This is a genomic window from Micromonospora sp. C81 (assembly GCF_018070425.1).
Lineage (GTDB): Bacteria > Actinomycetota > Actinomycetes > Mycobacteriales > Micromonosporaceae > Micromonospora > Micromonospora zamorensis.
This window is the reverse complement of record NZ_JAGPXS010000007.1, coordinates 57672-115342: the sequence shown is the minus strand read 5'-3', so window position 1 is coordinate 115342 and position 57671 is coordinate 57672. Positions and strand designations below refer to the sequence as shown.

At 70.8% G+C, this 57671-nt stretch carries 49 protein-coding genes and 2 riboswitches (2 of these 51 cut by a window edge); of the genes, 32 read left to right on the top strand and 17 right to left on the bottom strand.

Annotation, left to right across the window (positions count from 1 at the left end):
* Positions 1-47 carry the end of a helix-turn-helix transcriptional regulator gene (locus KBX46_RS14205; RefSeq protein WP_210792857.1) on the top strand. 916 nt of this gene lie to the left of the window's left edge, so only the last 47 of its 963 coding nucleotides appear in the window; its start codon lies beyond the left edge, outside the window; it ends in the stop codon at positions 45-47.
* 34 nt (positions 48-81) lie between these two features.
* On the opposite strand, the gene KBX46_RS14200 is transcribed toward KBX46_RS14205, so the two are convergent.
* Positions 82-477 (bottom strand): helix-turn-helix domain-containing protein, encoded by a 396-nt coding sequence (locus tag KBX46_RS14200; protein WP_088951681.1) that lies wholly within the window; start codon positions 475-477, stop codon positions 82-84.
* A gap of 97 nt (positions 478-574) precedes the next feature.
* Here KBX46_RS14200 and KBX46_RS14195 point away from each other — a divergent pair, with 97 nt between their 5' ends.
* Positions 575-1432, top strand: coding sequence for an NAD(P)H-binding protein (locus KBX46_RS14195; protein ID WP_210792856.1), 858 nt, complete (start codon positions 575-577; stop codon positions 1430-1432).
* Between the two features lie 97 nt (positions 1433-1529).
* On the opposite strand, the gene KBX46_RS14190 is transcribed toward KBX46_RS14195, so the two are convergent.
* On the bottom strand, positions 1530-2216 hold the full coding sequence (locus KBX46_RS14190) for a helix-turn-helix domain-containing protein (RefSeq protein WP_308159509.1): 687 nt from the start codon (positions 2214-2216) through the stop codon (positions 1530-1532).
* A gap of 189 nt (positions 2217-2405) precedes the next feature.
* On the opposite strand from KBX46_RS14190, the gene KBX46_RS14185 reads away from it, so the two are divergent.
* The 5 genes from KBX46_RS14185 (at position 2406) to KBX46_RS14165 (ending at position 7050) form a co-directional block, all read left to right on the top strand.
* Positions 2406-3353, top strand: a complete 948-nt coding sequence (locus KBX46_RS14185) for an ion transporter (RefSeq protein ID WP_210792855.1) — start codon at positions 2406-2408, stop codon at positions 3351-3353.
* A 77-nt stretch (positions 3354-3430) separates the two neighbouring features.
* The gene (locus tag KBX46_RS14180; protein WP_210792854.1) at positions 3431-4600 is read left to right on the top strand and encodes an acyl-CoA dehydrogenase family protein; all 1170 of its coding nucleotides are present in this window, start codon (positions 3431-3433) and stop codon (positions 4598-4600) included.
* The gene (locus KBX46_RS14175; RefSeq protein ID WP_210792853.1) at positions 4600-5445 is read left to right on the top strand and encodes a phosphate/phosphite/phosphonate ABC transporter substrate-binding protein; all 846 of its coding nucleotides are present in this window, start codon (positions 4600-4602) and stop codon (positions 5443-5445) included. Before KBX46_RS14180 ends, KBX46_RS14175 begins: the two co-directional genes overlap by 1 nt.
* Complete coding sequence (locus KBX46_RS14170) at positions 5442-6659, top strand: sulfurtransferase TusA family protein (protein WP_210792852.1); 1218 nt, start codon at positions 5442-5444, stop codon at positions 6657-6659. Before KBX46_RS14175 ends, KBX46_RS14170 begins: the two co-directional genes overlap by 4 nt.
* Before the next feature lie 37 nt (positions 6660-6696).
* Positions 6697-7050, top strand: a complete 354-nt coding sequence (locus tag KBX46_RS14165; protein WP_088947824.1) for a TraR/DksA C4-type zinc finger protein — start codon at positions 6697-6699, stop codon at positions 7048-7050.
* A gap of 50 nt (positions 7051-7100) precedes the next feature.
* Here KBX46_RS14165 and KBX46_RS14160 read toward each other — a convergent pair whose 3' ends face one another.
* Together KBX46_RS14160 and KBX46_RS14155 are read right to left on the bottom strand one after the other, a co-directional pair.
* Complete coding sequence (locus KBX46_RS14160; protein ID WP_210792851.1) at positions 7101-8495, bottom strand: FAD-dependent oxidoreductase; 1395 nt, start codon at positions 8493-8495, stop codon at positions 7101-7103.
* A gap of 46 nt (positions 8496-8541) precedes the next feature.
* Positions 8542-9039 carry a GNAT family N-acetyltransferase gene (locus KBX46_RS14155; protein ID WP_210792850.1) on the bottom strand — a complete coding sequence of 166 codons (498 nt, stop codon included), beginning with the start codon at positions 9037-9039 and terminating at the stop codon, positions 8542-8544.
* 104 nt (positions 9040-9143) lie between these two features.
* On the opposite strand from KBX46_RS14155, the gene KBX46_RS14150 reads away from it, so the two are divergent.
* Genes KBX46_RS14150 through KBX46_RS14140 form a run of 3 tightly spaced genes read left to right on the top strand, consistent with a single transcriptional unit; the run spans position 9144 to position 11029 of the window.
* The gene (locus KBX46_RS14150; protein ID WP_210792849.1) at positions 9144-9515 is read left to right on the top strand and encodes a metalloregulator ArsR/SmtB family transcription factor; all 372 of its coding nucleotides are present in this window, start codon (positions 9144-9146) and stop codon (positions 9513-9515) included.
* Positions 9512-10603, top strand: coding sequence for an ACR3 family arsenite efflux transporter (arsB, locus tag KBX46_RS14145; RefSeq protein ID WP_210792848.1), 1092 nt, complete (start codon positions 9512-9514; stop codon positions 10601-10603). The genes KBX46_RS14150 and arsB overlap by 4 nt, the downstream gene beginning before the upstream one ends.
* An 18-nt stretch (positions 10604-10621) precedes the next feature.
* The gene (locus KBX46_RS14140) at positions 10622-11029 is read left to right on the top strand and encodes an arsenate reductase ArsC (RefSeq protein ID WP_210792847.1); all 408 of its coding nucleotides are present in this window, start codon (positions 10622-10624) and stop codon (positions 11027-11029) included.
* 48 nt (positions 11030-11077) lie between these two features.
* Here KBX46_RS14140 and eno read toward each other — a convergent pair whose 3' ends face one another.
* Entirely contained in the window at positions 11078-12343 is a 1266-nt protein-coding gene (eno, locus tag KBX46_RS14135) for a phosphopyruvate hydratase (protein ID WP_210792846.1), read from the bottom strand.
* Positions 12344-12461: 118 nt separating this feature from the next.
* Between eno and KBX46_RS14130 the strand changes: the two genes are divergently transcribed.
* Entirely contained in the window at positions 12462-13373 is a 912-nt protein-coding gene (locus KBX46_RS14130; protein ID WP_210792845.1) for a MerR family transcriptional regulator, read from the top strand.
* Here KBX46_RS14130 and KBX46_RS14125 read toward each other — a convergent pair.
* A complete protein-coding gene (locus KBX46_RS14125; protein ID WP_210792974.1) occupies positions 13370-14365 on the bottom strand; it encodes a ribonucleotide-diphosphate reductase subunit beta in 996 nt (331 codons plus the stop codon). The two genes, KBX46_RS14130 and KBX46_RS14125, sit on opposite strands and share 4 nt — an antisense overlap.
* A 41-nt stretch (positions 14366-14406) precedes the next feature.
* Positions 14407-16734, bottom strand: coding sequence for a ribonucleoside-diphosphate reductase subunit alpha (locus KBX46_RS14120; RefSeq protein ID WP_247667533.1), 2328 nt, complete (start codon positions 16732-16734; stop codon positions 14407-14409).
* Positions 16735-16924: 190 nt separating this feature from the next.
* Positions 16925-17142: riboswitch (cobalamin riboswitch) on the bottom strand.
* Between the two features lie 370 nt (positions 17143-17512).
* Here KBX46_RS14120 and KBX46_RS14115 point away from each other — a divergent pair.
* Both KBX46_RS14115 and KBX46_RS14110 read left to right on the top strand, forming a co-directional pair.
* Positions 17513-18907: an enolase C-terminal domain-like protein gene (locus KBX46_RS14115; protein ID WP_210792844.1), complete on the top strand. Its 1395-nt coding sequence runs from the start codon at positions 17513-17515 to the stop codon at positions 18905-18907.
* 8 nt (positions 18908-18915) lie between these two features.
* Positions 18916-19638, top strand: coding sequence for a FadR/GntR family transcriptional regulator (locus KBX46_RS14110; RefSeq protein WP_210792843.1), 723 nt, complete (start codon positions 18916-18918; stop codon positions 19636-19638).
* Positions 19639-19663: 25 nt separating this feature from the next.
* Here KBX46_RS14110 and KBX46_RS14105 read toward each other — a convergent pair whose 3' ends face one another.
* Genes KBX46_RS14105 through KBX46_RS14095 form a run of 3 tightly spaced genes read right to left on the bottom strand, consistent with a single transcriptional unit; the run spans position 19664 to position 22582 of the window.
* Complete coding sequence (locus KBX46_RS14105) at positions 19664-20482, bottom strand: ATP-binding cassette domain-containing protein (RefSeq protein ID WP_247667507.1); 819 nt, start codon at positions 20480-20482, stop codon at positions 19664-19666.
* Positions 20482-21534 (bottom strand): ABC transporter substrate-binding protein, encoded by a 1053-nt coding sequence (locus KBX46_RS14100; RefSeq protein WP_088947811.1) that lies wholly within the window; start codon positions 21532-21534, stop codon positions 20482-20484. The genes KBX46_RS14105 and KBX46_RS14100 overlap by 1 nt, the downstream gene beginning before the upstream one ends.
* A gap of 40 nt (positions 21535-21574) precedes the next feature.
* Positions 21575-22582 (bottom strand): ABC transporter permease, encoded by a 1008-nt coding sequence (locus KBX46_RS14095; RefSeq protein ID WP_210792842.1) that lies wholly within the window; start codon positions 22580-22582, stop codon positions 21575-21577.
* Between the two features lie 695 nt (positions 22583-23277).
* Positions 23278-23358, top strand: a riboswitch (cobalamin riboswitch).
* 58 nt (positions 23359-23416) lie between these two features.
* On the opposite strand from KBX46_RS14095, the gene KBX46_RS14090 reads away from it, so the two are divergent.
* The 3 genes from KBX46_RS14090 to KBX46_RS14080 are packed head-to-tail and all read left to right on the top strand — an operon-like array spanning position 23417 to position 24998.
* Positions 23417-23620, top strand: a complete 204-nt coding sequence (locus KBX46_RS14090) for a CbtB domain-containing protein (RefSeq protein ID WP_088947809.1) — start codon at positions 23417-23419, stop codon at positions 23618-23620.
* Positions 23611-24381 (top strand): CbtA family protein, encoded by a 771-nt coding sequence (locus KBX46_RS14085; RefSeq protein WP_210792841.1) that lies wholly within the window; start codon positions 23611-23613, stop codon positions 24379-24381. Before KBX46_RS14090 ends, KBX46_RS14085 begins: the two co-directional genes overlap by 10 nt.
* Positions 24378-24998 (top strand): histidine phosphatase family protein, encoded by a 621-nt coding sequence (locus KBX46_RS14080; RefSeq protein WP_210792840.1) that lies wholly within the window; start codon positions 24378-24380, stop codon positions 24996-24998. The genes KBX46_RS14085 and KBX46_RS14080 overlap by 4 nt, the downstream gene beginning before the upstream one ends.
* A gap of 43 nt (positions 24999-25041) precedes the next feature.
* On the opposite strand, the gene KBX46_RS14075 is transcribed toward KBX46_RS14080, so the two are convergent.
* From KBX46_RS14075 to KBX46_RS14065, 3 genes are all read right to left on the bottom strand, one after another.
* Positions 25042-25701 (bottom strand): phosphotransferase, encoded by a 660-nt coding sequence (locus KBX46_RS14075; protein WP_210792839.1) that lies wholly within the window; start codon positions 25699-25701, stop codon positions 25042-25044.
* A gap of 94 nt (positions 25702-25795) precedes the next feature.
* Complete coding sequence (locus tag KBX46_RS14070) at positions 25796-31411, bottom strand: GH92 family glycosyl hydrolase (RefSeq protein ID WP_210792838.1); 5616 nt, start codon at positions 31409-31411, stop codon at positions 25796-25798.
* A 261-nt stretch (positions 31412-31672) separates the two neighbouring features.
* The gene (locus tag KBX46_RS14065) at positions 31673-32755 is read right to left on the bottom strand and encodes a glycoside hydrolase family 19 protein (protein WP_210792837.1); all 1083 of its coding nucleotides are present in this window, start codon (positions 32753-32755) and stop codon (positions 31673-31675) included.
* Positions 32756-33118: 363 nt separating this feature from the next.
* On the opposite strand from KBX46_RS14065, the gene KBX46_RS14060 reads away from it, so the two are divergent.
* The 6 genes from KBX46_RS14060 to KBX46_RS14040 all read left to right on the top strand — a co-directional run bounded on the left by KBX46_RS14060 (position 33119) and on the right by KBX46_RS14040 (position 41790).
* Positions 33119-34144: a polysaccharide deacetylase family protein gene (locus tag KBX46_RS14060; protein ID WP_210792836.1), complete on the top strand. Its 1026-nt coding sequence runs from the start codon at positions 33119-33121 to the stop codon at positions 34142-34144.
* 80 nt (positions 34145-34224) lie between these two features.
* Positions 34225-35184, top strand: coding sequence for an acetamidase/formamidase family protein (locus tag KBX46_RS14055; protein ID WP_210792835.1), 960 nt, complete (start codon positions 34225-34227; stop codon positions 35182-35184).
* 62 nt (positions 35185-35246) lie between these two features.
* Positions 35247-36665 (top strand): PQQ-binding-like beta-propeller repeat protein, encoded by a 1419-nt coding sequence (locus KBX46_RS14050; RefSeq protein ID WP_210792834.1) that lies wholly within the window; start codon positions 35247-35249, stop codon positions 36663-36665.
* Positions 36666-36746: 81 nt separating this feature from the next.
* Entirely contained in the window at positions 36747-37850 is a 1104-nt protein-coding gene (locus KBX46_RS14045) for an endonuclease domain-containing protein (protein WP_210792833.1), read from the top strand.
* Positions 37847-38536 carry a hypothetical protein gene (locus KBX46_RS32525; protein ID WP_141909074.1) on the top strand — a complete coding sequence of 230 codons (690 nt, stop codon included), beginning with the start codon at positions 37847-37849 and terminating at the stop codon, positions 38534-38536. The genes KBX46_RS14045 and KBX46_RS32525 overlap by 4 nt, the downstream gene beginning before the upstream one ends.
* The gene (locus KBX46_RS14040) at positions 38533-41790 is read left to right on the top strand and encodes a helicase HerA domain-containing protein (protein ID WP_308159504.1); all 3258 of its coding nucleotides are present in this window, start codon (positions 38533-38535) and stop codon (positions 41788-41790) included. Before KBX46_RS32525 ends, KBX46_RS14040 begins: the two co-directional genes overlap by 4 nt.
* Positions 41791-41816: 26 nt before the next feature.
* Here the strand turns inward: KBX46_RS14040 and KBX46_RS14035 are convergent, their stop codons facing one another.
* Positions 41817-42221, bottom strand: a complete 405-nt coding sequence (locus tag KBX46_RS14035) for a DUF3224 domain-containing protein (RefSeq protein ID WP_210792831.1) — start codon at positions 42219-42221, stop codon at positions 41817-41819.
* Between the two features lie 155 nt (positions 42222-42376).
* Between KBX46_RS14035 and KBX46_RS14030 the strand changes: the two genes are divergently transcribed.
* Positions 42377-42709, top strand: a complete 333-nt coding sequence (locus KBX46_RS14030) for a putative quinol monooxygenase (RefSeq protein ID WP_088947801.1) — start codon at positions 42377-42379, stop codon at positions 42707-42709.
* A gap of 81 nt (positions 42710-42790) precedes the next feature.
* Here KBX46_RS14030 and pdxY read toward each other — a convergent pair whose 3' ends face one another.
* The 3 genes from pdxY to KBX46_RS14015 form a co-directional block, all read right to left on the bottom strand.
* On the bottom strand, positions 42791-43642 hold the full coding sequence (pdxY, locus tag KBX46_RS14025; protein ID WP_088947800.1) for a pyridoxal kinase PdxY: 852 nt from the start codon (positions 43640-43642) through the stop codon (positions 42791-42793).
* Between the two features lie 138 nt (positions 43643-43780).
* Positions 43781-44575, bottom strand: a complete 795-nt coding sequence (locus tag KBX46_RS14020) for a trypsin-like serine protease (protein ID WP_088947799.1) — start codon at positions 44573-44575, stop codon at positions 43781-43783.
* A gap of 146 nt (positions 44576-44721) precedes the next feature.
* Positions 44722-45738, bottom strand: a complete 1017-nt coding sequence (locus tag KBX46_RS14015; protein WP_099852615.1) for a LacI family DNA-binding transcriptional regulator — start codon at positions 45736-45738, stop codon at positions 44722-44724.
* A 255-nt stretch (positions 45739-45993) separates the two neighbouring features.
* Here KBX46_RS14015 and KBX46_RS14010 point away from each other — a divergent pair, with 255 nt between their 5' ends.
* From KBX46_RS14010 to KBX46_RS13970, 9 genes are all read left to right on the top strand, one after another.
* Positions 45994-48348 (top strand): AbfB domain-containing protein, encoded by a 2355-nt coding sequence (locus KBX46_RS14010; RefSeq protein ID WP_210792830.1) that lies wholly within the window; start codon positions 45994-45996, stop codon positions 48346-48348.
* Positions 48349-48843: 495 nt separating this feature from the next.
* Positions 48844-50136 carry a cytochrome P450 gene (locus tag KBX46_RS14005; protein ID WP_210792829.1) on the top strand — a complete coding sequence of 431 codons (1293 nt, stop codon included), beginning with the start codon at positions 48844-48846 and terminating at the stop codon, positions 50134-50136.
* 250 nt (positions 50137-50386) lie between these two features.
* Positions 50387-50869, top strand: coding sequence for a helix-turn-helix transcriptional regulator (locus KBX46_RS14000; protein ID WP_210792828.1), 483 nt, complete (start codon positions 50387-50389; stop codon positions 50867-50869).
* A gap of 178 nt (positions 50870-51047) precedes the next feature.
* Positions 51048-53513 (top strand): nitrate- and nitrite sensing domain-containing protein, encoded by a 2466-nt coding sequence (locus KBX46_RS13995; protein ID WP_210792827.1) that lies wholly within the window; start codon positions 51048-51050, stop codon positions 53511-53513.
* Positions 53514-53529: 16 nt separating this feature from the next.
* Positions 53530-53934, top strand: coding sequence for a roadblock/LC7 domain-containing protein (locus tag KBX46_RS13990; RefSeq protein ID WP_088947795.1), 405 nt, complete (start codon positions 53530-53532; stop codon positions 53932-53934).
* Between the two features lie 53 nt (positions 53935-53987).
* Complete coding sequence (locus tag KBX46_RS13985; RefSeq protein ID WP_210792826.1) at positions 53988-55181, top strand: ABC transporter substrate-binding protein; 1194 nt, start codon at positions 53988-53990, stop codon at positions 55179-55181.
* Positions 55178-56074: a branched-chain amino acid ABC transporter permease gene (locus tag KBX46_RS13980; RefSeq protein ID WP_210792825.1), complete on the top strand. Its 897-nt coding sequence runs from the start codon at positions 55178-55180 to the stop codon at positions 56072-56074. Before KBX46_RS13985 ends, KBX46_RS13980 begins: the two co-directional genes overlap by 4 nt.
* Complete coding sequence (locus KBX46_RS13975) at positions 56071-57090, top strand: branched-chain amino acid ABC transporter permease (protein WP_210792824.1); 1020 nt, start codon at positions 56071-56073, stop codon at positions 57088-57090. The genes KBX46_RS13980 and KBX46_RS13975 overlap by 4 nt, the downstream gene beginning before the upstream one ends.
* Positions 57087-57671, top strand: partial view of an ABC transporter ATP-binding protein gene (locus tag KBX46_RS13970; protein WP_210792823.1) — the 5' portion only. The gene runs 159 nt beyond the window's last position; the window shows 585 of its 744 coding nt (coding positions 1-585); it begins with the start codon at positions 57087-57089; its stop codon lies beyond the right edge, outside the window. Before KBX46_RS13975 ends, KBX46_RS13970 begins: the two co-directional genes overlap by 4 nt.

The following is a 57671-nucleotide window of genomic DNA, read 5'->3' as shown; positions in this document are numbered from 1 at the left end:
ACCACGCCAGCTACGGCGTACCGCCGCGCGAGACGCTGCACGCCTGAGCCACGGCCCCGTTCGCCCGAGGCGTGGGCCCGTCTAGCCCCGGTCGCGCTCGTGGGTGTCGCGGGCGGTCTGCAACTCGGGCACCGATGCCTCCAGCAGGTCGGCGAGGCCACGCAGTTGCTCGGCGACGCGGGCGCCGAGCGGCGTCAGCGAGTATTCGACGCGGGGTGGGATCGCGGTGAGCACCTCGCGTGTGAGCATTCCGTCCCGTTCGAGGGTCTGCAGGGTCTGGGAGAGCATCCGCTCGCTGACCCCGTCGATGCGGCGGCGCAGGGCGTTGAACCGGTAGCGCCCCTCGCCGAGCGCCAGCAGAGCCAGCGAGGCCCACTTCGAGGTGACGTCCTCGAAGGCCGCACGGGAGGTGCACCCCCGGGCGAAGACATCGCTGACGAATTCCTGGGTAGGCCCCGCCGGGTCCTGGGCGGGCATGTCGCTCACCTCACCAGCTTACCTGACGGTTACGCTTCGACTAGTGCTGTAGATTAGTAAGTGCTTACAGATCTGCCGCTACCCACCGGAGGTTCCCATGCCCACCTACGCCGTCACCGGTGCCACCGGCCGACTGGGTCGCCTGGTGATCGGGCAGTTGCTCGACACCGGCGTTCCCGCCGCCGACATCGCCGCCATCGTCCGCAGCCCGGAGAAGGCCGCCGACCTGGCCGCGCGCGGGGTCGAGATCCGCAAGGCCACCTACGACGACCCGTCGACGCTGCCCGGAGCCGTGGCCGGCGTACGCCGTCTGCTGCTCATCTCCGGCGACACTCCCGGTCAGCGCGTCGCCCAGCACACCGCGGTCATCGAGGCCGCCACGCTCGCCGGGGTCGAGCGGCTGGTCTACACCAGCATCCTGAAGGCCGACACCACCACGAACCCGCTCGCCCCGGAGCACAAGGCCACCGAGGAGGTCCTCGCCGCCTCCGGTCTCGCCTACACCGTGCTGCGCAACGGCTGGTACACGGAGAACTACACCGACCAGCTGCCGCAGTACCTGGGGTCCGGCACGATCCTCGGCGCCACCGGTGGCAGCAAGGTCTCCGCCGCGACCCGGGCCGACTACGCGGCAGCCGCCGTGGCGGCGCTGACCCGCGAGGAGGACGGCAACGCCGTCTACGAACTGGGCGGCACCGCGTTCACCTTCGACGAGTTGGCCGAAACCGTCACGGAGGTCACCGGCACCACCGTCGTCCACCGGGATCTGTCCGCCGCCGAGCTGGCCTCGGCCCTGGAGAACGTCGGCCTCGACGCGGGCACGGCCAGGTTCGTCGCCGCACTGGACCACTCGATCGCCATCGGCGAGCTGGCGACCGACAGCGACGACCTCAGCCGGTTGATCGGGCGGCCGAGCACCCCGCTGCGCGACGCCGTCCGGGCCGCACGGGCCTGACCCGGCCACCGGCCCGGCCGGGCCTGCTCACCACCGAAAACTAGACCAGCTGGCACCGGCCGGGCGACGGATCGGCCGACACCACCTGCCGATCCGCTCAGCCCGCCTCGCCGAGCAGCAGACCGGTCAACAGGCTGCGCAGGGTCCGCTCGACGAGGTCCGCCCGGGGCGCCGGCGCCGGGGGCTGACCGAAGGCCGCGACCAGGTGCGGGTACGCCGCGAGGTCGACACCGGCGAAGCTGAGGGCCCCGGCCTCGCGGCGGGCGAAGAGGCTCACGACGCCGGTCATCATCGCGATGGCCTCGAACTTGGCGGTGACCGCGCAGGGCAGGGGTTCCAGGACCCGGATGCAGTTGTCGAACCAGGCCAGACTCTCGGGGCCGACGGCGGAGGCCCGGTGGAACACGTCGAGCAGCCAGGGGTGGGCGCCGAACAGCGCCAACTGCCGGCGGCCCAACAGCACCATGGTGTCCAACCAGTCGCCCTCCGCCTGCGGGTACGGCCGCAGCTCCCCGATGACCCGGTCGGTCATCAGGTCCAGCAGGTCGTCACGCGACGACAGGTACCGGTAGAGGGAGCCCGCGCCGGTGCCGAGCGCGCCGGCGACGGCACGCATCGACACGGCGGCGAGCCCTTCGGCGTCCGCCAGGGCGACGGCGGCAACCACTATGGCGTCCCGGCTGTGGGCGGGTGCGGGGCCACGGCTGCCGCGTTCGGGCCTGCTCCAGATGGGCGGGCGATCGGGGCCACCGTCACCGGCGCTCACGGGGGGTGCGTCACTCACCGGCCCACTCTAGATAGCGGGCGAGGTTCGCAGTCCTCGTCGTGTGCGGCGGCCACGACGGTCGTACCCCCGATCATTGATCTTGGATAGGCTGACTGGCATGCCCGCACGCCACCCGCACCGCCACCACGACGGCCGGAGGTGGGCCCTCACAGCGGCCCCGGCGCACGTGTTCGAGCCGGCCGACTGTTGAGTGGCGCACCCGCGCCCGCCCAGCGAGGTGAGCCGACCCCGTCGCCGCAGCACCGATCCGGTTGGGCGGCCCGCTGCGCGCGGCTCGCCCGGTCGCGCCCGTTCGAGATCGCCATCGTCGTGGTCATCCTCGCCAACGGGATCGTCCTCGGCCTGGAGACCTACGACGACCCGAACCGGGCCAACACGGCGCTGCACTGGCTGGAGTTGCTCTTCCGCGCCGTCTTCGTCGTCGAGATCGGTGTGCGGCTGGCGGCCTACGGCAAGCGTCCGCAGGACTTCTTCCGGCACGGCTGGAACGTCTTCGACTTCGTGGTGATCGCGGCCATCTTCATACCAGGCCTGCACGGCGACCCGGCGCTGCTGCGCGTCGTGCGGGTCGCCCGCATGGTCCGGTTGGTGCGGTTCTCGCCGGGTCTGCGGACCATCGTCTCCGCGCTGTGGCGCAGCCTGCCGGGCGTCACCGGGTTCCTCGCCCTGGCCGTGGTGACCCTCTACGTGTACGGCATGGCCGGCTGGCTGATCTTCGGTAGCAGATACCCGGAGCAGTACGGCGACATCGGCAAGTCGCTGCTGACGCTGTTCGTGCTGCTGTCGCTGGAGACCCTGCCGGACCTCATCGAGCAGGGCATGGCCATCTCGCCGTGGACACTGCTCTACTACGTCAGCTACGTGGTCATCACCGTCAACCTGCTGCTCAACATCCTCATCGCGGTCATCGTCAACTCGATGGAGGAGGCCCGCCGGTTGGAGATGACCGAGCGACTGGCCCCCGACTACGACGAGGACGGCGACGGCGTCCCGGACGAGGTGGACCGCATTGCGCTGACCCAACGGCTGGACGACCTGCGGGCGGTCATCGCCGAGCTGGAGCGGGAGTTGCGGATCGACCGGGAGGACGGGCACGGCCGGCCGCACCGGGACGGCACGCGTACCAGAGGGTGATCCGGTGCTCGCGCTGAGTCCTCCAGACCGGATAGTGTCGACGGCGGCCTGACCGCTTCGGTCGAAGGGGCACCAGCATGACGACCACTGTCGACAATGCCCATCCCACCACCGATGTCGCGAGCACCCTCGGCACCGTCATCGACGACGTGATCCGCCCGCAGGCGACGACTGTCGACCGGGAGGGGGTCTTCCCCCGCCAGGGTGTCGACGCCCTCGCCGCGGCCGGCCTGCTCGGCCTGGCCTGCTCGACCGAGGTCGGTGGCGGCGGCCACGGCATGCGGCTGGTCGCCGAGGTCGTCGAGCGGCTGGCCGCCGAGTGCGGCTCCACCGCGATGGTGGTCCTCATGCACTACGCGGCGACCGCCGTCATCGAGGCGCATGGCCCGCGCGAGGTCCGCGCCGACATCGCGGCCGGCGGGCACCTCACCACGTTGGCGTTCTCCGAGTACGGCTCCCGCAGCCACTTCTGGTCGCCCACCGGCACCGCGACAGCCACCGACGACGGCAGTGTCCGCCTCGACGCCCGCAAGAGCTGGGTCACCTCCGCCGGCGAGGTGGACAGCTACGTCTGGTCGAGCCTCCCGGTGACCCCCGACGCCGGTCCGATGACGCTGTGGCTCGTGCCAGCCGGCAGCGCCGGTCTGAGCGTGACGGGCGACTTCGACGGGCTCGGCCTGCGCGGCAACGGCTCCCGGCCGATGACCGCCGACGGGCTCCGGGTTCCCTCGACGGCGATGATGGCGGCCGACGGCGCCGGGCTCGACACCGCGCTCGGTGCGGTCCTCCCCTGGTTCCTGGTGCTCAACGCCGCGTTCTGTCTCGGTCTCGCCCAGAGCGCGGTCGCGGAGGCGGGCAGGCATGTCACCAAAACCACGCTCGCGCACACCGGTGCCGCCCTGCGCGACGCGCCCGTCACCCGCCGCGACCTCGCCCGACTGATGATCCGCACCGGCGCGCTACGCGCCTTCCTGGGCGACACCCTCACCGCTCTGGAGACCGGCCGCGACGACGCGATGCTGCGGGTCCTCCAGGTCAAGGCGCTCGCTGGCGAGACCGTCGCCGACGTGACCGACGGCGCGATGCAGCTCTGCGGCGGCAGCGCGTTCCGCAAGGAGCTGGGCCTCGAGCGCCGTTTCCGGGACTCGCGGGCGGCCCGGGTGATGGCACCGACCACCGACGCTCTGCACGACTTCGTCGGCCGGGTCGCCACCGGCCTGCCACTGCTCGACGAGGCCAACCGCTGATGCCGGCGCCATCGGTCCTGATGGGTGCCGTCGCGTACGACCCCAAGGTGGTGACCATCTGGGAGGGCTTCCGCGCGTGGCTAGGTGGGCGGGGTCTGGACTTCGACTTCGTCCTCTACTCGCACTACGAGCGACAGGTCGAGGATCTCGTCGCCGGACGGATCGACGCGGCATGGAACTCACCCCTGGCCTGGCTGCGCGCCGAGCGACTGGCGGTCGCCGACGGCACGACCGTCCGCGCGCTCACCATGCGCGACACCGACCAGGACCTCACCTCGGTGGTGGTGGTTCGAACCGACTCGCCGGCGCGGCAGGTCACGGACCTGGCCGGGAAGGTGGTCGCGGTCGGGGCGGTGGACAGCCCCCAGGCGACGCTCATTCCGCTGGGTCACCTCGCGGCCGCCGGGGTCGAGGTCGACGTGCGCCGCTTCGATGTCGGCGTCGGCCTGCACGGCGACCACATCGGCGGTGAACGCGACGCGGCCCGCGCCCTGCTGGCCGGGGAGGTCGACGCCGCCTGCATGATCGACGCCAACCACCTGGCGTTCGTCCAGGAGGGCACGCTGCCGCCCGACGGCACCCGGATCGTCGCGCAGACCGCACCGTACGACCACTGCAACATGACTGTCCGCGAGCCGGAGTCCGCCGGGGTCCAGCTCTTCGGCACGCTGCTGCTCGGCATGTCGTACGCCGACGCGCAGGTGCGTCCGCTGCTCGACCTGGAAGGGCTGACGGCCTGGAAAGACGGCCGCACCACTGGGTACGACGCCCTGGCCGGGGCGGTCGACGCCACCGGCTTCTACTCCCCTGACGGGCGGGTGACGGCCACGGACTACCGGCCGTGAGCGCGGCGCCGGCCGCCGACGCCGAGGTCCACCTCGGTGACCTGAGCTTCGGCCGGGGCGCACATCTGCTGGTGCACAGAGCCCTGGCCGGTCTGCCGCCCGGAGGCCGGTTGGCGGTCCGCGGACGCGACCCGGCGTTGCCGGTGCACCTGCCCGCCTGGTGTCGTGGCCGGGGTCATCGGGTCGAAGCGCCGGAGCCGGGCGACCGGGCCGACGTGGTGGCGGTGGTGGTGCGGGGCACGGCGGACGACGACCGCTGGTTCGGCGCGGAGCGCGCCGGGCCCGCCCTCCCGACGGCACTTCGCAGCCGTCCGCCGGCGCGGTGGGGGCTCGGCGCCCGGGGTGCGCTGCTCGAAGCCGGTGGCCCCGAGGCCCGGTTCGACCTGGACGACCGCGACCTGGTGTGGGCCGATGTCGCTCCTCACCTCTACGCGCAGGCGGCGGCGCGGCAGTGGGACCCGCAGACCGCGGTGCCGTGGGACGACCCGTTCGCGCTGCCAGCCGACGTCGAGGCCGCGGTGGTGCAGGTCATGACGTACCTGGTCGAGAACGAGCAGGCCGCCCTCGTCGTGCCGGCCCGGTTCGTCGGGCGGATCCATCCGCACTTCCGTGAGGTGGTGCAGCTCCTCGCCGTGCAGATGGCCGACGAGGCCCGGCACATGGAGGTGTTCAGCCGACGGGCACTGCTGCGGGGCGCCGAGATGGGCACGTCATCGGCCGGCGGTCGACAGTCGCTCTTCACGCTCGTCGCGGAGTCCGACTTCGCGTTGGCCTCGTTCCTGCTGTCCGTGCTCGGCGAGGGCAGCTTCGTCGATCTGCTCTCGTTCCTGCACCAGTTCGCCCCCGACCCGGTGACGCGGCGGATCTGCTGGCTCGCCATGCAGGACGAGCGCCGGCACGTGGTGTTCGGCATGGCGCACCTGGAGCATCAGGCGCGGCTCGACCCGCTGCTGCGGGGCCGGCTGCGGGCGGCCATCCACCGCCGCCACGACGCGCTCGTCGACACCGCCGGCCTCAACGCGGACGTCTTCGACGCGCTGGTGGTGCTCGCGGCGGGCGGCTGGCATCCCGACGACGTGTCCGCCGGCTTCGACCGGGTGCAGGCCCTGCAACACGCGATGGATCAGGGCCGCCAGCGCCGACTTGTACGGCTGGGTTTCCGGCCCGACGAGGCGGCCGCGCTGTCCGCCCTGCACACCCGCAACTTCATGTGAGCGACCACGCTCACTGCGGGGGTACGGTGGAGTGGCCATGGACAGGAACTCCAGCGCGGTCCGCGAGGAACTACTGCGGCTGCGTGAGCAGACCGAAGCGCAGGCCGCAGCCCTGGACGGTGACCTTCGGAGCCTCTTCGAGGCCTCCCGGTCGTCCAACGCCGACGACGAGCACGACCCCGAGGGCAGCACCATCGCCTTCGAGCGCGCGCAGCTCACCGCCGTCCTGGACGCGGCCCGCCGACGCCTGGCCGAGCTGGACAACGCGCTGCGGCGGGTCGACGACGGCAGCTACGGCGTGTGCGAACGGTGCTCCCGTCCCATTCCCGCCGAGCGGCTGGTCGCCCGGCCGTCGGCGCGTACGTGTGTGGCCTGCGCCAGCCGACGGTGACGGTGCCCGTCGGCCGCGAGGGTCACGGGCACCGTCGTCGTACCCGGTGATCAGCTGGTGCAGCAGGCGCCTGCGGGCGCGGCGTCGAGGGCAACGAGGCTGAGCGGCGCGGACAGCAACCCGCCGGAGATGCCGGTGCTCAGTCCACGCCCCGTCGGCTCCGGTCCGCAGCAGTTGTCGCCGCTCGCCGATTCGGCGGGGTTGCTGTTGCAGACGCCGGTTTCGGGCAGGTCGAGCTGGACCTCGCGGGCGGCGGTCCAGTCCCCGGCGAGGGCGGCCACGACCGAGCGGACCTGCTCGTAGCCGGTGGCCATGAGGAACGTCGGCGCCCGGCCGTAGGACTTCATGCCGACGGCGTAGTAGCCGCTCTCCGGGTGGGCGAGTTCGTCCACGCCATGCGGGGGAACGGTGCCGCAGGAGTGCTCGTTGGGGTCGATCAGTGGGGCGATCGCACGGGTCGCGCCCAGGACCGGATCCAGGTCCAACCGCAGCTCGGCGGCGATGGAGTGGTCGGGTCGGAAGCCCGTGGCGGCCACGATGCGGTCGACGGTGATCGACTCGTCGGTGCCGTCGGCGTGCCGCACGACCACGCTCACCCGCCCGTCGGTCGGGGCGAGCGCGTGCACGGAGAATCCGGTGAGCAGCCGGATGCGCCCCGCGTCGACGTGCGCCCGCAGGCGCGAGCCGAGCGCGCCTCGCGCCGGGAGGGCGTCGGCCGCCCCGCCACCGTAGGTACGCGTCGGCGAGGCGGTCCGGATCGCCCAGGTCACCTCGGTGCCGGGTTCGGCGGCGGACAGCTCGGCCAGGGACAGCAGGGTGTTCGCGGCCGAGTGGCCGGCCCCGACCACGAGGGTGTGCCGGCCGACGAACCGGCCCCGGTCGGCACCGAGCACGTCGGGCAACGCGTGCTCCAGATGGGCGACCGAGGCGGCCTCTCCCCTGGCAGGCAGGCCGGACGCGCCGAGGACGTTCGGCGTACCCCAGGTGCCGGAGGCGTCGATGACGGCGCGGGCGAACAGCTCGTCGCCGTCGGCGAGGCGGAGCAGGAAGGGCGCGGTGTCGCGTCCGGCGGTGCGCAGCCGGTCGAGGCCGAGGCGGCTGATCGCCTCCACGCGTGCCCCGTACCGCACGTGTGGCTTGAGCTGCGGCAACTCCGCGAGAGGCTGGAGGTAGTCGCCGACGAGTTCCGCGCCGGTGGGCAGGGCCTCCGGGTCGGGGGCGACCCAGCCGGCCTCGTCGAGGAGCCGACGGGCGGCCGGATCGACGTTGTACCGCCACGGTGAGAAGACGCGCACGTGCCCCCACTGCCGTACGGCGGCACCGGGGGTGTCGCCGGCTTCGAGGATGGTGAAGGGCAGGCCGCGCTCGTGCAGGTGCGCGGCGGCGGCGAGACCGGTCGGGCCGGCGCCGATGACGACGACGGGAAGGCCGTCCAGAGCGTTCATCCGTTGACTCCTCGATGTGGTGGCCCGCCTGAGGGGCGCGGGCTCGTCAGGTGATGGTGGGGCTGCGACGTTCGAGCAGGACGACGTCGCGCCAGCGGTCGTGGTGGCGCCCGACCCGCTCGCGTACGCCGATCACGCGGAACCCGGCCCGCTGGTGCAGCGCCATGCTGGCGGCGTTCTCCGGGAAGACTCCGGACTGGATCGTCCAGATGCCGGCGGCCTCGGTGGAGGTGATCAGCGCGTCCAGCAGCAGTCGGGCGACGCCACGGCCCTGAGCGGCCGGGTCGACGTAGACGGAGTGTTCGACCACTCCGGCGTAGACCGCGCGGGTCGAGGTCGGCGAGACCGCGATCCAGCCCAGGACGGTGCCGTCGCGGTCGACGGCCACGAAGCGGTGCCCGGTCAACCGGGCGGCGTCGAAGGCCGCCCAGGTCGGGGCGGTGATCTCGAAGCTGGCGTTGCCGGCGTCGAGGCCAGCCTGGTAGATCGCGAGGACCCGCTCGGAGTCGGCCTCGGTCATGGGCCGCACGGTGAGGTCAGTCATCCAGGTGTTCCTTCCCGGTGGGTTCGGTTGCTCGACGACGCTTGTCTCGACGCTTGTCGAATCAGACAGTTGCACACTGATTAGATCAGTGTCAACCTAGAGCAATGTCTAATCAAGCGGTATCGGCGGCCTGCTGCCCCTCGCTGACCGAGCGACGCGTGCCAGCAGAGGCCGCCGCGGTGCTCGCGCCCGCGTTCAAGGCGCTCGGCGACCCGGTGCGGCTGCAACTGCTGTCGATGATCGCCTCCGCCGAGAGTGGGGAGATCTGCGTCTGCGATCTGACCCCCGCGTTCGACCTGACCGGCCCCACCATCTCGCACCACCTCAGGACGCTGCGGGAGGCCGGGCTCGTCGACGCCGAACGCCGGGGCACCTGGGTCTACTACCGCGCCCGGCCGGCCCTGCTGCGCCAGCTCTCCGCACTGCTCACCGTCACACCCGCAGCGGCGCCCACCGACCGACCGGACTGCTCGTGACCAGCACCGTCCAGAGCGACCCGGCCGAGAGCGCCGTGGTCGGTCGCCTCTCCCGACTCGACCAGTTCCTGCCGGCCTGGATCGGGCTGGCCATGGTCGCCGGCCTGCTGCTCGGTCGCCTGATCCCCGGCCTGGACAGCGCGCTGGAAGCGGTGACGATCGGCGGGATCTCGCTGCCGATCGCGATCGGCTTGCTGATCATGATGTACCCGGTGCTCGCGAAGGTCCGCTACGACCGGCTCGACACCGTCACCGGCGACCGCCGCCTGCTGATCTCCTCGCTGGTGCTCAACTGGCTCGTCGGCCCCGCCGTGATGTTCGCCCTGGCCTGGATCTTCCTGGCCGACCAGCCCGCGTACCGCACCGGCCTGATCATCGTCGGTCTGGCCCGCTGCATCGCCATGGTCATCATCTGGAACGACCTCGCCTGCGGTGACCGGGAGGCCGCCGCCGTCCTGGTCGCGCTCAACTCCGTCTTCCAGGTCGTCGCCTTCGGTCTGCTCGGCTGGTTCTACCTCTCGGTGCTGCCCCGGTGGCTGGGGTTGTCCGGTGCCGAGTTGACGATCTCGGCCTGGGACATCGCCCGCAACGTGCTCATCTTCCTCGGCATCCCGCTGATCGCCGGCTACCTCACCCGCCGTCTCGGCGAGCGCGCCAAGGGCCGAACCTGGTACGAGGCACGCTTCCTGCCCAGGATCGGCCCGGCCGCCCTCTACGGGTTGCTGTTCACGATCGTGATCCTGTTCGCGCTACAGGGCGACGCGATCACCAGCCGCCCCCTGGACGTCGTCCGCATCGCGCTGCCCCTGCTGGTGTACTTCGCCCTCATGTGGGCCGGCTCCTACGCTCTCGGCCGGGCCATCGGTCTCGGCTACGAGCGCACCACAACCCTGGCCTTCACCGCGGCCGGCAACAACTTCGAGCTCGCCATCGCGGTCGCGATCGGCACCTTCGGCGTCGCCTCCGGTCAGGCCCTCGCCGGGGTCGTCGGCCCGCTGATCGAGGTGCCCGTCCTGGTCGGGCTGGTCTACGTGTCCCTGTGGGCGCGCCGCCGCTTCTTCACTCCCGCACCCTCGGCAACCGCGTAACCCGGAAGGCAACCCCTCATGAGCACCAGGCCCAGCGTCCTGTTCGTCTGCGTCCACAACGCCGGCCGGTCCCAGATGGCCGCCGGCTGGCTGCGCCACCTCGCCGGCGACACCGTCGAGGTCCGCTCGGCCGGCTCCGCGCCGGCCGACACGGTCAACCCCGCCGCCGTGCAGGCCATGCGCGAGGTCGGCATCGACATCACCGACCAGACCCCCAGACGTCTGGAGTACGCGACAGCGGAGTCCTCCGACGTCATCGTGACGATGGGCTGCGGCGACACCTGCCCGGTCTTCCCCGGCAAACGCTACGAGGACTGGCAGCTGGAGGACCCCGCCGGCAAGGGAGTCGACGCCGTCCGCCCGATCCGCGACGAGATCCGCGCCCGGGTGGAGAAGCTCCTCGCCGAGCTGAGCCAGACGACCTGACCAGCGGGCGGCACGGCACCGGCACGGCAGCCGGCGCGGTCCCGTGCCTCAGCGGCTGCCGGCGTAGACAGCGCGGTCGCCGAGCTCCTCCTCGATGCGGATGAGCTGGTTGTACTTGGCCGTGCGGTCCGAGCGCGACAACGAGCCGGTCTTGATCTGGCCGCAGCCGACGCCCACGGCCAGGTCGGCGATGGTGGTGTCCTCGGTCTCCCCGGAGCGGTGTGACATCACCACCCGGTACCCCGCCTTGTGGGCGGCGTCCACCGTCGCCAGGGTCTCGGTGAGCGTGCCGATCTGGTTGACCTTGACCAGGATCGCGTTGGCGTAACCGCCCTCGATCCCGTCGCGCAGCCGGTCGACGTCGGTGCAGAAGACGTCGTCGCCGACCAACTGCACCCGCTCCCCCGCCAGCGCCGTCAGCCGCTTCCAACCGGCGATGTCGTCCTCCGCCATCGGGTCCTCGACGGAGCTGACCGGGTAGCGGGAGACCAGGTCGAGCAGGTGGTCGACGTGCTCCTCGACGGTGCGCTCGCGCCCCTCGCCGACGTAGTCGTAGACGCCGTCGCGGAAGAACTCCGAGCTGGCCGGATCGAGACACATCGTGATGTCGGTGCCGGGCTCGTAGCCGGTGTCCTCGATGGCGCGCAGCACGAAACGCAGCGCCTCGTCGGCATCCGTGAAGTTCGGCGCGAAGCCGCCCTCGTCCCCGACGTTGGTGCTGTGCCCGGCCGCCGCCAGGGACGCCCGGAGGGTGTGGAAGACCTCCGAGCCCATCCGGACCGCCTCGGCGAACGTCCGCGCTCCGACCGGAGCGATCATGAACTCCTGGAAGTCGAGCGGGTTGTCGGCGTGTGCGCCGCCGTTGATGATGTTCATCATCGGCACCGGCAGCAGGCGAGCCCCGACGCCACCGACGTAGCGGTAGAGCGGCTGCCGGTGCGCCAGCGCCGCCGCCTTCGCCGCCGCCAGGGACACGGCGAGGATCGCGTTGGCACCCAGTCGACCCTTGTCCTTCGACCCGTCGAGCGCGATCATCGTCTCGTCGATCAGGGCCTGGTCCTCCGCGTCGAGCCCGGTCACCGCGTCGGCGATCTCACCGTTCACCGCGCCGACCGCCGTCGTGACGCCCTTGCCGTGGAAGCGCGTGCGATCCCCGTCGCGCAACTCGACCGCCTCGTTCGTCCCCGTCGACGCCCCGGAGGGCACGGCCGCCCGCCCGGTCGATCCGTCCGTGAGGACCACGTCGGCCTCCACGGTCGGGTTGCCCCTGCTGTCGAGAATCTGCCGACCACGTACCCGACTGATTGCCGTCATCACACACTCCCTGTTCACGATGCCTTTTCGCCGCCAGACTGGCAGGAAACGGCGGTCCTGGCACCGCGACGATGGACACGTTGACCCGTACCCCAGGGTGCGGGTTTAGGGTCGCGGGATGCGGGTGGGTGAGCTGGCGCGACGGACCGGGACCACGGTCCGGGCCTTGCGGTACTACGAGTCGGCCGGGCTGGTCGTGCCCCGGAGGTTGGGCAACGGCTACCGGGAGTACGACGCGATCGCGGTGCGGCTGGTGGCACAGATCCGCGAGTTGATGGCGCTCGGCCTCACCGTCGAGGAGACCCGCCCGTTCGTCGAGTCGATCGCCGGTGGCGCCGACGACGCCGACGTGTGCGCGGCTGCGGTGGCCACGTACCGCAGCACCATCACCGGCCTGCAGGAGCGGATCGGCAAGCTGACCGCCCAGCGGGATGCGCTGGACGCCCGCCTCGACGCGGCCGCGACCCAGGTCGTGCCCGGCAGCGCGGCGGTCGGCACAGACCCCACCGCGCTGGTCGGCACCCGCCTGCCACCCCTGTCCTTCTACGGCACCGACGGCCGCCCGGTCGATCTCGGTGCGCTCGGCGACGGACGCACCGTCATCTTCGTGTACCCACTGACCGGACGGCCGGGCGTCGACCTGCCCAACGGGCTGCTGGAGGTCCATGGCGCCCGGGGCAGCACCGAGCAGGCCGCCTGGTTCCGCGACCACCACGCGGAACTCCGCGCGGCCGGCGCCGCCCGGGTGTACGGCCTGTCCGCGCAGTCGACCGGATACCAGCGGGAACTCGCGCACCGGCTGCGGTTGCCCTACCCGCTGATCCCCGACCCGAGGCTGACGCTGGCCGACGCGCTGCGTCTGCCGACCCGCACCGCCGGTGACATGACGCTCTACGAGCGGTTGACGCTGATCATCGCCGACGGCGCTGTCGAACAGGTCTTCCACCCGATTCCGGACCCGGCGTCGCACCCCCTGCACGTGATGCGGTGGCTCACCAAGCGACGCCAGGCCCCGGGATCGGTCGTCTAGAAGTCGTCGTCGAAGGCGACGGTGCCGCTCACCCCGACCTGGTACGCCGAGACGCGCCGCTCGAAGAAGTTGGACAGCTCCTGCACGTCCTGCAACTCCATGAAGGCGAACGGGTTGGTCGACCCGTAGTGCGGGGCGATGCCGAGCTGGGCGAGGCGACGGTCGGCGACGTGCTGGAGATACTCCCGCATGTCGGTCAGCGTCAGACCGGGCACACCGTGGCCCAACAGGTCCTCGGCGAACTGCACCTCGCACTCGACGGCCTCGGTGAGCATCTGCCGAACCTGGTCGGCGAGGTCGTCGTCGAACAGGTCCGGTTCCTCGGCGCGGACGGTGTCGACAACGTCGAACGCGAACGCCATGTGCATCGACTCGTCCCGGAACACCCAGTTGGTGCCGGAGGCCAGGCCGTGCAGCAGGCCACGGGAGCGCAGGAAGTAGACGTACGCGAAGGCGCCGTAGAAGAACAGCCCCTCGATGCAGGCGGCGAAGCAGATCAGGTTGAGCAGGAACGTCCGTCGGTCCTCCCGGGACCGCAGCTCCCGCAGGTCGTTGAGCGAGTCGATCCAACGGAAGCAGAACTCGGCCTTGCGACGGATCGAGGGAATGTTCTCGATGGCGGCGAAGGCGGCGAACCGCTCGGTCTCGTCGGGCACGTACGTGTCGAGCAGGTTGAGGTAGAACTGGACGTGCACGGCCTCCTCGAACAGCTGCCGGGACAGGTAGAGGCGGCCCTCGGGGCTGTTGACGTGCTGGTACAGGTTGAGCACCAGGTTGTTCGCGACGATCGTGTCGCCGGTGGCGAAGAACGCCACGAGGCGGCTGACCAGGTGCCGCTCGGCCGGCGACAGCTTGTCCAGGTCGGCGAGGTCGGCGTGCAGGTCGACCTCCTCGACGGTCCAGGTGTTGCGGATGGCGTCGCGGAACCGGTCGAAGAAGTGCGGGTAGCGCATCGGGCGGAGGGTGAGGTCCATCCCGGGGTCGAGCAGCATGTGCGTGGTCCTCGTGTCGGTGGTGCGGGTGTCGGCGGCGGTCACTGGCAGGCCTCGCACGACTCGGGGTTCTCCAGCGAGCAGGCCAGCGCCTCCGCGTCGACGGAGACGGGTGCGACGGGTGCGACAGCGCTTACGGTGGCCTGCTGGATCCGCGTGGCGGGGCGGGAGCGCAGGTAGTAGGTGGTCTTCAGCCCGGCCTTCCAGGCGTACAGGTACATCGAGGACAGCTTGCCGATGGTCGGTGCGGCCAGGAACAGGTTCAGCGACTGAGACTGGTCGATGAACGGGGCACGGGCCGCGGCCAGGTCGATCAAAGCGCGCTGCGGCAGCTCCCACGCGGTGCGGAACAACTCCCGTACGCCGGCCGGCAGCTCGGCGATGTCCTGCACCGACCCCTCGGCCCGCTTGATCGCCGACCGGATCCGCTCGGTCCACAGACCGCGGGCCTTCAGCTCGCGTACCAGAGCGGTGTTGACCTGCAGGAACTCCCCCGACAGGGTCTCGCGCTTGAACAGGTTCGACACCTGCGGCTCGATGCACTCGTAGCACCCGGCGATCGAGGCGATGGTCGCGGTCGGGGCGACCGCCACCAACAGTGAGTTGCGCAGCCCGTACGCCTCGACCCGCTCGCGCAGCGCGTCCCAGCGCGCGGTCTGGGTGCCCTCGACGCCCCACAGGTCGGGCTGCAACTGACCCCGCGCGGCCCGGGTCTGCGCGAAGGTCGGATGCGCGCCGAAGCGACGCGCCAGGTCGGCGGAGGTCTCCAGCGCGGTCAGGTACAGCTCCTCGCTGATCCGGGTGGACAGCTCCCGCGCGGCCGGCGAGTCGAACGGCAGCCGCAGCGCGAAGAACACGTCCTGAAGGCCCATCAGCCCGAGCCCGACCGGTCGCCAGCGGGGGTTGCTCGCCGCCGCCTGCGAGGTCGGGTAGTAGTTGATGTCGATGACCCGGTCCAGGAACGTCACAGCGGTACGGACCGTGGCGCGCAGCCGCTCCCAGTCGATGCCACCGTCGGTGAGGTGGGCGGCGAGGTTCACCGAACCGAGGTTGCACACGGCGGTCTCGGCGTCGCTGGACACCTCGACGATCTCGGTGCAGAGGTTGGACAGGTGCACCACGTTGCCCGGCTCGGCGGTCTGGTTGCACAACCGGTTGGCGGCGTCCTTGAAGGTCATCCACCCGTTGCCGGTCTGGGCCAGGGTCCGCATCATCTTCCCGTACAGCTCCCTGGCAGGGACCTGCCGCACATAGCGGCCCTGCGCCTCGGCCTCGCGGTACGCGGCGTCGAACCGCTCACCCCACAGGTCGGGCAGCTCGGGCACCTCGTGCGGGTCGAACAGCGACCACATCTCGTCGGCCTCGACCCGGCGCATGAACTCGTCCGGGACCCAGTTGGCGAGGTTCAGGTTGTGGGTGCGTCGGGCGTCCTCGCCGGTGTTGTCCCGCAGTTGCAGGAACTCCTCGACGTCCGGGTGCCACGGCTCCAGGTAGACGCAGGCCGCGCCCTTGCGCCGGCCGCCCTGGTTGACCGCGGCGACGCTCGCGTCCAGCGTGCGCAGCCACGGCACGATCCCGTTGGACTGCCCGTTGGTGCCGCGGATCAGCGCGCCCCGGGACCGCACCCGGGAGTACGCGATGCCGATGCCGCCGGCGAACTTGGACAGGTTGGCGACCTGGGCGTACCGCTGGTAGATCGAGTCCAACTCGTCGAGCGGGGAGTCGACCAGATAGCAGGAGGACATCTGGGTGTGCCGGGTGCCGGAGTTGAACAGCGTCGGCGAGCTGGGCAGGTAGGCCAGGCTGGACATCAGCCGGTAGAAACCGGTCGCCTCGTCGGGCGTGGTGGACAGACCACAGGCCACCCGCAGCAGCCAGTACTGCGGGGTCTCCAGCACCAGCCTGCTGGTGGGGTGGCGCAGCAGGTACCGATCGGCCACCGTACGCAGGCCGAAGTACTCGAATCGCCGGTCACCGTCCGGATCGACGGCGGCGTCGAGCATCGTGGCGTGTGCGGCGACGAACGCGGCGGTGTCGTCTCCGATCAGGCCCTCGGCGTGGCCGACCCGGATCGCCGCGCTGAACGAGGTGACGCCCTGCCGACGCACCTCCTTGTCGACGTAACCGGCCAGCAGCCGGGCGGCGAGGCGCGAGTACTGCGGCTCCTCGCCGATCATCTCGGCCGCGGTCTGGATGGACAGCCGGTCCAGCTCGGCCGTCGTCGCGCCGTCGTACAGGCCGCTGATGGTGCGGGTGGCGACGCGCATCGGGTCGACGTCGGTCAGGTCGTCGGCCCACCGCTCGACCGCCCGGACGATCTTGTTCACGTCCACGGGTTCGGTGGCGCCGTTGCGCTTGCGGACCTGCATCGGCGTCCGCCGCACTGTCGCGTCGCCGCTGACGGGGACTACCTCGGTGACTGTCACCACTCGCTCCTCGGAGTTCGAGACCTGTTGGCCCGGACGCGAGGAGACAGACACCGACGGACGCCACGCCGCACGGCGTGGGTCAGGTGGCGTCAGCCGTCCCACGCGGCCTCGGACCGCCGCCCACCCGGGTGCGGGTACGCGGCGCGCTGGCAGGTCTTCGGACTCGTGGGCACAACCGGGCTGGCCGGTCTCCTACTGGCCGTCGCTTCCCAGGCCACTTGGTGGCCCAGTGCTGATGACGGCGGTCGTTCCCACTCACCGCTGCGGGACAGTCCCGGATTTCCACCGGGTTCCCTCTTGCCTCGACCGCACCGGATGAGCGGTCGAACCAGCTGCGCTCGACACCATATATAGGGATGCAGGCGTTGTCACACCCCACATGTCGGTCCCGGCGTGTCGCGGCCGGGCCGGTGACGGTGATCACCAGCCGCACCGGGGCGGGTTCGTCCCGGCCGGCGAGGCGCGTCGATGGCAGCAGCAGCCGCAGGCGGTGCGACTCACGGCGCGACGCAACCCACGGGCCGGCGACACCGGCAAAGATTTGATGTATCGCGCCAATGGGCACAGTGGATCAGGTTCGGACATTGACCAGGCTCGACGGCCCCGAGACGATGGATGTCCGTCCTTCAGGGTGGATCAAGGTCGTTGACGCGTCAGAACCGCCCTCCGTATACTCCGGGTGATCATCCGATCTTTTGCCTAGCCGGGCGAGGAGCGCATGCCGCAGATCACCGCCGTCACCGTCGAGGACGTCCGTTTTCCCACCTCACTGACCGCCGACGGGTCCGACGCCATGAACAAGGACGGCGACTACTCGGCGGCGTACGTCATCCTGCACACCGACGGTGTCGACAGCGTGGGCGTGCCGCTCGCGGGTCACGGGCTGACCTTCACCATCGGTCGAGGCAACGACATCGTCGCCGCGGCCGCGGTGCACCAGGCGCAGCTTCTGGTCGGCCTGGACGTGGCGACGATGGCCGCGGACATGGGCGCGGTCTACCGACTCCTCACCTCCGACAGCCAACTGCGGTGGCTCGGGCCGGAGAAGGGCGTCGTCCACCTCTCCCTCGCCGCCGTGTTGAACGCCTCATGGGACCTGGTCGCCCGGCTCGCCGGGAAGCCGCTGTGGCGACTGCTCGTCGACATGTCCCCCGAGCAACTCGTCGACATCGCGGACCTGCGCTACCTGTCCGACGCGCTGACCCGGGACGAGGCACTGGCCATCCTGCGGGCCAAGGAGAGCACCAGGGCCGACCGCCTCGCCGAGCTCGACCGCACCGGCTACCCCGCCTACACCACCTCGGCCGGCTGGCTCGGCTACGGCGACGACAAGCTGCGCCGGCTCTGCCAGGAGGCGGTGGACGCCGGCTACGGGTACGTCAAGCTCAAGGTGGGCGCCAACCTCGACGACGACATCCGCCGCTGCGGCATCGCCCGGGAGATCCTCGGCCCGCACCGCAACCTGATGATCGACGCCAACCAGGTCTGGGACGTCGGTCAGGCCATCGAGTGGGTCAACGCCCTCGCCCAGTTCACACCCCTGTGGATCGAGGAGCCGACCAGTCCCGACGACATCCTGGGCCACGCGGCCATCCGCCGCGCTGTCGCTCCCATCGGCGTGGCCACCGGCGAGCACTGTCACAACCGGGTGATGTTCAAGCAGCTGTTCCAGGCCGGGGCCATCGACTTCTGCCAGCTGGACACCGGTCGGCTGGCCAGCATCAACGAGATCGTCGCCGTGCTGCTCCTCGCCGCGAAGTTCGACGTGCCGGTGTGCCCCCACGCCGGCGGAGTCGGGCTCTGCGAGATGGTCCAACACGTGTCGGTGCTCGACTACGTCGCGATCTCCGGGGATCTCACCGACCGGGTCACCGAGTTCGTCGACCACCTGCACGAGCACTTCACCGACCCGTGCGTCGTCCGGGACACCGGCTCGGGCAGCGGCTACGTCCTGCCCAGCCAGCCCGGCTACTCCACCCGGATGCGTCAGGAGTCGGTCGCGCTCTACCGGTTTCCCGACGGCCACTACTGGGCGGCGTCGGACCCGACTACCGTGTCATCCTCGGAGCCGTACGTGATCGCGGGTGGGACGGCCACCCCCGCCGGCCGCTAGGGGGTGTCATGTCGCGCACCGACGAAGTGGTGAACGGCATCAAGCGGATGATCCTCGAAGGGCAGTTCAAGCCCGGGGACCGACTGCCCATCGAGAAGGACCTCGCCGAGTCGCTCGGCGTTTCGCGCGGCTCGCTGCGCGAGGGCATGTCGGCTCTGTCGATCCTCGGCATCGTCAACATCCGCCAGGGTGACGGCACCTACGTCACCAACCTCGACGCGCCGCAACTGCTGGCCCCGATGGGCTTCGTGGTGGACTTCCAGGGCCAGGGCGACCCCCGGCACATCCACACCGTCCGGCGACTGCTGGAGTGCGAGGCCGCCCAACTGGCGGCGACCAGGATGACCGACGAGGCCCTCGCCCAGGCCGGTGACCTGCTCGCCGAGGCGGCCCGGATGGTCGGCCAGTCACCGCAGGACCACGAGCGCATCCTCGAGATCGACATCGCCTTCCACCGGATCATCGCGGTGCACGCCGAGAATCCGGTGCTCATCGGGTTGATCGAGGCGTTCGCCGGGCGCACCGTGCGGGGCCGGCTGTGGCGGAGCCTGCACGAGGAAGGCGCGGACCGGCGCACCCACGACGAACACGTGGCGATCCTCAAGGCCCTTGCGGCACGTGACCCGGAGCGGGCCCGTATCCGGATGGCCAACCACCTGATTGGGGTGGAGGAGTCGTTGTACGGGTTGCCCGACGACGCCGAGGCCGGCTCCGACACCGCGCGGTCGTGACCGCCCACGCGGTCGACGGCCACGGTCACCGCTCGTCGCGTTCCACACTGGTGCTCCCGGTCATGGCCGCCACCAGGTCGTCGGTGGTGACCTCGTCGGCGCGCAGTCGGGCCGCCCGCCGACCGAGGCGCAGCACCTCGACCCGGTCGGCGATCTCGAGCACCTGAGGCATGTTGTGGCTCACCAGCACCACCGACATGCCGGCGTCGCGGGCGCGCCGGACCACGTCGAGCACCCGCCCGGTCTGGACGACACCGAGTGCGGCGGTGGGCTCGTCGAGGATGACCACGTTGGTCGCCCAGATGATGGCGCGGGCCACCGCGACGCACTGCCGTTGCCCCCCGGACAACATCGCGATCGGGGTGGTGACCCGCGGGATCCGTACGCCCAGCTCGTCAAGGGCGGCGGCCGCGCCCAGCCGCATCGCGCGCTTGTCGAGCAGCCCGAGCCGACCCAGCGGCCCGGAGCGCAGGATCTCCCGCCCGAGGTACAGGTTGGCGGCCACGCTGAGGTCGTCGGCGACGGCGAGGTCCTGGTAGACGGTCTCCACCCCGGCGCGCCGGGCGTCGACCGGGGTGGAGAACCGGACAGGACGACCACCGACCCGGATCTCGCCCTCGTCGGGCGGGTGCACACCGGACAGCGTCTTGATGAGGGTGCTCTTTCCGGCGCCGTTGTCGCCGATCAGCGCGACGACCTCACCCCGGTGGACAGTGAAGTCGGCGCCGCGCAGCGCCTCGACGTGCCCGAACCGCTTGACGATGCCACGGGCTTCGAGGACCGGCGGCTCGTCGGCGGTGGGCTGCCGGTCGCTGTCGGCGGTGGCCGTCGGGGTCGTACCCATCACTGCACCGGGGGGTTGGCGCAGCTGGGCTCGAGCACCGCCTTGATCTCCGCGGAGTCGATGTTCTCCTTGGTGACGAACGTGACGCCGGTGTCGGCCGACGCCAGCGGCGCCTTGTCCCGCAGGTGCTTGACCATCTTGTCGACGCCGAAGTAGCCCATCTTGAACGGGTTCTGCACGACCAGCGCGGAGATCTGGCCGCTGCGTACCCCGGCGATCTCGTCCGGGGCGGCGTCCCACCCGATGATGACCACCTTGCCGGACTTGCCGGCCGCCTGGATGGCCTGCGCGGCGCCGAGCACACTCGGCTCGTTGGCAGCGAAGACGCCCGCGAGGTTGGGGTTGGCGGTGAGGATGTTCTCGGTGACGCGTCGTGCCTCGTTGACGTCACTGCGGCTGGGCTGCTGGCCGACCAGCTTCAGGTTCGGATACTGGGCGAGACCGGCCTTGAAGCCGTCGACCCGCTCGGTGTTGGTCTGCGAACCGGGCTGGAACTCGACCAGCGCCACCTCGTGGTTGCCGGGGCCGAGTTCGGTGGCGAGCAGCTTCGCCGCCTCGGTGGCCGACGCGCGGTTGTCGGTGGCGAACAGCGGCACGTTCGACGGCTGCGGGCTGGTGCCGGAGTCGATCATCGCGACCGGGATGTTCGCGGCGAGCGCCTTGTCGGTGGCGGGCGCCAGCGCACTGGAGTCGGTGGCCGCGTAGACGATGCCGTCGACCTTCTTGGTGACGTAGTTCTGGATCAGGTTGACCTGACCCTCGACATCGGTCTCGGTGGTGACCCCGTCCCACTGGACGGTGACGTCACCCGCGCGCTGCGCGGCGCACTCGGCACCCGCCTTCACCGTGTTCCAGTAGTCGGCCCCGACCGCCTTCGGGACGACGGCGAGCTTCAACGGCCCGCTCGCGTCCTTGGTCGCGCCGTCGCCTCCGTCTCGGACCTCGACCCCGCCGCAGGCGCTGAGCAGAGCGGTCGCCGCGGCCACGGCCAGAATCGCCTGCGCGCGCAGGAGTGGCCCTCGTGCCCGCCGGCTGGTGGTGGTGTGTGCCATGGTGTGTGTCCTTCCTCGTTCGGACTCTCGAAATGGCATGTCAACCCCGTGATTCCAGCCGCCGGCGGCGGTACTGGTCGAAGTAGACGGCGGCCCAGATGATCAGGCCGACGATCACCTGCTGGTAGTGGATGCTGATGTCGAGCAGGACGGCGCCGTTGCGGACCAGGGCGATGAGGAACGCGCCGATGATGGTCCCGACGATCCGACCCTGACCTCCGAAGAGGCTGGCCCCGCCGATGACCGCGGCGGCGATGACGTCGAGCTCCAGCGAGATCCCGTAGTTCGGCTGACCGGAGTTGACCCGGGAGGCCGCGATCATGCCGCCCAGACCGACCAGCACACCCGCCAGCACGTACACGCCGGTCAGGTGCCGACCGACGCGGATGCCCGACCGGCGTGCGGCCTCCAGATTGGAGCCCATCGCGTACGTGTACTGGCCGAAGCGGGTCTGGGAGAGCAGGAAGGCGACACCGACGGCGACCAGAACGGTGATCACCACGGCGAGCGGGATGCCGACGATCTCCCCGTTGCCGAGCAGTTGAAAGGATCGGGGCAGGCCGTAGACGCCGACCGCCCCGGTGATGATGAAGACGAGCCCTCGTCCGACGGACATCGTTCCCAGCGTCGCGATGAACGGTGGGATCCGAGCCACGGTCACCAGCAGCCCGTTGAGCAGCCCGGCCAGTGCGCCGACGCCGATCGCGACCGCCGTCGCCGCCCAGAGTGGAAAGCCGAGGTCGCGTACGACCATCGCCCCCGCCACGCCGGCGAGCGCGGCGACCGATCCCACGGAGAGGTCGATGCCCTTCGTGATGATGACCATCGTCTGCGCCGTGGCGATGATGGCGATCACCGCGGTCTGCGCACCGATGTTGAAGAGGTTGTCCGCGGTCAGGAAGTAGGGACTGGCGAAACTCAACACGATGAACAGCACGACGAGCGCGGTGGCGGCGGTCAGCTCGGAGACGGCGTGGGAGATCCGTTCCCGGAACCAGTCGCTGGGCGTGCCGTGCTGCGTGCCGGTGGTTGCCTCGACGGTGCTCATCGTCGGCCCTGACCTCCCCAAGCGTGGCGCCGCACGCGACGGGAGAGCCGTCGGCGAGCGGAGCACCGGTGACCGGCCGAGCCTCCTCGGCAGGGAGAGACGGACTCGGGGCCCGCACCACCCATGGAGATAGGTCGGATGTTTCCCTTGATCAGGCGTTACCATGCCATGCACGTACGTGTGTTGCCAAGGTCTTGCGACCATGTTTTGCCGTCGTTACGCGAGCCTTCGGAGCCCGACGTCCGACCAGAACGGCATGATCTGTTGTCGATGGCCGCCCCGCGAGCCAACGAACCACAATCCGATTGTTATCGATAACATGCTATGCCTTCGACGCCTGCCGCGCTCGCCTCGTTCCGACTCAGCCGGTGCACGAGGCGGCGAGCAGACACACCGGCCGGTCCGAGCCGAAAATCGGCCGGCCCGGCCGATCGCTGTCGAGCGCGTGCTCGACAGCGGGCCGCGGTTCCACAGTCGTCCAGGCCGCGCCGTCCACCCGGCCACCGGCTCGAAGAGCTTCGCCGTCGCGTCGGGTTCGGCGGCGGCGGACGATGCCCGCCGCCAGCGATCGGGTTTGATCTGACGAATCGGGCGGCGCTGAGTCCTCGGGCGCAGGTGCCTCACCCACTGCGGGGCCGGGTTGACCGCCTGCGGCGGCACCGATACCGTCGACCCACTATCTGCGGCGACGCGAGGGAAGCCGGTGTGATTCCGGCGCGGTCGCGCCACTGTGAGCGGTTCCCCCACCTCAAAATGGGGCCCGCGAGCCAGGACGCTCGGTCGTCCGCAGCCTTGCGATGGGGACGCGTCATCCCCGGGGAGGTTCGTGATCATATGTCCAGCTCCACGTCCAGCCAGCCGTTGGTGAATCCCGCTGGCACCACGCGTCTTCTGTGGACGGTCCTGGCGACCGTCGTCGCGCTCACCCTGCTGGCCTACCTCGTCGCGTTCGACCAGGGTGCGGTGTCGCGCAGCGGGACGTACCTGCACGAGCTCATGCACGACGGCCGGCACCTGCTCGGTGTTCCGTGCCACTGAACGCCACCACCGCTCCCCCGTTCCTCGCCGTCCTCGTCCGCGGCCTGCTCGCCGGCCTGATCGCTGGCCTGATCGCCGGAACGTTCGCCTACGTCGCCGGCGAACCGCACGTCGAGGCCGCCATCGCTATCGAGGAGGCGGCCTCGCACGCCGAACCCGCCGCTGGCGGGCACCAGCACGACGAGGCCCTGGTCACCCGGAGCGGCCAGCGCGGCGGGCTCTTCCTGGCCACCGCACTGTTCGGCGCCGCGATGGGCGGTCTGCTGGCCACGGCGTACGTCCTGCTGGCCCGTCGACGACGGACCGACGACGACGGGCGCTCCGGCCTGCTGCTGGCCGGTGCGGCGCTGCTCGGCGCGGTGATCGTGCCGTTCCTCAAGTACCCGGCTAACCCGCCGGCGGTCGGCGACCCGGCCACCATCAACCAACGCACCGTCACCTACCTGCTGATGGTGGTGCTCGGTCTGGTGGCCGTGTGGGCGGGCTCGCTGGGCTACCGGTCGGTCGGCGCGCAGGCGCCACTGTGGCAACGCGTCGCCGCAGCCGTCGGCGGTTTCCTGCTGGTCACCGTCGCGTCCTACGTGGTGCTTCCGTCGTTCCAGGAGGTCCCCACCGACTTCCCCGCGACGCTGCTGTGGAACTTCCGACTGGCCTCCCTCGGCACCCAGGTGGTGCTCTGGACCGGGATCGGCCTGCTGTTCGCGGCCCTGATGCACCACGAGCGGCGTCGCCGGGTCGGCACCGCGCTGCCCAGCACGTGACCGCCACCAGCCTCCGGCTGGTCGCCCACGGTCACACCGCCGCCCTGCGCCGGGCCCGCTTCGGCGGACCCGACGACGGCCTGGACGAGGGCGGTCTGCGCGCCGCCCTCGCCCAGGCCCACGCGGATCCGGACCGGCGTGGGCACCTCGGCATGCACGACACCTGCCTGTGCAGCCCAGCGACGGCGGCCCGGCAGACCGCCGCCGCCTTCGGTCTGCTGCCGACGATCGAGACGGCGTTGGCCGACTGCGACTACGGCGACTGGTCCGGACGGTCGCTTGAGGAGATCGCCGGCACGCATCCGCAGGCGCTACACGACTGGTTGTCCGCACCGAACTCGGCACCGCACCGCGGTGAGTCCGTCGCGGCCGTGCGGGATCGGGTCGGCAGTTGGCTGGACGAGCAGCACCGAGCAGGCCGGCGCGTCATCGCGGTCACCCACCCGCTGGTGATCCGGGTCGCGGTCGTGCACGCCCTCGGGCTGCCGATGGCGACGTACCGACAGCTGGACGTGGAGCCGTTGGCGATCGTCCGGCTCACCAGCCAGGGCACGCGCTGGCAACTCCGACTGGGCGCGGAGCCGAGGTGGGTCGACTCCGCGATGGTGTGGTCATGAATCCAGGGCCCGCAGTGAGCTGAGCGCGGGTGGACGGTCTGCTTCAACCCTCCCGAGTTTGGACCAGTGCGGCGGCACGGCCCAGGGCGGACTTCTCGACGGCGGTCAGCGCCGGATCGACCCGGCGCTGACCCACCGCACGCCGTAGTTGGCTGGCCCGGGGCGGCTGCGCGCGTCGCTGAAAGGCGTCGAGGCCGTCCCGGGCAAGATCGGCGACCTGCGGGTCCTGACTGACCGCCACCTCGGCGAGGATGAGAGCGGTCATGGCCACGTCCAGGTCGGCCGGCCCCTCGGTCGCATTGCGCCAATCGATGACCACTGGCCCGCGCGAGGTCACCATGACGTTCTGTGGGTGCAGGTCGAGGTGCAGGACGCGGTCCGCCGGGTCGACGCTGAAGCGGGCCGGCAGGGTGTGGAGGCGGTCGTGCAGGCCCACGAGCAGGTCGGCGGCGGCGCCGATGCCGGTGCGCCCGGTGAGCATCGACACCAGGAGAGTCTCGCCGTCGAGTCGTTCGAGCACCAGGTCGGGCCCTCGGGCCTCGTACACCACGGGTACCGGGTAGCCGGCGGCCGCGACGTACGCCATCAACGCCGCCTCGGGCGCGCTGTCCCCGCCCTGCCGGTAGCGGCGCAGCACCCGCGACTCGTCGAGCACGTAGACGTCGGCGTCGCGCCCCGAGGCGAGCAGCGCGTGATCGGCCATGGCAGACGACGCTAACAGTGGTTGCGCGACAAGCGCGTGGGGCGGGCCGTGATCACGGCCCGCCCCACCCTGCTGCGCTGTCCCCGGCTCAGTGCTAGCCGGTGACGGTGAACGGCCGGGACACCTTCGTCGCCGACTTCTCACCGCTCAGCGTGACGCTGGTCGCGCCCGCCTTCGCCGCACCCGGAACGCTGACCGTCGCGCCGGAGATGACACCGTCACCGTTCGCGCGAACCGTGCTGACCGCGAGGCCGTTCCCGACGGTGATCGTGACCGCCTCGTTCGGAACGAACCCGGAACCGTCGATGGTGATCGACGTGCCACGCGGACCCGAGGTGGTCAGCAGTGCCACCCGCGGCTGGTAGGTCGGCGCCTGGGCCTGCCCGGTCACCTGGACGGTGGCGGTGGCCGGCGTCCGCGTCGACGCGCCCGTCGCGGTGACCGCGTACCGGCCGGGTTGTGCGTCGCCGGAGGTCGGGACCGAGACGCGGACCGTGCCCGTCGCGGAGGCCGCGACCTTCGTGGCCCGGGCCGGGTCGGTGCCGACGCTGACGGTCACCTGTTCACCGGCGGCGAACCCGCTGCCGTCGACGGTGACAGTGCCGCCGGTGGTGACTGCGCCGGCAGCGGACAGCGCGATCGTCGGCTGGGAGCCGCCCCGCGCGACGGTCATGGTGAAGGCCTCGGTGCTGCTCGACAGCGTGTCCCACGCGGTGACGTGCACCGTGTAGGTGCCCTCCCGCGTGTAGGTGTGCTGCCCGCTCATCGCACCGGACGCACCGATGGTTACGTCGTCCGGAGCCGTGCCGTCACCCCACTGGACGCGGGCACGGTAGCCGGTCGTGCCGGGAACGCCGCCGGTCACCGAACCGAGGTTCGCCGCGAGGGCCTGCCCGGCGTTCGCCGTCTGGTCCTTCGGGGCGACAGTGGCCAGCGCGGGGGCCGGCGTGCCGTCGTTGGCGACGGCGAACACGTGGATCCGGCCCGCCGTGCGGGGGTCACCGGTCTGCGTCGGCAGGGTCACCGACACCAGCGTCTTGCCCGCCGGGATCTGGTACGGCGCGGTCGCGAACAGGAACGGCTGGGCGCCGTCCCGGCTCGTGCCGTTCAATCGGTACGCCGTCCGGGCAACGACGATGTTGCCGTAGGACGGAGTGCCGTTGGCGTTGCCGCCCAGCGTCCAGTCGCTCATCTGGATCGGGATGCTGGCCGTGCTGCCGTCACTGAAGTTCGCCGTGCCGGTGGTGCTCTGGTTGCCCTGCGTTCCGGCTCCGATGAAGGAGATGCTCTTCGCGTCCTCCGGCAGGTCGAGCAGGACCGTCGCACCGTTGCCGGTGGCGTTGTCCGGCTGCCCGGCCGGGATCACCGGCAGCGTGAACTGCAACGCCGTCCCCGGGACCTGCTGCCGCTGGCCCTGCGTCGCACCGCCCGCCGCCAGGGCGGCCCGCGAGTACGCCCACGACTTGGCGTCGCAGTCCGCCGCGAGGACGCCTTCGTCACCGACGCAGACGGTGTCGAACGCGGCGGTGAGGCCGGAGGTCGGGGCGTACGCCACCTCGACGCCGACCGTCGCGGAGCTCTGGCTCTCGCCGTCGGTCACCGTGACGTTCGCCTGGTGGTAGCCCGGCGTGGCGTAGGTGTGCGACCCACCGATGTTGTAGACGGCCCGCGAGCTCAGCGTCACGGTGCCCTCGGTGACCGGTGTGCCGTCACCCCAGTCGATCGTGGCCCGGTAACCGGTCGCGGTGCCACCGGTGACGGACGCCAGCGGCACCGAGACCGGTACGCCGGACGTCGCGTGCACGCCGGACGCGGCGGTCACCGCGATGTCGCCGCCTCCGATGGCCACGTCGCCACCGGCGAGCAACTCGATCTCGGCGAGACTGGTCTGCGCGGCGCCGACGGTCTTCGTGACCGCGAGACGGAACTGCGCGAACCGACCCGGCTTGTCGATCGTGTACGGGCGGGTCTGACTGCGCCACCGGAACACCTGGTCCCTGCGGGAGTCCACTGTGGTCCACGTGATGCCGTCGTTGGAGCCCTGGAGTCGCCAGTCCGCCGGATCGCCAGCACTCGCCCCGGACGTGACGGTGTAGTACGTCGGCTTCTGCTTTCCACCACGGAACGCCCAGGAGATCTGCGGGGTCGCCGAGGTGAAGGTCAGCTGCGTGGTGGACGAGTCGTCGAACAGCTTCGAGGCGTCCTGACCGCCGGTTGCGGTCGCGGTGCCGAGGCCGGGGCCGGTGGTGTCCTGCAACGGCTTCGGCGCCTGGTCACCCCTGGTCAGCGACGGCGGCGCGTCGTTCCTGCCGCTGCCCCAGGAGGACGGGTTGGGGCCCATCTGGAAGTCGATGGTGCCGCCCTTGGCGAGTGCGGCCACGTCCAGGGACAGACCGCGCTGCTTCTTGCCGTTGACCTTGACATCCTGCACGTAGACGTTGCGGGTGCTGTTGCTCGGCGCGTTGACGACGATGTCGCCAGTGGTGCGACGCACTGTCATCTTCGTGAACTGCGGCGAACCGATGGTCCACTCGGACGACCCGGCCTGCAGCGGGTAGATGCCCAGCGAGCTGAGGATGTACCACGACGACATCTCGCCGTTGTCCTCGTCGCCCAGGTAGCCCTGGCCGATCTCGCTGCCGACGTAGAGGCGCCGCAGGATCTCCCGTACCGTCGCCTGGGTCTTCGCCGGCGCGCCGGCGAAGTTGTACATGTACGGGATGTGGTGCGACGGCTGGTTGCTCATGCCGAGCTGACCCATCCGCACCGCGCGCGCCTCGATCATCTCGTGGATGACGCCGCCGTACCCGCCGGGTCGGTCGGCGTTCTCCGGGGTGGAGAAGAACGTGTCGAGCTTGTCCCGCAGCGCCTTCTGCCCACCGAGCAGGTTGGCCAGACCCTGACCGTCCTGCTGGGCGGTGAAGGCGAAGTTCCATCCGTTGGTCTCGGTGTAGACGCCACCCCAGTCCAGCGGGTCGCCGGCGAGGAAGTTACCGGCGGCGTCGCGACCCTGGAAGAGCTTCGACTTCGGGTCGAAGAGGTGGACGTAGTTGCGGGCGCGCTCCAGGAAGTAGCGCGACTCCTCCTTGAGCCGGGCGCGCTCCGACTTCGGCGTGGCCGGGTCCTTGGCGAGGGCCGCACCCATGTTGCCGATGCCGTAGTCGTTGATGAAGCCCTCCAGCGCCCACGACACCGACTCCCCGGTGGAGGTCGGCGTGTAGCCGAGGAACAGCGACGTCTCGATGCCCTTGCGTCCGACCGCGCTGCGCCCGGACGCGACGGTCGCGTCCTTGACGGCCGCGTCGTACGCCGCGAGCGGGTCGGGCAGCTTGACCCCGGTGAGGTACGCCTGGGCCAGAGCCACGTTGGCGCTGGTGCCGGTCATCAGGTCGGCGTAGCCGGGAGACGACCAGCGGGCGATCCAACCGCCGTCGCGGTAGTGCTGGACGAACCCGTCGGAGATCCGGGCGGCGACGTCCGGGTACAGCAGCGCGTAGGCGGGCCACACGGTGCGGTACGTGTCCCAGAAGCCGTTGTTGACGTAGATCTGCCCGTCGACGATCTTCGCACCGGTCTGGGTGGGGGTCGACGCGCCGGTCGGCGCCGAGACCGGGCTCGCGTACTGCCAGCGCGGCGCGTCGGCAGTGCCGGTGTTCTCCGACTGCGAGTTCGGGTAGAGGTTCAGCCGGTACAGGTTCGAGTACATCGAGACCAGCTGCGGTTCGGTGGCGCCGCGCACCTCGACCCGGCCGAGCCGGTCCTTCCACATCGCCGTCGCGGCGGCGTGGACCTGCTCGAAGCTCTTGCCGGTGACCTCCAGATCGAGGTTGCGGCGCGCCTGGTCGACGGAGAGGAACGACGTCGCGAGGCGCATCGTCACCTCCCGGGTGGTGGAGACGTCGAAGGTGGCCGAGGTCGCGGCGGTCGCCGTCGGCGCCTGGTCGAAGGCACCGGACACGAACATGCGACTACGACCGGCCGACAGGCCACTTCCGTTGTCGACCCAGCCGGTGAGGGTGCCGTCCGTGCCGATGGTGAAGGTGCCGTTGTGGAAGACGAGACTTCCGGTCGCCTGCCCGGTGGGGAAGGTGAACCGCATGATCCCGGCGTGGTCGGTGGGCGACATCTCCGCGACCAGGCCGTTCTGGAGCGTGACCCGGTAGAGGTCCGGCTGCGCGGTCTCGTCGTCATGGCTGAAGGCGAGCGCGCGGCTGGCGGGCTGGCCGGTGAGGGAACCGCCACCGACGACGGGCATGACCGACATCTGGTTGCGGTCACCCATCCACGGGCTGGGCTCGTGGGAGATCGCGAGCCCCTGCAACATCGGCAGGTTGGCTGCGTTGTTGATCCGGTGGTACTCGTACTCCCAGGAGTTGGAGGTCGCGTCGGTCACCGGGGTGAAGAAGTTGAAGCCGTTCGGCACCGCGGTGATCGGCAGGTTGTTGCCGCGCGAGAAACCGCCAGTCGAGTTGGTGCCCCGGCGGGTGTCCACGTAGTTGGTCAGCTTCGTGCCGTCGATCGACGTCGGCGCGGCCGTCAGCTCGATGTCGTCGAGCCACCCCTGGAACTGGGTGTCCCCGGTGGCCTGCGGGTTGTCGTACGCCAGCAGGATGCGGTCGATCGTCTTGCCACGGGCGATGGTGCCGAGGTCGGCCTGCACCAGGTTCCACTGGTCGGCGAAGAGCACCTTCGACGCGCCCTGGCCGGCACCGGTGAGCAGGTAGCCGTGCTGGTCGACGGGCGAGCGCCCACTCAGGTAGCTGCCGTCGGTGAAGTGCAGGTCGACGGCGGCGTAGGTGGACGGATACCGGGCGTTGCCCTTGGTGAACTCCGGGAAGATCTTGTACGACAGACGGGTCTTCGGCCCGACCGGCACGTTGACGTCGAACAGCTTGTTGGTCGCGTACGACCGGCCGTCGCCCTCGGCGCCACCGGAGTAGCGCAGCGCGGCCAGCCCGGTGAACCCGACGTCCGGCTTCGTGGTGTAGCCGCCGTTCGGACCGGCGGTGGCTTCGCTGACCATCGGCGTGGCCGGCGGACGGACGTCCGAGCCGTCGCTGATGTTCCAGTCGGCGAGCTGCACGAGCGAGTCACCGGAGTTCGCGGTGACGTTCAGCCGGTAGAAGGCGTAGGCGCTCGTGTTGGTGAAGCTGTACCTGTTGGTGGCGTACCGGCCGCTGAACGTCTGGCCGACGCGCTTGTCCAAGTCGGTCCAGGTGCTGCCGTCGTTGGAGCCCTGGACGACGAAGTCCCTGGGGTCGCGCGACGGTGCGTCGTTGGCCGAGGTCAGCGAGTAGCGCAGCACCGTGGCCGGCTTGGCGAGCTGGTAGGTCACCCAGCCGCTCGACTGGAAGATCAGCCACTTGGTCGACGAGTCGTCGTCCTTGAGGTTCGCGGCGATCTCTCGGGGCTGGTTCTCGTCGCTCGCGGTCACGGCGCTGACCTGGCCGAGCAGGCTGCCGGGCAGGGTGGTGACCTTGCCACTCAGGTTGCCCTGGACCGGTTTTCCGTTCGCGCCGACCTCCACGGTGCTGGTGGCGGGTTGCGGGTCGGCGGTCTCAAACGAGGAGCTGAAGTTGCCGGGCGTCGCCGAGGTGGGGGCGGCGTTGGCCAGGGGCGCGGCGACGAGCAGGCCCAGCGGTAGCAGGACGGCTGTCGTCGCGGCGATCAGGCGGGGAGACAGGGAACGCGCAAGGGGGGTATGCGACATGAGGGACGGGGCCTTTCGACTCGAACGGGTCGAGTACGTCGAAGGTCTGGACTGAGTGGAGCGTGGTGGGTGGTGCCCTGACATCGTTGTCATTGGAGTTGGCGAACAACGAGAGTCGGGGCGGGTGGACTGTCGCTGATAGTTCCGGGCGCAGCACGGCCGTGTCAACGGGTTGATGGCGATGAAACCGGCCGGGCTACCCACGACCGCTTGCCGGGCCCCGACTCCGTAAGAAGACGTGCGCCGAGGCCCGGCCGCGGATCAGCAGTAGAGGTTGGCTCCGGCGGACACACCGAGGATGCCGACGAACTGCTGGTACTTCGTGACGCGGCTCTGCACCTGGGCGGGATTTCCGCCGTTGCACTCGATCGAGCCGTTGATGCTGCGGATCGTCTCACCGAACCCGGCACCGCCGACCATCGCATTGTGGGCGGTCATGGTGCCCGGCCCGTTCTGGGTCATCCAGTACCAGATTCCGGTCTTCCAGGCCACCGCGGCATCGGTCTGCACCAGCCACGGGTTGGTCAGCAGGGGCAGGTTGAGGGCGTTTCCGGCGGCGTTGTAGTTGAAGTTCCAGCTGAGCTGGATCGGCCCACGCCCGTAGTAGGCGGCCTGCCCGGCCGGACATCCGTAGGGCTGGCCGGGGTCGCAGTAGTGCGGGTAGTTCGCGGTGTTCTGCTCGACCACGTGCACGAGGCCGCCGGTCTCGTGGTGCACGTTGGCCAGGAAGGCGGCCGCCTCCTGACGCTGGACGGTGGCGCTGCCGCTCTTGGCGAACGCCGGGTAGGCGCTGAGTGCGGTGACGAGCCCGGAGTACGTGTAGAAGGAGTTGCGGCCCGGGAACATCTGGTTGAACTGGGCCTCGGTGACCACGAAGCCGCCCGGGTCGGTGGGCGGCGGGGTGGTGGGTGGCTGGCCGCCGCAGGTGTAGGGCTCCCAGTACCAGGTGCTGACGATGGGGTCGTAGCCGGGATTGTCGTGCTCGGCCACGTAGTAGAGACCGTTGGTGTACCGCACGATCGCCCCTGCCGCGTACCAGGTTCCGGCAGCCCAGTTCGGGTGGTTGCAGGTGCCTCCGGTGGGCGGCGGCGTGGTGCCGCCCCCGCATGCGCCGAGGTCCTCCCAGACGCCGGTCGTACCCGGTGGCGCCTCGGCCTGGGTCCACCACTTCGCCCGGTAGTTGCGGCCGTTGTGGGAGACCTGTGCGTCTCCCCAGTAGACGGCCGAGGCCTGCCACGATGCTGAACAGGCGGCTGCCGACGCAGCGGTCGACGGGATGACCGCAGCCAACCCGCCGACGACGGTCAGTGCCACCAGCGCGACCAGCGCGCGCAGTCTCGTCATGTGTTCACTCCTTCCTGGGACCCAACTGGCCGCAGACTCGGCCAGGTATAGACATAGGTGACTGTAACATTTTCTGTTTACTTTCTTTACTGTTGCGGTGGAGCCACCTCCTCGACGAAGCGGTGGCGGGACGTCGGAAGTTTCGGCCACTTTCCGGACCATGCGAGAGATGCCGCGAGGACCAACTCAGCGGACGGCGATTGGCCGACTGTCAGGACCAGCGCACCCCCGACCCACCTCGTTTCGGGCGGCTTCCGGAACTTGTTGACGTGCCGGAAATCCCGCTGTAATACTCCGATCCATCACGGTCGATGCAACGGCTTCGTGATGTCCCGGTTATGCCTCCCGCGAGAAGGGCACCAGATGAGCAAGCTCTTCCCCCGCACGGCGCTGTGGTCGAGGCGGTTGCGCGCCGCGCTCGCCGTCCTCGCCACCGCCGTCGCGATGTGCGGCGTGGTCCTCGCGGCCACCTCGACCCCGTCGAGCGCCGCCACCTGCAACGGCTACGTCGGTCTCACCTTCGACGACGGTCCGACCGGCAGCACCAGCGCGCTGCTGAACGTGCTGCGCAGCAACGGCGCACGGGCCACCATGTTCAACGTCGGGCAGAACGTCCAGAACAACCGCTCGGCGGCACAGGCACAGGTGGCCGCCGGCATGTGGGTCGGCAACCACAGCTGGAACCACGCCCACATGACCTCGATGAGCCAGGCTCAGATGCAGTCCGACCTGTCCCAGACCAGTTCGGCGATCCAGTCCGCCACGGGCATCCGGCCACAGCTGTTCCGGCCGCCGTACGGGGAGACCAACTCCACCCTCCAGTCCGTCGCGTCATCGCTCGGCATGCGACAGGTGATCTGGGACGTGGACTCGCAGGACTGGAACGGCGCGAGCGTCAGCCAGATCGTGGCCAACGCGAGCCGCCTCCAAGCCGGTCAGGTCATCCTCATGCACGACGGGATCCAGAACACCCGCGACGCCATACCGCAGATCATGGCCAACCTGACCAGCCGCAACCTGTGCCCCGGCATGATCTCGCCGTCCACCGGCCGGGCGGTCGCGCCCGACGGCACGACCCCGCCGCCCGACGGTGGCACCCCGCCACCCACCGGCGGCACCTGCACGGCGACGGCGTCGACCACCAACGTCTGGGGCGACCGCTACAACACGTCGGTGACGGTCAGCGGCGCCAGCACCTGGACCGTGGTGGTGGCCATCACCGCGCCGCAGCGGGTCTCCACCATCTGGAACGGCACCGCCACCTGGGACAGCAGCGGCACCGTGATGACCATGCGGTCCAACGGCAGCGGCAACACCTTCGGCTTCACCACGATGACCAACGGCAACAGCGGCGCTCGTCCGCAGATCCGCTCCTGCACGGTGGGCTGACACCGAGCCGGTGTGCGGCGGGCGCCCGGATGCCCGCCGCACACCCCGTCGCGCGGATCGGGGGCCACTAACCTGCACTGATGCGACACACCCTCACGCCCTCCGACGACAGCCTGCACGGCCACTTCTCCCCCGATTTTCCGCCCGTGCTCACCATCGACCCCGGTGACACCGTCTCGTACCGCACCCTGGACTGCTGGTGGTCGGCCGGTCCGTATTCCGGCGGAGCGAACCGGGACCGGCCCCGGGTCGCGCAGCATCAACCCGACCACGGTCACGCGTTGGTCGGGCCGGTCGCGGTCCGCGGTGCGCGCGCCGGCCAGACCCTCGCGGTACGCATCGACGCGGTCGTCCCCGCCACCTGGGGCACCACAGTCGCCGGTGGCTGGCCGAGCGGCTTCAACCAGCGCTACGGCGTGCAGGAACAACCGGTGGTGCATGCCTGGACGCTGGACCCGGCGACGATGACCGGCCGCAACCAGCATGGTCACACGATCGCGCTGCGGCCCTTCATGGGGGTGCTCGGCATGCCACCCGCCGAGCCGGGGCGTCATTCGACGATCCCGCCGCGCCCGTGGGGCGGCAACCTGGACTGCCGGGACCTCACCGCGGGAAGCACCCTCCTGCTGCCGATCCCGGTGGACGACGCGCTGTTCTCGGTCGGGGACGGCCACGCCGCACAGGGCGACGGCGAGGTGGGCGGCACCGCGATCGAGTGCCCGATGGACGAGGTGACGTTGACCTTCGACGTCCGTGACGACTTCCCGGTCACCGGCCCGGTGGCCCGCACCGCGGACGCGTGGCTGACCCTGGGCGTCGGCGCGTCCCTCGACGACGCCTCGTTCATGGCCCTGGACTCGATGCTGACCCTGATGCAGCGGTTGCACGGCCTCAGCCGCGCGGACGCGGTGGCGCTGGCCAGCATCGCGGTCGACGTACGGGTGACGCAGATCGTCAATCAGACCGTCGGCGCGCACGCGGTCCTCCGCGACGACGCGCTGGGCTGGCCGGGCGCCGATTCTGTCGGGGGCCGCCGTTAGCGTGTGCGCACTGTCGCCGCGCCGGCCACGTCGGGCCGGTCGCTGACCCCTCGGAGGCCCCCATGTCCCAGGAGACGACCTACCTCGAACTGTCCGAAATGGACGGTGCGCACAAGTTCTACGAGGTCATCGTCGACAACGCCACGCTGACCGTGCGCTACGGACGGATCGGCGACCAGGGGCAGATCAAGGCCAGCGCCTACCCGGACAACGCGCGGGCTCGCGCCGCCGCCGCAAAGAAGATCGGCGAGAAGGTGCGCAAGGGTTACGCGCCGGCGGTTCCCGGTGTCCGACAGAAGCGCACCGTCTCCCGGCGGCAGATCGTCAGCACCCGCTCCACCGCCCACACCGCTCCGGTGCTCTGGCGCTACGACTCGGGCGCTCCCGCCTTCGGCATCTTCGTCGACGGGCAGCACTGCATGGTCGGCAACGAGCACGGCGTGATCACCACGCTCGACCACGACGCCCAGGTGCGCAGCCAGGTCCGCCTCCCCGACGGGGTCAAGTGCATCGTCGCCGACGACGCCTGGATCTACGCCGGCTGCGATGACGGCAACGTCTACGACCTCTCGGGCAAGATGCCCCGGGTGGCGTACGCGATCGCCCCGGAGATCGACATCTACTGGCTGGACATCCACGACGGGGTCCTGGGCGTGTCGGATGCCGACGGCGGGATCACGGCGGTCGACCACGAGGACGAGTTCCTGTGGCGTCGGCCCGGGCGGGGCCGCTCGGCGTGGATGGTGCGGTGCGACAGCGACGCCATCTACCACGGCCATTCGCAGGGGGTGACCGGCTACGAGTGGCGGACCGGCGGCGAACTGTGGCACACCAGGACCGGTTCGGTGCTCTTCGGCTGGCAGGAGCACGGCAGCGTGTTCGCCGGCACCGGCACCCGCGAGGTGGTGCGACTGTCCAAGGCAGGGCGACTGGAACGCACCTACCGGTGCGACGCCCCGGTGTTCTCGTGCGCCACGGCGGAGGGCGGCCAGTACGTCTTCGCCGGTGACAGCCAGTCATCGATCTACTGCTTCGACGCGGCCGGCACGCGGCTGTGGAAGCTCGGCACCGGCTGCGGCTCGGCCTACTCCATGCAATACCACGACGACCGGCTCTACGTCGTCACCACCGGCGGCCACCTGGCCTGCATCGACGCGAGCGAGCCGGCGATCCGCGCGGCGCAGGCCGGGAACGTGCCCGAGGTGCGCGACATCAAGGCCCCCCGTGAGGCACCACGGCCCGTGCAGCCGACGGTCGTCGAGGTGACCAGCGACGCGGGCGCGGGCGTGGTGGTGCAGTGCCTGGACGATCGGGGGCGGTTGCGGGTCCAGGTGCTCTCCGACGGTTACCGACGCGACTGGTCGGTGCAGTTTCCCAAGGGGATCCGCGAGCCGGGCGCCCGCTACCTGGTGACCGAGGTCCGCGAGGCCGGCCGGGGCGGGTTCTACCGGGCGTTCGGCGATATCCGCCGCCTGCGCTGAGCGGCGACCGCAGCGTCTCCGGTGGCCGGGCAGGCGCTGGCGGGCCACCGATCGCGTATCCCCCTGTCGTAGGGTGCCGACATGGCGCACCCCGTCCGGGCTGACGACGATGCCGGCACGGCGTGGTGGGCCGCCCCGCCGACGCGGCGGGTGAGTCACCTGCCGGCCGTCGACCCGGAGCTGCTGCGGGTGGCACTCGACCCATTGCCACCAGCGGCGCCCGCGGTGGTGCACTACCGGCCCACGGTCGTGGGTCCCCTCGGCGACCTTGTGGACGCTCTCCTCGACCAACTGGACACCGCGGCGCTCGCGATGTTCCCCAGCTGGTTGGCGGGCGCCGACCACTTCGAGACCGAGGGCACGCTCGGCGTGGCGGCGGTGCGCGCCCTCGCGGCCCGGACCGCTGCCCGTTCCCGGCACTTCGGCCCATTCCTCGCGGACCTCGCCGAGCGTGGGCTGCGCGGTCCGCGCCGGCCCGTCGGCCGGTCCCGCTTCGCCCCGGGCGTACGCGCCGCCGGGCTCGCCCGGGTGATTGCCGAGGCGTACGACCGGGAGGGCTGCGTTCTCGTCATCGCTCTGCCCGACCTGGGCGCGGGTGCGGAGCGGACACTCGTGGCCGCCGCCGAGTGGCTCGTGCGGCACGCCGACTTCACGGTGTGGCTGGCTAGCGGGCCCCTGCGCCACGTCGACCGGGTCCAGTCGGTGCCGCTGATGGTGCCGGCGCGATTCGCCGGGCTGACCAGCACGATCAACCGGATGCCGGCCATGGCCGCCGAGCCGGAGTCGACGGTGTTGGTCTGGCCGCCGATCGCCGGCGTGCCACGTGGTGACAGCGCGGCCGAGCAGGCGTTGGAACGCGCGCTGGCACCGCACGACTGGGCACGGGGCCGGCGTTGGAACCAGACATACGAGTGGCACGTACTGGGTGTGGCGTACCGACTGGATCTTTTTTGGCCCGTGGAGGGTCTTGCGGTCGAGGTGGACGGCCCGGAGCATCGTGGGCGAATCGCTTTCGCCAACGATCGGCGGAGAGACGTGCAGCTTCAACTACTCGGGCTGGATGTTCTCCGCTTCACCAACGAGCAGGTGCTCTCCGACGCGCCGGCGGTAGTCGACGGGATCCGTCGGCTGCTGGCCCGGCGACGCGCGGGCGGCACGCACCCCCACGGAGATGAGAAGACATGACGAGCCCGGCGGACGTCCCGCACCTGACGCCGAACCAGATCAACGCCCTCGTGGTGCTGATGGCCGAGGCGCGCCAACTCACCAACGTCGAGCTGCGCGAGTTGGCCGGTTTCACGCTGACCGGCAAGGACAACAAGAAGCTCGTCGATCTGGGCCTGGTCGACACCGACAAGTCACGCCGGACCTTCGCCCACGAGCTGACCGACGAGGGCTGGCGTGTGGCACGTCAGCTACACACCGCTGCCCCGCCGAAGCAGGGCGGCTCGACCACCCGGTCACTGTTCGTCGTCCTGTCCAACCTGCACCGTTCGCTGGACCGGCTCCGGGTCAGCCACGGCGACTTCTTCAAGCAGACCGACGCCACGGCCTCGCCGGCCAGCGAACCTCGGCACGAAACACCGGCGCCGGCACCCGCAGCCGCGGCGGACGTGGAGGCGCTGGTTCGTACGGCGTACCGGGAGCTTGCCCCCGCGCCGGGCGCCTGGGTCGGTCTCGCCGACGTCCGGGACCAGCTTGCCCACACCGACCGGCCCACCCTGGACGCGGCGTTGCGGGCGATGGTCGGTCGGGAGGATGTCCGTATCATCCCGGTGGCGAACACCAAGTCACTGACCCCACGGGATCGTGCTGCAGCCGTTCGCATCGGGAACGAGGACAACCACGCCCTGGCGATCGGCCCGGCGTGATCCCCGACGACCAGCGGGTCGCGCTGGAAGCAGTGAGTCTCAACCCCGCGGTCACCCCCGATGACGTCTGGCGACCCAGCCCGCACAACGTGCCGGAGCTGCACGAGACGGTGGTCGCGGAGATCCTGCGCGGGGTGGCGCGGGCCCGCACCGACGACACGAGCATGCCGCTCGGTGTCGCCATGCAGGGTCGCGCTGGCGCCGGAAAGACGCACCTGCTGGGGGCGGTCCGCGGACAGATCCAGCGCGACGGGGGCTACTTCTTCCTGGTCGACATGGTCAGTGGCAAGACGTTCTGGGAGAGCGTGGCCCTGGCCCTGGTGGAGGGCATGGGCCGCACCCACGTCGGCTGGGGCACCCAGCTGAAGACCTTTCTGCGTCGACTCACCCCGCAGCTCGGCCTGCCGGTGGAGATCCGCGACGCGGTCGCCGGTGCCCGACCGGTGACCCGTGCGCAGCTCGACGCTTTCATCCGGGCACTGCGCGCCCGCGATCGGGAGGTCGGGCGGGACACGCAGGACACCGCTCGGGCCCTCGTCCTGCACGGTGCCATCGACTTCGAGGCACAGGACGTGGGTTACGCCCACCTGATCTCCGAACCAGGCGACCCGGACGCGCGGGCGGCATGGGGGTTGAGCACCGCGGTCCGCACGCCGCAGCAGATCGTGCAGGACATCTCCCGACTGATGGCCCTGACCCTGGACCCCACGGTCATCGCCGTGGATCAGCTCGACACGCTGTTCGCCCAGACCAGCACCTCGCTGCTGAACCACCACAACGGGTTGGAGGACGGCCAGGCCAGGGTGCTCGGCCCGATCGCCGACGGCCTGCTCAAGCTCCGCGACATCACCCGCCGCACGCTGGTCGTCGTCTCGTGCCTCCCGGACACCTGGGTGCTCATGACACGCACCGCGCCCACCCCGGTCGGCGACCGGTTCCGGGTGGCGACCCTGCCGGACCGGATCCCCACCCCGGAGATCGGACAGGCGATCGTGGCAAAGCGCCTCACCGCGGCGTTCGCGGGTCCGCACTTCGTGGCGCCGCACCCCACCTGGCCGATTGCCCCTGCCGCCTTCGCCGACGCACCCACCCTGACGCCACGCGCCCTGCTGCGCAGGGTGGACCGCCATGTCGCCTGGTGCCGCGACCGCGACGAGGTGGTCGAGCTCGACCGGCTCATCGACGGCGCGGACTCGATGCCGACGGAGGGCACCACCGTCCGCGGCGGGTCTGGCGACCCGACGGACGACCGCCGCCTGCGCGAGTTGGACGCACGGTTCACCGAGCTGCTCCAGGCCGCGGACGTGTCAGCCGCCGTCGACCCGGCAGGCGAGGACGAGCACATGCCATCGTTACTCGCCGCCGGCCTGGCCGCCTGGATCGCCGAGCAGGCGCCCACCGGTGCCACCTACAAGTACGATCCGCCGCCCGGTCGCAAGCCCGCGCTGCACGGACGGCTGATCGAGGTGCTCGACGAGGCCACCGAGAACGAGGCGCACTGGTGCTTCCGGGCCATCACGCATCTCAACGCCATCGCCGTCACCGCCCGCGTCAAGGCCGCCTGCACACTGGCCGGACTGGACCGGGACCTTCCACAGCGGCGGCTGATCCTGCTGCGCAACGGTCCGTGGCCGACTGGAAAGCGTACGACCGAGGTGTTGACCGGCTTCGACGCGGCCGGCGGCCTCCGGCGTGGGGTGTCCGAGGCGGACCTGCGGGTCTTCGCGGCGCTCCGGGTATTGGCGACCGAGCCGTCAACGGCCTTGCAGGAATGGCTCGTGGCCCGTCGTCCGGCCAGCGGCACCGAGCTGTTCCGGGCGGTCCTGCCCGGGCCCGACCGGACGCGCGACGGCACCCCGTCCGCACCGACCGACCCCACGGACCAGTCGACGGGCGGCGCCGATCCCGGCGCGACGAGCGCGCCGGTCGCGGACGTGACCGATGGTCCGTCGACCAATGCGGCCGACGTGCCCGCACCCGCGGACGCGGTCGACACTGTGGTCGACGCGGGCGGTCGCGCCATCCTGCTGGGGCGAACCGTCGACGGCGGCCACCCGTTCACGGTGGCCCTGGAATCGTTGCGCCGGCACGCCGTCGTGTTCGCCGGGTCCGGTTCGGGCAAGACGGTGCTCATCCGCCGCCTGGTCGAGGAGTGCGCCCGGGAGGGTGTCTCCGCGATCGTGCTCGATCCCAACAACGATCTCGCCCGGCTGGGCGACGCGTGGCCGGAACCGCCGAGCGGCTGGGCGCCCGGCGACGCCGAACGCGCCACCGACTACCTCGCACACACCGAGGTGGTGGTATGGACGCCCCGAGTCACCGCCGGCCGGCCGCTGAGCTTCCAGCCGCTGCCCGACTTCACCTCACTGCGCGACTGGCCCGACGAGTTCGATCAAGCCGTCCGCTCGGCCGTGGAGGCGCTCGCGCCGCGCGCCGGCGTCGACCGGTCGAGCAGGCTCGCCCAGCAGGGCAAGGCCGTTCTCACCGAGGCCCTCCAGGCGTACGCGCGAAGCGGGATGGTGGGCCTGCCCGGCTTCACCGAGTTCCTCACCGACCTGCCCGAGGGGGTCAGTCGACTGGCCCGTGCCGGGAAGCTCGCCGAGGAACTGGCCGAGGCCCTCAAGGCGGCTATGGTCACCGATCCGCTCTTCGGTGGGGTCGGTGCACCGGCCGACCCGGGGCTGCTGCTGACGCCGTCGCCGGGGCGGCGGGCCCGGGTGTCGGTGATCAGCTTTGTCGGACTCACCTCCGACCAGGAGCGGCAGAGCTTCGTCAACCAGTTGCAGATGGCGCTCTTCGCCTGGATCAAGCGGCACCCGGCCGGTGACCGACCCCTGGGCGGGCTGTTCGTGATGGATGAGGCGCAGACGCTAGCGCCCTCGACCGGCACCACGTCCTGCACCGCCAGCTCAATCGCGCTCGCCTCGCAGGCGCGCAAATACGGGCTCGGGCTGGTCTTCGCCACCCAGGCGCCCAAGGGTCTTCACAACCAGATCTCCGGCAACGCGACGACGCAGTTCTTCGGGCTGCTCAACGCACCCGCGCAGATCGACGCGGCCCGGCAGCTCGCCGAGGCCAAGGGCGGGCGACTTCCGGACATCGGCCTGCTCAACAGCGGTGAGTTCTACGCCGCCGGGGAGGGGTTCTCGTTCGTCAAGGTCCGTACCCCGCTGTGCCTGACGCACCATCCGAAGGCGCCGTTGAGCCCCGAGGAGGTCATCGCCCGTGCCCGCCCGGCCGGCGTCGACGGTTGACCCACCGACCGTCCGCAAGGCGGGCGTCAGGACAGGTCGTAGTCGAACCAGATGCTGTGGGTGCCGTCTTCGTCGACTGTCAGGCCTCCCGTTCCACGGATGCCGGTCAGGCCGCCGGTGCCGCTAGTGGGGACGATCGTCAGGAACTCGGCCTGCCGGTCCTGACCCGTGGTGGTGGCGGAGTGCACGAAGTTGAAGGTGCCCGCGTGGCCGGCGACACTGCCCTCGAACGACTCCATGGCGACGTACGTGCCGGTGCCGGTAGTGGGATCGAAGGCGGCCGTGAAGAGTGTTTCGGATCGGCCGTCGATCTCTCCGGTGAACGTCTTGCGCATGGTGGCGAAGCCGACCGGCAGGCCAGTCTTGACCTCGGGGCTCGGCACGGGGACCGCGGTGAACTCAGCCACCTCGAACGTTCCGATTGCTCGCATGTCCCGCACGGTAGTCCGCTCGGCTGACATTTCCGTCGGGATTTCGAGCGCTTCCAAACCTGATCATGACTGTGGCTCGGGCAGAGGTGCACGGGTCCGGCCGGCTGTCCGGCTGACTTCGACGGGTGACCCGTCCGGCTGGGTAACCTGACGCCATGATCTTCATTACCGCCAAGTTCCGGGTCCTGGCCGAGCACGCCGACCGGTGGCCGCAGATCGCCGCCGACTTCACCGAGGCGACCCGGGCCGAGCCGGGCTGCCTGTGGTTCGACTGGTCCCGCAGCGTGGACGACCCGACCGAGTACGTGCTGGTCGAGGCGTTCCGCGACGACCAGGCCGGCGCGGCCCACGTGCAGTCCGCCCACTTCCGCGCGGCGCAGGAGACCCTGCCTCCGCACCTGGCCGAGACGCCGCGCATCGTGAACGCCACAGTGCCGCAGGAGACCTGGTCGCTGCTCGGCGAGATGGCCGTCCCCGAGAGCCGCTGACCGCCGCAGGCACGCGGCACCGCCCGCGCCGACCGCGTCGAGGCGTTCCTCGACGCGTCGGCGGTCGGTGTCGACCCGTCGTCAGCGCAGCCGGCGGGCGGTGAACCGGGCCGGCGGGTCGGCGATCACATCCTGTGCGGCGATCAGTTGGATCTCCCGGGTGCCGGCCGCGAGTGTCGCTTCGAGCACGGCGTAGACGGAGGCGATGGTGCGCTCCAGCGCGATCGCGGGTGAGCCGGTGGTCCACAGGTGCGCGAGATACAGCGCCGCGGTGACGTCGCCCCCGCCGTTCGGGTTGATCGGCAGCAGCGGCGTGGTCACCGCCCAGGCGCCCTCGTCCGAGACGGCCACCACCTCCAGCGAGTCCGGGGGCAGGTCGCCGTGGAGCACGCTGGTCACCAGGACGTGCCGAGGCCCGGTCGCGCGTACGACGTCGACCGCGTCGAGCACCTCCGCGAGCGAAGTCGTCGTACGGCCGGCGAGGAAGTCGAGCTCGAAGTGGTTGGGCGTGATGATGTCCGCACGCGGCACGACGGTGTCCCGCAGGTACTCGGGAATGCCAGGGCGGACGAACATGCCGCGACCGGCGTCGCCCATCACCGGGTCACAGCAGTACAACGCGGCCGGGTTGGCCGCCTTGACCTTCGCCACCGCGTCCAGGATCACCGCGCCCATGGCCGGGTCGCCCTGGTAGCCGGACAGCACCGCGTCGGCGCCGCCGAGGGCTCCACGGTCCGCGATGCCCTCGATCACCTCGGCCACGTCGGCGGCCGCCAGCATCGGCCCCCGCCACGCGCCGTACCCGGTGTGGTTGGAGAAGTGCACCGTCAGGACCGGCCAGACCTCGTGGCCGAGCCGCTGCAGGGGAAACACCGCTGCCGAGTTGCCGACGTGACCGTAGGCGACCGACGACTGGATGGACAGGATCTTCACCGGCTCATCATGGCCGCCCGGGCGGGCGCCGCACGCGCGGCCCGCCGAATCTGTCGGGTGGCCCACTCGCCGCGTACCCCTCGGTGACGAGCGGGCGGCCCGGACATCGTCGTCCGGGCCGCCCGATGGTTCTCCCGGTCAGCCGCCGAGGCTCGCCGCAGCCGAGGCGATCGACGAGGCGAAGTAGCTCACCTGGGTGTAGACACCCGGATAGTTGGGCCGAGCGCAGCCGTTGCCCCAGCTCACGATGCCGACCTGGATCCAGGCGTTCGAGGCGTCGCGGCGGAACATCGGGCCACCCGAGTCACCCTGGCAGGTGTCCGTGCCGCCGCTGGCGTAGCCGGCGCAGATCTCCTGGGCGGGGATGAGGTCACCGCCGTAGTTGGCGTTGCAGGTGGAGTCGCTCACGAACGGCACGTTCGCCTTGAGCAGGTACCGCTGCTGGCCGCCGCCCTCACGCGCGGCGCCCCAACCGGCCACGGTGAAGGTGCCGCTGTCGTAGGCGGTCGTGTTGGCGATCTTCAGAGTGCTCAGCCCGGTGACGGGGCTGGCCAACCGGATCAGCGCCCAGTCCCGGCCGGAGCCGTTGTAGCCGGGAGCCCGGTAGACGTAGTTCGACCGGACGGTGATGCGGCTGGACGACTGGAGGTCGACCGTCCCGAGCGTCGCGGTGATGCTGGTGTTGGTGCCGGTCGAGCCCACGCAGTGCGCCGCGGTGAGCACCAGTCGGGCGCTGTACAACGCCCCGCCGCACCCCATCGAGAGTCGCACCATGAACGGGAACTCGCCCTGAGCGGCGCGGGTGCCGCCGACGACGTTCGGCGTCATGGGGTTGTCGGCCGCTGCGGCCGGCGCGGTGAGAGTGAGGCTGGCCGCGGTCACCGCGGCCAACGTGGTGGCCAGCAGGCCAGTGAGGGTACGCCAGCGAACCATGCATTCCTCCGCATCAGGATGGCACGCCTCGTGAGCGCACCCCGTTCGAGATAGCGGTCATCATATTGAGGTACTTGGATTTCTTGCGCCATCCTCTCTGGGTCGTACCACCGGGGCTATGGGTCTCGCCCGGTGCGCACCGGCCGTCAGCCGCCGGGCGTACCCGTGCTCTCCCGGCGGATGAGCCGAAACGGCGTCTGCACGGTCAGCGGTGCCGCGACCTGCGCTCCCTCGATCCGGGCGACGAGGCGGCGCACCGCGAGACGGCCGATCTCCCGCTTGTCCGGCGCGATCGTGGTGAGGGTCGGGGTGCTGAACCGACCTTCCTCGATGTCGTCGATCCCGATCACCGCGACGTCCTCCGGCACCCGGAGACCCGCCTCGGCCAGCGCCCGCAGCGCGCCGGCGGCGACCAGGTCGTTGTAGCCGAACACCGCGTCCGGTGGGTCGCCGAGCGCGAGCAGGTCACGCATCGCCCGCTTACCGTCGAGCCGGCCGAACGCGTCGGTGCGGGCGACCAGTCGCGAGCGGTACGGCAGGCCGGCGGCGGCCAGGGCCTCCCGATAGCCGCGTACCCGCAGGTGGGCGGACTGCCGGTCGCCACCGTGCGTGGCGCCGATGAACGCGATCCGGCGGCGGCCGATCGCCACGAGGTGCTGGATCGCGGCGTGGCCGGCGGCGACGTTGTCGATGGCGATGTGATCGTGCGGCACGTCGTAGACGCCCTCACCGATCAGCACGAGCGGGGTGCCCGCGGTCCGGGCCAGCACCTCCTCCCGGCCGATCCGCACCGGACTGAGGATCAGGCCGTCGATGATGTGCCGCCGGGACCCGTCGAGGAGCGCCAGTTCCGCTCCCCGGTCCGCGGCGGTGTTCTCCATGACCAGGGTGTAGCCGAGCCCGGCGGCCTCGGCGATGGCGATCTCGGCGAGCTCGGCGAAGTAGGGGTTGTTCAGTTCCGGGATGGCCAGGGCGATCAGCCCGGTACGCCCCCGACGCAGATGTCGCGCGCCCAGGTTGGGGCTGTAACCGAGTTCGTCGATCGCCTGCTGCACACGCAGCCGGGTCCGCTCCCCCACCGGCCGGTATCCGTTGACCACGTTCGACACCGTGGCCAGCGACACGCCCGCGCGTTGGGCGATGTCCTTGAGGTTTACGCCCATCCACCGACCCTTCGCCAGGGGGACCGCCGAGCCGGGCACGCATCGACGGACAAGGATTGACGGGAGGCCCGGCGCGGCTCTATAACGTTATACAGGCGATGATGGATGTCAATATCCCAGTCCCGCCGACGCGTGGAGATCCCACCGGCATCCGTCGATGACGCCCGTCCCCCGTCAGTGACCACCCGATGCCCACCACCCACGCGCTTCGGGCCTGGCTGCACCGCCCGCGGCGACTCGCCCCTCGGAGACGGCATGACACGTCAGGTCCCCATCCGCCCCGCCCTGCCGCTGCTGCTCATCCTCGCCCTGATCGCCGGCGTTCTCGCCGCGCCAACCCCACCGGCGTACGCCGCACCGGCCAAGACGCCGCCACTGACCACCCCCTGGACCAGCCAGGCGCTGGCCGGCACACCCCTGCCCGAGTACCCGCGCCCCCAGATGACGCGACCGGACTGGCTCAACCTCAACGGCGAGTGGCAGCTACGCCAGTCGGCCACCGACGACGCCCCGCAGTTCGGCACCGCCCTGCCCGAGCGGGTCAACGTGCCGTTCCCAGTGGAAAGTGCGCTCTCCGGCATCCAGCGGGCCGCCAACGACAACCGCAACTACCTGTTCTACCGGCGCACCGTCACCGTCCCGGCCAACTGGTCGGGACGGCGGACCCTGCTGCACTTCGGCGCCGTCGACTGGCAGAGCACCGTCTGGGTCAACGGCGTACGGGTCGGCGCGCACACCGGCGGCTACGACGCCTTCACCTTCGACGTGACCCCCCAGCTCACCACCGGGGCGAACGAGATCGTCGTCAAGGTCTGGGACCCCACCGACACCCGACAGAACGGCAGCCTGCCCGCCATCGGCAAGCAGACCAAGACACCCGGCGGGATCTTCTACACCCCCAGCTCCGGCATCTGGCAGACGGTGTGGATGGAGCCGGTGCCCACCGCCTCCATCAGCAGCGTGGACGTCTACCCGAACCTGAGCACCAACACGTTGCGGGTGCGGGTCTTCACCCGTGGCGACGTGAGCGGCCACAGCGTGCTCGCCGAGGCGCTGAACGGGAGCACCGTGGTCGGCTCGGCCACCGGCGGCTTCACCGAGTTCAGCGTGCCGGTGCCGAACGCACGCCGGTGGTCGCCCGACGACCCGTTCCTCTACAACCTCCGCGTCACCCTCCGCAACGGCTCAGCTTCCACAGTGGACCGGACAGCGCACTACTTCGGCATGCGGGAGATCACCACGGGCCTGGTGAACGGGGTGCTGCGCCCCAAGCTCAACGGCCAGTTCGTGTTCCAGGTCGGCACCCTCGACCAGGGCTTCTGGCCGGACGGCCTCTACACGGCGCCGACCGACGCCGCGCTCGCCTTTGACCTGCAGAAGCACAAGGACCTGGGCTTCAACATGGTGCGCAAGCACATCAAGGTCGAGCCACAGCGCTGGTTCTACCACGCGGACCGGCTCGGCCTGCTGGTCTGGCAGGACATCCCGTCGCTGACCGCGCAGGACATCAACCCGACCGACGCCCAGCAGGCGCAGTTCGAGGCCGAGGCACGCGAGATCGTCGACGAGCACCGCAGCTCGCCCGCAGTGGTCGCGTACACGCCCTACAACGAGGGGTGGGGTGAGCGGTCCCTCGCCGACACCCGGCGGGTCGCGCAGAACATCAAGAACCAGGACCCGACACGTCTGGTCAACCCGCACAGCGGCCACAACTGCTGCCAGTCCCTCGGCAATCCCGGCAACGGCGACATCGACGACTGGCACGTCTACCTCGGGCCCGACTCGCCCGCACCGTCGAGCAGCCGGATCGCCGTACTCGGTGAGTTCGGTGGGCTGGGCCTGCACACGCCGGGCCACGAGTACAGCCCGAGCGGCGGCTTCTTCGCCTACGAGTGGCAGACCAGTTCGAGCGCCCTCACCGATCGGTACGTGGGTCTGGTGCAGGGCAGCCAGAACCTGATGGTCGGCAAGGGGCTCAGCGCCTCGGTCTACACCGAGATCACCGATCTGGAGGGCGAGCTGAACGGCTTCCTGACCTATGACCGGCAGGTGATCAAGATGGATCAGGCACGGGTCCGCGCCGCCAACACCGCCCTGATCAACGCCTCGAAGACCATCGGCAGCTCGGCGCCGGTGGCCCTGCCGGTCAACACCCGGCGGTCGTTGCAGGTGACGACGCCCGGGTTCACCAACCGCTACCTGCGCCACCAGGACAGCCTGGCCTACACCGAGGTGGTCGCCGCCGCGAGCCCCAGCCTGCTCAAGGCCGACGCCACGTACACCATCCGGGCCGGCCTGGCCGATGCCGGCTGCTACTCGTTCGAGTCGGTCAACTTTCCCGGGCAGTACCTGCGCCACCAGAACTCCCGGGTCCGCAACTCGCCGGACGACGGCTCGGCGATCCTGCGTGCCGACGCCACCTGGTGCGCACGGGTCGGGCTGACCGGCTCGGGTGTGTCGCTGGAGTCGTACAACTTCCGGGGCAGGTACCTGCGGCACTACAACTCGGAGGTCTGGCTCAGCAACGGCACCGGCGGCGACGCGTACAACACGCCGACGTTGTGGACCGCCGACAGCACCTGGAACATCGCCAGCCCCTGGGCGCCCTGACCGCTGACCCGGCGGGTCGTCACGCCAGAACATCGCGGGGGTTCCGGCCTGGGCCGGAGCCCCCGCGACGCGTGCGGGCGTCGCCGCTCCCACCGCCGGGCAGGTGGCCCGAGCCCTGCGTCACCTGCCGGTCCGGAGATCGTTTTCCGGTCATGAGGGAGAGCGGCACCGTGATTCCGCCGTCCATCATGGGCGGTCGTCCGCCTCATCCCTTCCTGATGGTCTCGTTGACGCGCGCAACGGGCATCTCGTCGTGAAATGGGGTCGACCGACGGCAAGGACCCAGGCGCAAGTTGCATCCAGCCGGTTTCAGCCGTCCGTTGCAGCACGCATTATGTCGCGGCATAAATAGACGGTGACCAATCTTGACTTGTGCGGCTACTCAGCGCACCGTAAAGAGCCAGAGGCAGATGCGCGCCATTATCGGCCCAAACTGACCGACCTCAAAAATGGAGGCGCTGCCGGTTTCGCGCCGCGCGCATCAGGAGGCTTTCCATGCGGTTGAATCCGTTCGCCGGGGTCTATCTCACCGATCCGGCAGGCATGTGGCGGCGCATTCTCGACGATCCCGACGGTGTGCACTACGCCGAGGATCTGGGTTTGTGGTTGATCAGCAGGCACGCGGACGTCCGGCGCGCACTCGCCGACGTCGCGACGTTCGGCAACGCCCTCACGCTCGCCCCGGTCTACGAGGTGTGCCCGGAGGCGATGAGCGTGATCATGCAGATCGACGCGCCCCCCACGACGGCCGCAGCCGACCCGCCGGTGCACCCCCGCACCCGTCGGGCCCTAAGGGCGGCCTTCGCCAGCACCCCCGAGCGGGTCGAGGTCGAGTACGGCCCGATCATCCGGCGCCGGGTCGACCAGTTGGTGTCCCGGCTCGCCGCCCGCCGGGGCGATCAGGTCGACCTGATCCCGGAATTCGCCAGCGAGCTCCCCCTGCTGGTGGTCCTGGACATCCTCGGTGCGCCCGACGGCGACATCGGGCGGATCCGGAGCTGGGCGGACGGCCAGATCGCGCTCATCTGGGGGCAACCGGAGCCTGCGGAGCAGGTGCGCCTGGCGCAGGATCTGCTGGAGTTCTGGCACTACTGCGAGGAGCTTGTCCGCCAACGGGTGGACAGTGGACACCAGGGCGACGACTTCATCAGCCGCGCACTGGCATACCGGGACGACGACGACGCGGTCCTGACCGTGCCAGAGGTCGCGAGCCTGGCCTTCAACCTCCTCGTCGCCGGCCACGAGACCACCGCCGGGTTGCTCGCCCACGCCCTCGACCAGGCGCTGTCCAGTCCGCGGCACTGGTCGGAGCTCACCGCTGACCCGGGGGCCGTCTCGGCGTTCGTGGGCGAGACCCTGCGCTTCGCGCCCGCCATCGACGGCTGGCTGCGGGTGACCAACCGGGACGTCACACTGGGAACGGTGACCATCCCCGCCGGGGCACGCTGCCTGCTGCTGATCGGGGCGGCGAACCGCGACCCCGCGGTCTTCGCCCACCCGGACCAGTTTCATCCACATCGGGCGGACGTGGGCAATCACCTGTCGTTCGGCCACGGCCCGCATTTCTGCATAGGCGCGGGATTGGCGCGGCTGGAGGCTGAAATCGCAATCACCCGACTCACCGAAGCCATTCCCGGCCTCCGCCTGGCGACTGGGCAACAGCGCTCGTACAAGGCCAATGTCGCGTTTCGCGCCCACCACACGCTGTTCGCGGTAATCGATACCATGGCACCGGCCGACGTTCCGGCGGCGCGAGGTGAGGCGGCCGTCGAAGCGCAGGCCGCCTGACAGTGCCGGTGCGCCAACGGGCCTGCCCGCGCGCGGACGAGTGCGGGAAGGGTGGCCTTCCCGCCCCTGCCCGGCACCGGCAAGGGGCCTGACACGCACCCTTTTCTGCTTTGTCCGACGATCCAGGTCGGTGAACGTCTTCACACCCATCGCGTCCTGGGTTAAGAATTGTCCCCTGTGAATGTTCAGCTCATCAGCCAATCTCGATCCGGCTTCCGCTGCTGATTCTCGAAGCCACGAAGGTGAGCGCATGGAGCACACGTCCCCGTCGAGCCCCGCTCCCCCTGCGGCCAGCGAACGGTTCCGATGGGAACTGCGCAACTGCCGCGTCCGACGGGGTCTGACCCAGCGGGCGCTGGCGGATCTGGTGCGGTTCAGCCGGGAGACGGTCGCGGCGGTCGAGTCCGGTCGCCGGTTCGGCAGTCACGAGTTCGCGCTGCGCTGCGACGACGTGCTCGGCACCGACGGCCGACTCGCGGCGCTGTGGCCGCAGGTGGCGGCCGAACAGGCGGCGGCCGACGGCCGCCGAGGCCCCCGCGCCTCACCACCGGTCCGGCCGGACCGGCCGGTGCCCCGTCAGCGTGATCGACGCGACGCGCGCGACCCCGGCGCCGTGGTGGACGCGATCGACGAGCTGCGTGAGCTGATCGGGCAGGTGCTCAACGGCCCGTCCGGTCCGGACGACGCACAGCGGCCGCAGCCGCCGGCCGACCCCCGCGACGACCAGCGCTGACCCCACGATCCCGGCTCGGTCTCAGGGCGTCACCGGCCGCTGACGTTGGGTACAGATGCTGGTACGGCCAGTTTGTACCACGGCCAGGTCTGGCCTACGAGCGCGGCTTCCGGCCGAATGGGACTTGCATTCGGCAACGTGCGGATAGACCGTCATCGACGAGTCGTGGGAGTCAATCTTGGCGTCGAGCACCCGGTCCCACGCGGCCAGACCCTACCCGACCCGGCGACGCGGTTGGAAGATCGCCGGCCGGATGCGCCTCATCGTCGCGGCACCGCTCGTCGCCGTGATCGGCTTCGCCGGTCTCGCGCTGACCGAGAGCGCACGCCAGACAGCCCGGGCCAGCGACCTGCGGGTCCTGGCCCAGGTCGGCGCCGAGGCCGGTGACCTCGCCTACCGCCTGCAACGCGAACGCATCGCCGCCGCCGACCTGCTCACCTACGGCGGGCCGGAGCAGCAGGACGCCTTCGGTGCGGAGATGGCCACCACCGACGACGCTGTCACGCGCTACCGGAGGCAGCGAGACCGGCTGTCCGCCGACGCCGAGGCCAACCGGGCTCTCCTGCGCCGCATCGACGCGGCCCTGGGCAGCCTCGCCCCGCTGCGCACCCAGGTACGCACGGCGACCCACGCCTCGGTGTCGGCGATGACCTTCAGCTACCGCATCGCCATCGCCGATCTGATCAACTTTCGGGAGACCGTCTCGCACGGCGTGGTGGACGCCCGGCTCGCCGACGGGATCCGGGCGTCGGCGGCACTGTCGAAGACGGCCGAGGCGATCGGTCAGCAGCAGGTCGCCGTGCTGCGGGCGGTCGCGGGCGGCGAGCTGACCCCGGCCATGCAACAGGACATCACCGCCGCCCGCACCAGCTACACCGAGTCGAGCCTGTCGTTCCTGGCCCTGGCCCCGGCCGAGTGGAGCCTCTGGTGGGAGCAGGCCGGCACCGGCAAGGAGGCGCTCGCCCTGCAACGGATGCAGGACGAGGTGTCCCGGGCCCAACCGGGGTCGCGGTTGCAACTGGAGACCGGCGGCTGGGTGTCCACCACCCAGACGCGTGCCGCCCGTCTGGCCGAGCTGCGGGGGCGGGTCGACGCCGCGGTCCGCGACGACGTCCGGGCCGCGCACACCGACCAGCGCCGCCGGGCCGTCGCCGAGGCGGTCGGCGTCCTCCTGGCACTCGTCCTCACCGCGCTGGTGACCTGGGCAGTCGCCCGGCAGATCACCCGGCGACTGCGTCGCCTGCGGGACGCCGCGAACGCGGTGGCGTTCGAACAGCTCCCCGCCGTCGTGGCCCAGCTCCAGCAGCCGGGCAGCGCCGCCGTCGACCCGGACAAACTGGCCCGCCAGCAGTCCAGCGCCGCCCTCGAACCGTCCACCGGCGACGAGATCGGCGAGCTGGGCCAGGCGTTCAGCGCCGTCCACCAGGCCGCCGTGCGGACCGCCGCCGAGCAGGCCGTCATGCGCGCCAACACCGCCGACATCTTCATCCACCTGAGCCGCCGCGAACAGCGGCTCGTCGACGCCGTCCTGGCCCAGGTGGACCTCGTCGAACGGGACGAGACCGACCCCGACCGGCTCCACCAGCTGTACACGCTGGACAACCTGGCGACCCGGATGGGCCGCATCAACGCCAGCCTGCTGGTGCTCGGCGGCGTCGGCGTCGGTCGCGTACGACAGCGCGACGTCCCCCTGCAACAGGTGCTCCAGGCGGCGCTGTCCCAGATCGAGCACTACGCGCGGATCCGGCTCGGCATGATCGACGGCGACGTCGCCGTGGCGGCCAAGACCGTCGACGAGGTCGTGCATCTGATCGCCGAACTCATGGACAACGCGACGACGTACTCGCCGCCGGCCAGCGAGACCTGGGTGAGCGGCCGGAGCCTCGGTGACCGCGTCATCATCCAGATCAGTGACGAGGGTGTGGGGCTGTCCCCGCAACGGATGCAGCAGCTCAACGAGCTGTTGGCCCGCCCACCGGCGATCGACGTGGCCGCCGTACGGGCGATGGGGTTGGTCGTCGTGGGTCAGCTCGCGGCCCGCCTGGGCGCCACCGTCCAACTGCGACGCGGCCCCCGACGCGGCATCCTCGCCGAGGCGACGCTGCCCGCGACGATCATCCGGTCTCTGCCACCGGAGGAATACCTGCTCGCACCCGGACGGCTCTCGCGGAGGGCGGCCCGCACGGCCAGTCCCCCGCCGCCCTACCAGCCGCGGCCCGAGCCCACCGCCGGGCGACCCCCGGCCGAGCGGACCCTCCCGGCGGCGCCGGTGTTCCGACCGGCTCCCCCGCCCCCGGACCGGGGTGACGCGCCCACCGAGGAGCTCCTCATCTTCGAACAGGTCAACCACTGGTTCCAGAGCGACGTCGCCGAGGGCCACGACGGCCAGGAATGGTCCGGTCCAGCCGACGACGCCTGGCGCACGGCTGCCCAGGCGCACACCCCCGAGGTCGCCACCACCACCAACTCCGGCCTGCCCAAACGGCAACCGCAACGGCAACTCGTCCCCGGCGGCGTGACCGTCCCCCAGCAGCAACAACGGTCCGAGTACCGCGATCCGGCCCAGGTGGCGACGGCGATGGCCGCGTACGCGCGGGGTGTGGCGAACCGCCGGCGCACCCCGATCAACCTCGGCAACAAATGACGCGACAGGAGAGCACGTGACCGACCAACAGGATCTCGGCTGGCTGCTGGACACCTTCGCCGCGCGGGCGACCGAGGTCAGCCACGCGATCGCCATCTCCAGCGACGGTCTGATGGTGGCCGCCACCCGCGACCTGCCGCCGGACCGGGCAGACCAGTTGGCTGCGACGGGTAGCGGGCTCGTCAGCCTGCTGCGGGGCGCGGCGGCCTTCTTCGACGCCGGCGCGGTGATCTCCAACGTCACGCAGCTCGAGGGCGGCTTCATGTTCTCGATGGCCTTCAACGACGGTGCCTCGTTGCTGGTGCTCGCCGCACCCGAGTGTGACGTGGGCAAGGTCTCCTACGAGATGACCGAGCTGGCCAACCGCATCGGGGACGCCCTCACCCCCGCGGCCCGAGCGGCACTCGCCCGCAGCCGCTGACCACCCCGGCGCCCCCACGCCGGAGACCCCTTCCCCTTCCTCTGGAGTCAGACATGCCTCTCACCACGCCTTGGCGCAGCCGTGCCCTCACCGCCGCGCTGCTCGCGGCCGCGCTGACCACCAGCACGGCCTGCGGCAACGACGCGCCGGGCACCAGCGCCAGCGGCTCGATAAAGATCGGCCTGCTCGCCTCGTTGTCCGGGACGTACCAGGCGGTCGGCACGGAGATCCGCGACGGCTTCCAGCTCTACCTGGACACCCACGACGGCAAACTCGGCGGTCGACAGGTCGACCTCGTCATCGCCGACGAGGGCAACGGCGCCCAGACCGCGGTCCCGGCGGCGACCAAACTGCTCAAGCAGGACCGGGTGTCCGCGCTCACCGGCATCGTCGGTGGTGGCTCCGTCGCCGGGGTCACCCCTCTGCTCGACGAGACGAAGGTGCCGCTCGTCGGTTCCAACGGGCGACCGGAACTCAAGGACGTCTCCCGGGTCTGGCACACCTCGTACCTCTCCGACGAGCCCGGGGCTGCGATCGCCCAACACGTCCGCGACAACGTGAAGGGCTCCGTCTACGCGATCGGGCCGGACTACCAGGGCGGCTGGGACGAGCTGCGGGGGTTCACCGACGCGTTCGGGAAGATCGGTGGGAAGCTCGCGAACTCCGACGGCAAGACGACCTTCACCCCGTTCCCGGCCACCACCAACTTCACCCCGTACTTCGCCCGGATCAAGGCCTCCGGCGCGGCCGCCGTCTACACGTTCTACGCCGGCAGCGCCGCTGTCGACTTCGTCAAGCAGTACGCGCAGTCCGAGATCAAGGACGTCCCGCTGTACGCGGCCGGGTTCCTCACCGAGGGCGGCGTGCTCAACGCGCAGGGCGAGGCAGCCCGGGACATCTTCTCCGTGCTGAACTACTCGCCGGACCTCGACAACGCGGAGAACCGCGCCTTCGTGGCGGCGTGGAAGGCCAAGCACGACGGCTCACCGACGACCTACGCGCTCGCCTCGTACGACGCGGCGGCGGTGCTGGACCGGGCGATCGGCGCCGCCGGAAGCGACCCGACTCCGGAGGCCATCAACACGGCCATCGGCCAGCTCGGCCAGATCGCCAGCCCGCGCGGCACCTGGCAGTTCTCCACCACCACGCACTCCCCCGTGCAGAAGTGGTATCTGCGGCAGGTCCGCCAGGACGGGCGGGCGCTGTCCAACACCGTCGTGGGTGACCTCGCGACCGTCGGCCGATGATGGTGGTGGCGGCCGACACCAACCGGATCGATCCGTACCTGATACCGGCGCTGGACGGGGTCGCCTACGGCCTGCTCGTGTTCGTCGCCGCGTCGGGCCTGGTCTTCTGTTTCGGCGTCGCCAACATCCTCAACCTGGCGCACGGCATGCTCTACGCGATCGGCGGCTACACCGCCGCGGCGCTGCTCGACGGCGGCTGGGCGAGTCTGACGCTGGCGCTGACGGTCGGTGTGCTGGCCGCCGCCGCGGCGGGTGTGCTCCTGGCCGGCCTGCTCGCACCGGTCGCCGCCGGTAACCATCTGAGCCAGGCGCTGCTGACGTTCGGTGTGGCGCTGGCCGGCGGCAGCCTGCTCGTCGCCGGCTTCGGTCCCGACGATCCGCAGGTCCTGGTGCCCGCGGCCCTGGAGGGGTCGGTGGTGGTCGCCGGTCACCGCTACGCCGCGTACCGGTTGGTCTTCATCGTCGTCGCCGCGGTGATCGCCGCCGCGCTCTACCTCGTCATGCGACGCACCAGGGCCGGCATGCTGGTCCGGGCGGCCGTCGACGACCCCGAGATGGTCGCCTGTCTGGGCGTGAGTCCCGCGCGGATCCGCGCCGGCGTGCTCGCCGCCGCCGGCGCGCTGGCCGGTGCGGCCGGCGTGCTGGGCGCGCCGATCATCGGCCCCGGCACGGACACCGCCGACACGGTGCTGCTGCTGTCCCTGGTGGTCGTCGTCCTCGGCGGGCTCGGGTCGATGGGCGGCACCCTGCTGGCCGCTCTCGCGATCGGCGAGATCCAGACGCTGGGAGTGGCGCTGCTGCCGTCCGCCGCACCGTTCCTGCTGTTCGCCGCTATGGCGGCGGTGCTGGCCGTGCGGGCGCGTGGCCTGGCCAGCAGGTGGAGGGCGGCATGAGGGACGAGGTGATCCGGCGCGCGCGGGGCGCTGTGGCGGCCCTCGCCCTGGCCGGCCTGGTCGTGGCGCCCTGGGTGGTCGACGACTACACCACGGCGATCCTCGCCCGGACGCTGGCGCTGGCCCTGGTCGGGGTGAGCGTCGCCCTGCTCACCGGCGTCGCCGGCATGCCCACCCTCGGCCAGACCGCACCGTACGCGGCGGGCGCCTACGCCTGCGCGGTGGTCGGCAGCCGGATCTCCGATGTCGGCGTCGTGCAGCTCGCCGTCGCGGCGGCCGCCGGGGCGGTGCTGGCCGCGCTCACCGTGCCCCTCGTCGTCCACGCCCGAGGGGTGATCGTCCTGATGATCACGCTGGCCATCGGTGAACTCGCCGTCACCGTCCTCGGCCGCTGGCGGTCGGTGACCGGCGGCACTGACGGGTTGGCCGGCATCGCCGCGGTCCGCCCGTTCTGGGGGCTCCCGGTCCTGGCCAACGACCAGGCCCGTTACCTGTACGCCCTGGTCGTCGTGACCGTGCTGGTCGGCGCGGTGCTGTTGCTGCTGCGTACCCGGGCGGGGCTGCTGCTGCGGGCCGGCCGGGACGACGAGACGCGGCTGCGGGCCAGCGGTCACCGGGTGCCGCTGTACCTGTCCGGCGCGCACATGGCCGCCGGGGCGATAGCCGGTGCGGCCGGCTCGCTCCTGGTCGTCGCCCAGCAGTACATCTCCCCCGCCGATTTCGGCTTCGACACCTCCGCGCTGCTGCTGCTCGGTGTCGTCATCGGTGGCACCGCCTCGGTCGGCGGCGCCCTGGTGGGAGCGGCGCTGGTCATCGCCGTACGGGACTGGTTGTTCGGGGTGCTGCCCGGCCACGCGCCGCTGGTGCTGGGCGCGTTGTTCGTGGCGACGGTCTACCTGCTGCCCACCGGCACGCACCGGGCACGGGGCCGGTGGCGTCTGCCGAGCGCGCCGGCGAAGCAGCCGGACGCGCCACCCGCCCGTGACCAGGCCACAGTCCCGGAGCTGCACCGATGACCGGTCTGCTGAACGTCGAGGAGGTCAGCGTGCGGTACGGCTCGCTGGCCGCGCTGACCGGTGTGGACCTGTGCATCCACGACGGTCAGCGGCACGCGCTGATCGGCCCCAACGGAGCCGGCAAGACGACACTGCTCAACGTGATCGGCGGGTCCACGAAACCCCAGCGCGGCAGGGTGATCTTCAATGGACGCGACCTCGGTCGGCTCGGCCCGGCGGCCCGGGCCCGACGAGGTATCAACCGCATCCACCAGCGACCCGCCGTCTTTCCGACACTCACCGCGATGGAGAACGTGGTGGTCGCCGCGCTGCCCCGGCTCACACCCCACCGCAGGTGGTGGCCGGGTGGACGTCGGCGCATCGCGCAACACCGGGCGGGCCCGCTGCTGGATCAGATGGGCCTCGCCGACGTCGCGACGGTGCCGGCCGGGCACCTCGCACACGGCCAACGACGCCAGTTGGAGATCGCCATGGCCCTTGCCGGTCGCCCTCGCCTGCTGCTCCTCGACGAACCGGCGGCCGGGCTGTCCGCCGTCGAGGTCGGCCGGCTCGTCGAGTTGCTCCAGGCGCTGCCCAGGGCG

Coding starts and splice junctions, on each gene's coding strand:
- KBX46_RS14075 (WP_210792839.1), bottom strand. CDS start 25,701: ATGGCCGATCACGCGCTGCTCGCCTCGGGGCGCGACGCCGACGTCTAC.
- KBX46_RS14200 (WP_088951681.1), bottom strand. CDS start 477: ATGCCCGCCCAGGACCCGGCGGGGCCTACCCAGGAATTCGTCAGCGAT.
- KBX46_RS32525 (WP_141909074.1), top strand. CDS start 37,847: ATGACGAGCCCGGCGGACGTCCCGCACCTGACGCCGAACCAGATCAAC.
- KBX46_RS14005 (WP_210792829.1), top strand. CDS start 48,844: ATGCGGTTGAATCCGTTCGCCGGGGTCTATCTCACCGATCCGGCAGGC.
- KBX46_RS13975 (WP_210792824.1), top strand. CDS start 56,071: ATGAGGGACGAGGTGATCCGGCGCGCGCGGGGCGCTGTGGCGGCCCTC.
- KBX46_RS14110 (WP_210792843.1), top strand. CDS start 18,916: ATGTCGCGCACCGACGAAGTGGTGAACGGCATCAAGCGGATGATCCTC.
- KBX46_RS14030 (WP_088947801.1), top strand. CDS start 42,377: ATGATCTTCATTACCGCCAAGTTCCGGGTCCTGGCCGAGCACGCCGAC.
- KBX46_RS14165 (WP_088947824.1), top strand. CDS start 6,697: ATGGACAGGAACTCCAGCGCGGTCCGCGAGGAACTACTGCGGCTGCGT.
- KBX46_RS14150 (WP_210792849.1), top strand. CDS start 9,144: ATGTCTAATCAAGCGGTATCGGCGGCCTGCTGCCCCTCGCTGACCGAG.
- KBX46_RS14035 (WP_210792831.1), bottom strand. CDS start 42,221: ATGCGAGCAATCGGAACGTTCGAGGTGGCTGAGTTCACCGCGGTCCCC.
- KBX46_RS14130 (WP_210792845.1), top strand. CDS start 12,462: ATGCGGGTGGGTGAGCTGGCGCGACGGACCGGGACCACGGTCCGGGCC.
- KBX46_RS14105 (WP_247667507.1), bottom strand. CDS start 20,482: ATGGGTACGACCCCGACGGCCACCGCCGACAGCGACCGGCAGCCCACC.
- KBX46_RS14160 (WP_210792851.1), bottom strand. CDS start 8,495: ATGAACGCTCTGGACGGCCTTCCCGTCGTCGTCATCGGCGCCGGCCCG.
- KBX46_RS14055 (WP_210792835.1), top strand. CDS start 34,225: ATGCGACACACCCTCACGCCCTCCGACGACAGCCTGCACGGCCACTTC.
- KBX46_RS14065 (WP_210792837.1), bottom strand. CDS start 32,755: ATGACGAGACTGCGCGCGCTGGTCGCGCTGGTGGCACTGACCGTCGTC.
- KBX46_RS14010 (WP_210792830.1), top strand. CDS start 45,994: ATGACACGTCAGGTCCCCATCCGCCCCGCCCTGCCGCTGCTGCTCATC.
- KBX46_RS13985 (WP_210792826.1), top strand. CDS start 53,988: ATGCCTCTCACCACGCCTTGGCGCAGCCGTGCCCTCACCGCCGCGCTG.
- KBX46_RS14045 (WP_210792833.1), top strand. CDS start 36,747: ATGGCGCACCCCGTCCGGGCTGACGACGATGCCGGCACGGCGTGGTGG.
- KBX46_RS14125 (WP_210792974.1), bottom strand. CDS start 14,365: ATGCTGCTCGACCCCGGGATGGACCTCACCCTCCGCCCGATGCGCTAC.
- KBX46_RS14000 (WP_210792828.1), top strand. CDS start 50,387: ATGGAGCACACGTCCCCGTCGAGCCCCGCTCCCCCTGCGGCCAGCGAA.
- KBX46_RS14140 (WP_210792847.1), top strand. CDS start 10,622: ATGAGCACCAGGCCCAGCGTCCTGTTCGTCTGCGTCCACAACGCCGGC.
- KBX46_RS14090 (WP_088947809.1), top strand. CDS start 23,417: ATGTCCAGCTCCACGTCCAGCCAGCCGTTGGTGAATCCCGCTGGCACC.
- KBX46_RS13980 (WP_210792825.1), top strand. CDS start 55,178: ATGATGGTGGTGGCGGCCGACACCAACCGGATCGATCCGTACCTGATA.
- KBX46_RS14115 (WP_210792844.1), top strand. CDS start 17,513: ATGCCGCAGATCACCGCCGTCACCGTCGAGGACGTCCGTTTTCCCACC.
- KBX46_RS14100 (WP_088947811.1), bottom strand. CDS start 21,534: ATGGCACACACCACCACCAGCCGGCGGGCACGAGGGCCACTCCTGCGC.
- KBX46_RS14180 (WP_210792854.1), top strand. CDS start 3,431: ATGACGACCACTGTCGACAATGCCCATCCCACCACCGATGTCGCGAGC.
- KBX46_RS14060 (WP_210792836.1), top strand. CDS start 33,119: ATGAGCAAGCTCTTCCCCCGCACGGCGCTGTGGTCGAGGCGGTTGCGC.
- KBX46_RS14020 (WP_088947799.1), bottom strand. CDS start 44,575: ATGGTTCGCTGGCGTACCCTCACTGGCCTGCTGGCCACCACGTTGGCC.
- KBX46_RS14120 (WP_247667533.1), bottom strand. CDS start 16,734: ATGCAGGTCCGCAAGCGCAACGGCGCCACCGAACCCGTGGACGTGAAC.
- KBX46_RS14070 (WP_210792838.1), bottom strand. CDS start 31,411: ATGTCGCATACCCCCCTTGCGCGTTCCCTGTCTCCCCGCCTGATCGCC.
- KBX46_RS14155 (WP_210792850.1), bottom strand. CDS start 9,039: ATGACTGACCTCACCGTGCGGCCCATGACCGAGGCCGACTCCGAGCGG.
- KBX46_RS14175 (WP_210792853.1), top strand. CDS start 4,600: ATGCCGGCGCCATCGGTCCTGATGGGTGCCGTCGCGTACGACCCCAAG.
- eno (WP_210792846.1), bottom strand. CDS start 12,343: ATGACGGCAATCAGTCGGGTACGTGGTCGGCAGATTCTCGACAGCAGG.
- KBX46_RS14050 (WP_210792834.1), top strand. CDS start 35,247: ATGTCCCAGGAGACGACCTACCTCGAACTGTCCGAAATGGACGGTGCG.
- KBX46_RS14095 (WP_210792842.1), bottom strand. CDS start 22,582: ATGAGCACCGTCGAGGCAACCACCGGCACGCAGCACGGCACGCCCAGC.
- KBX46_RS14015 (WP_099852615.1), bottom strand. CDS start 45,738: ATGGGCGTAAACCTCAAGGACATCGCCCAACGCGCGGGCGTGTCGCTG.
- KBX46_RS14195 (WP_210792856.1), top strand. CDS start 575: ATGCCCACCTACGCCGTCACCGGTGCCACCGGCCGACTGGGTCGCCTG.